General features: G+C 56.7%; 49 protein-coding genes and 2 tRNA genes (1 of these 51 running past the window's edge). 34 read left to right on the plus strand and 17 right to left on the minus strand.

What is annotated here, in order from left to right; genetic code table 11:
* On the plus strand, positions 1-497 hold a 497-nt coding region (locus tag AC13D2_RS20670; RefSeq protein WP_482939103.1), incomplete at its 5' end, for a DUF2834 domain-containing protein.
* A gap of 86 nt (positions 498-583) precedes the next feature.
* On the plus strand, positions 584-1,063 hold the full coding sequence (locus AC13D2_RS20675) for a nucleoside deaminase (RefSeq protein ID WP_292046234.1): 480 nt from the start codon (positions 584-586) through the stop codon (positions 1,061-1,063).
* Between the two features lie 57 nt (positions 1,064-1,120).
* Here the strand turns inward: AC13D2_RS20675 and AC13D2_RS20680 are convergent, their stop codons facing one another.
* Complete coding sequence (locus AC13D2_RS20680; RefSeq protein WP_482939104.1) at positions 1,121-3,202, minus strand: putative bifunctional diguanylate cyclase/phosphodiesterase; 2,082 nt, start codon at positions 3,200-3,202, stop codon at positions 1,121-1,123.
* 377 nt (positions 3,203-3,579) lie between these two features.
* Between AC13D2_RS20680 and AC13D2_RS20685 the strand changes: the two genes are divergently transcribed.
* Positions 3,580-4,983: a pectin acetylesterase-family hydrolase gene (locus AC13D2_RS20685; RefSeq protein ID WP_482939105.1), complete on the plus strand. Its 1,404-nt coding sequence runs from the start codon at positions 3,580-3,582 to the stop codon at positions 4,981-4,983.
* 58 nt (positions 4,984-5,041) lie between these two features.
* Here the strand turns inward: AC13D2_RS20685 and AC13D2_RS20690 are convergent, their stop codons facing one another.
* Positions 5,042-5,713: a hypothetical protein gene (locus AC13D2_RS20690; RefSeq protein ID WP_482939106.1), complete on the minus strand. Its 672-nt coding sequence runs from the start codon at positions 5,711-5,713 to the stop codon at positions 5,042-5,044.
* Between the two features lie 271 nt (positions 5,714-5,984).
* Between AC13D2_RS20690 and AC13D2_RS20695 the strand changes: the two genes are divergently transcribed.
* The 6 genes from AC13D2_RS20695 to AC13D2_RS20720 all read left to right on the plus strand — a co-directional run bounded on the left by AC13D2_RS20695 (position 5,985) and on the right by AC13D2_RS20720 (position 12,521).
* Positions 5,985-6,581: a hypothetical protein gene (locus AC13D2_RS20695; protein ID WP_421910627.1), complete on the plus strand. Its 597-nt coding sequence runs from the start codon at positions 5,985-5,987 to the stop codon at positions 6,579-6,581.
* A 30-nt stretch (positions 6,582-6,611) separates the two neighbouring features.
* Positions 6,612-7,484, plus strand: a complete 873-nt coding sequence (locus AC13D2_RS20700; protein ID WP_482939107.1) for a hypothetical protein — start codon at positions 6,612-6,614, stop codon at positions 7,482-7,484.
* 162 nt (positions 7,485-7,646) lie between these two features.
* Positions 7,647-7,982: a hypothetical protein gene (locus tag AC13D2_RS20705; protein ID WP_292046227.1), complete on the plus strand. Its 336-nt coding sequence runs from the start codon at positions 7,647-7,649 to the stop codon at positions 7,980-7,982.
* A gap of 74 nt (positions 7,983-8,056) precedes the next feature.
* Positions 8,057-10,018 carry an aconitate hydratase gene (locus AC13D2_RS20710; RefSeq protein WP_482939108.1) on the plus strand — a complete coding sequence of 654 codons (1,962 nt, stop codon included), beginning with the start codon at positions 8,057-8,059 and terminating at the stop codon, positions 10,016-10,018.
* 41 nt (positions 10,019-10,059) lie between these two features.
* Positions 10,060-10,938: a glutathione-dependent disulfide-bond oxidoreductase gene (gene yghU / locus AC13D2_RS20715; protein ID WP_420390995.1), complete on the plus strand. Its 879-nt coding sequence runs from the start codon at positions 10,060-10,062 to the stop codon at positions 10,936-10,938.
* Complete coding sequence (locus AC13D2_RS20720; protein WP_482939109.1) at positions 10,938-12,521, plus strand: PQQ-dependent sugar dehydrogenase; 1,584 nt, start codon at positions 10,938-10,940, stop codon at positions 12,519-12,521. The genes yghU and AC13D2_RS20720 overlap by 1 nt, the downstream gene beginning before the upstream one ends.
* Positions 12,522-12,576: 55 nt before the next feature.
* Here AC13D2_RS20720 and AC13D2_RS20725 read toward each other — a convergent pair whose 3' ends face one another.
* The gene (locus AC13D2_RS20725; RefSeq protein WP_007154701.1) at positions 12,577-12,828 is read right to left on the minus strand and encodes a thiamine-binding protein; all 252 of its coding nucleotides are present in this window, start codon (positions 12,826-12,828) and stop codon (positions 12,577-12,579) included.
* Positions 12,829-12,853: 25 nt separating this feature from the next.
* Complete coding sequence (gene ggt / locus AC13D2_RS20730) at positions 12,854-14,551, minus strand: gamma-glutamyltransferase (RefSeq protein ID WP_482939115.1); 1,698 nt, start codon at positions 14,549-14,551, stop codon at positions 12,854-12,856.
* Between the two features lie 174 nt (positions 14,552-14,725).
* On the opposite strand from ggt, the gene purU reads away from it, so the two are divergent.
* From purU to pyrF, 12 genes are all read left to right on the plus strand, one after another.
* A complete protein-coding gene (purU, locus tag AC13D2_RS20735; RefSeq protein WP_300496742.1) occupies positions 14,726-15,580 on the plus strand; it encodes a formyltetrahydrofolate deformylase in 855 nt (284 codons plus the stop codon).
* 127 nt (positions 15,581-15,707) lie between these two features.
* Entirely contained in the window at positions 15,708-18,335 is a 2,628-nt protein-coding gene (gene gyrA / locus AC13D2_RS20740) for a DNA gyrase subunit A (RefSeq protein ID WP_292046214.1), read from the plus strand.
* Between the two features lie 42 nt (positions 18,336-18,377).
* Positions 18,378-19,460, plus strand: a complete 1,083-nt coding sequence (gene serC, locus AC13D2_RS20745; protein ID WP_482939110.1) for a 3-phosphoserine/phosphohydroxythreonine transaminase — start codon at positions 18,378-18,380, stop codon at positions 19,458-19,460.
* A 2-nt stretch (positions 19,461-19,462) separates the two neighbouring features.
* On the plus strand, positions 19,463-20,560 hold the full coding sequence (pheA, locus tag AC13D2_RS20750; protein ID WP_300496749.1) for a prephenate dehydratase: 1,098 nt from the start codon (positions 19,463-19,465) through the stop codon (positions 20,558-20,560).
* Between the two features lie 30 nt (positions 20,561-20,590).
* Positions 20,591-21,718, plus strand: a complete 1,128-nt coding sequence (hisC, locus tag AC13D2_RS20755) for a histidinol-phosphate transaminase (RefSeq protein WP_300496752.1) — start codon at positions 20,591-20,593, stop codon at positions 21,716-21,718.
* Complete coding sequence (locus tag AC13D2_RS20760; protein WP_300496757.1) at positions 21,684-23,948, plus strand: bifunctional prephenate dehydrogenase/3-phosphoshikimate 1-carboxyvinyltransferase; 2,265 nt, start codon at positions 21,684-21,686, stop codon at positions 23,946-23,948. The genes hisC and AC13D2_RS20760 overlap by 35 nt, the downstream gene beginning before the upstream one ends.
* Positions 23,948-24,628 carry a (d)CMP kinase gene (gene cmk, locus AC13D2_RS20765; protein WP_292046205.1) on the plus strand — a complete coding sequence of 227 codons (681 nt, stop codon included), beginning with the start codon at positions 23,948-23,950 and terminating at the stop codon, positions 24,626-24,628. The genes AC13D2_RS20760 and cmk overlap by 1 nt, the downstream gene beginning before the upstream one ends.
* A 131-nt stretch (positions 24,629-24,759) precedes the next feature.
* Positions 24,760-26,454, plus strand: a complete 1,695-nt coding sequence (gene rpsA, locus AC13D2_RS20770; RefSeq protein ID WP_007154692.1) for a 30S ribosomal protein S1 — start codon at positions 24,760-24,762, stop codon at positions 26,452-26,454.
* A gap of 132 nt (positions 26,455-26,586) precedes the next feature.
* Positions 26,587-26,883 (plus strand): integration host factor subunit beta, encoded by a 297-nt coding sequence (locus AC13D2_RS20775; RefSeq protein WP_007154691.1) that lies wholly within the window; start codon positions 26,587-26,589, stop codon positions 26,881-26,883.
* Positions 26,884-26,954: 71 nt separating this feature from the next.
* Positions 26,955-27,257 carry a LapA family protein gene (locus AC13D2_RS20780; RefSeq protein ID WP_300496763.1) on the plus strand — a complete coding sequence of 101 codons (303 nt, stop codon included), beginning with the start codon at positions 26,955-26,957 and terminating at the stop codon, positions 27,255-27,257.
* On the plus strand, positions 27,257-28,426 hold the full coding sequence (gene lapB, locus AC13D2_RS20785; protein WP_292046198.1) for a lipopolysaccharide assembly protein LapB: 1,170 nt from the start codon (positions 27,257-27,259) through the stop codon (positions 28,424-28,426). The genes AC13D2_RS20780 and lapB overlap by 1 nt, the downstream gene beginning before the upstream one ends.
* 33 nt (positions 28,427-28,459) lie before the next feature.
* Entirely contained in the window at positions 28,460-29,170 is a 711-nt protein-coding gene (pyrF, locus tag AC13D2_RS20790; RefSeq protein WP_482939111.1) for an orotidine-5'-phosphate decarboxylase, read from the plus strand.
* 491 nt (positions 29,171-29,661) lie between these two features.
* On the opposite strand, the gene AC13D2_RS20795 is transcribed toward pyrF, so the two are convergent.
* Positions 29,662-29,737, minus strand: a tRNA-Asn gene (locus AC13D2_RS20795).
* A gap of 69 nt (positions 29,738-29,806) precedes the next feature.
* Complete coding sequence (locus AC13D2_RS20800; protein WP_482939112.1) at positions 29,807-30,991, minus strand: pyridoxal phosphate-dependent aminotransferase; 1,185 nt, start codon at positions 30,989-30,991, stop codon at positions 29,807-29,809.
* Positions 30,992-31,224: 233 nt separating this feature from the next.
* Here AC13D2_RS20800 and uvrB point away from each other — a divergent pair, with 233 nt between their 5' ends.
* Complete coding sequence (uvrB, locus tag AC13D2_RS20805) at positions 31,225-33,261, plus strand: excinuclease ABC subunit UvrB (protein WP_292046241.1); 2,037 nt, start codon at positions 31,225-31,227, stop codon at positions 33,259-33,261.
* On the opposite strand, the gene AC13D2_RS20810 is transcribed toward uvrB, so the two are convergent.
* Positions 33,258-34,370, minus strand: a complete 1,113-nt coding sequence (locus AC13D2_RS20810; RefSeq protein WP_292046191.1) for a GNAT family N-acetyltransferase/peptidase C39 family protein — start codon at positions 34,368-34,370, stop codon at positions 33,258-33,260. The genes uvrB and AC13D2_RS20810 overlap by 4 nt on opposite strands.
* Before the next feature lie 241 nt (positions 34,371-34,611).
* Here AC13D2_RS20810 and AC13D2_RS20815 point away from each other — a divergent pair, with 241 nt between their 5' ends.
* A complete protein-coding gene (locus AC13D2_RS20815) occupies positions 34,612-36,111 on the plus strand; it encodes a RimK family protein (RefSeq protein WP_300496771.1) in 1,500 nt (499 codons plus the stop codon).
* An 8-nt stretch (positions 36,112-36,119) separates the two neighbouring features.
* On the opposite strand, the gene AC13D2_RS20820 is transcribed toward AC13D2_RS20815, so the two are convergent.
* A complete protein-coding gene (locus tag AC13D2_RS20820; protein ID WP_292046187.1) occupies positions 36,120-37,286 on the minus strand; it encodes a cation diffusion facilitator family transporter in 1,167 nt (388 codons plus the stop codon).
* A gap of 374 nt (positions 37,287-37,660) precedes the next feature.
* Between AC13D2_RS20820 and AC13D2_RS20825 the strand changes: the two genes are divergently transcribed.
* Positions 37,661-38,683, plus strand: coding sequence for a quinone-dependent dihydroorotate dehydrogenase (locus tag AC13D2_RS20825; RefSeq protein ID WP_292046186.1), 1,023 nt, complete (start codon positions 37,661-37,663; stop codon positions 38,681-38,683).
* 214 nt (positions 38,684-38,897) lie between these two features.
* On the opposite strand, the gene rmf is transcribed toward AC13D2_RS20825, so the two are convergent.
* The gene (gene rmf, locus AC13D2_RS20830) at positions 38,898-39,107 is read right to left on the minus strand and encodes a ribosome modulation factor (protein WP_040474610.1); all 210 of its coding nucleotides are present in this window, start codon (positions 39,105-39,107) and stop codon (positions 38,898-38,900) included.
* Between the two features lie 322 nt (positions 39,108-39,429).
* On the opposite strand from rmf, the gene rlmKL reads away from it, so the two are divergent.
* Positions 39,430-41,613, plus strand: coding sequence for a bifunctional 23S rRNA (guanine(2069)-N(7))-methyltransferase RlmK/23S rRNA (guanine(2445)-N(2))-methyltransferase RlmL (rlmKL, locus tag AC13D2_RS20835; protein WP_292046182.1), 2,184 nt, complete (start codon positions 39,430-39,432; stop codon positions 41,611-41,613).
* Here rlmKL and AC13D2_RS20840 read toward each other — a convergent pair.
* A complete protein-coding gene (locus AC13D2_RS20840; RefSeq protein ID WP_292046181.1) occupies positions 41,597-42,223 on the minus strand; it encodes an outer membrane beta-barrel protein in 627 nt (208 codons plus the stop codon). The two genes, rlmKL and AC13D2_RS20840, sit on opposite strands and share 17 nt — an antisense overlap.
* A gap of 113 nt (positions 42,224-42,336) precedes the next feature.
* Positions 42,337-42,816 carry an NAD(P)/FAD-dependent oxidoreductase gene (locus AC13D2_RS20845; RefSeq protein WP_007154368.1) on the minus strand — a complete coding sequence of 160 codons (480 nt, stop codon included), beginning with the start codon at positions 42,814-42,816 and terminating at the stop codon, positions 42,337-42,339.
* 110 nt (positions 42,817-42,926) lie between these two features.
* Here AC13D2_RS20845 and AC13D2_RS20850 point away from each other — a divergent pair, with 110 nt between their 5' ends.
* The gene (locus AC13D2_RS20850) at positions 42,927-44,219 is read left to right on the plus strand and encodes a M18 family aminopeptidase (RefSeq protein WP_292046179.1); all 1,293 of its coding nucleotides are present in this window, start codon (positions 42,927-42,929) and stop codon (positions 44,217-44,219) included.
* A gap of 1 nt (position 44,220) precedes the next feature.
* On the opposite strand, the gene AC13D2_RS20855 is transcribed toward AC13D2_RS20850, so the two are convergent.
* Positions 44,221-44,296: transfer RNA gene (locus tag AC13D2_RS20855), tRNA-Asn, on the minus strand.
* A gap of 73 nt (positions 44,297-44,369) precedes the next feature.
* Between AC13D2_RS20855 and AC13D2_RS20860 the strand changes: the two genes are divergently transcribed.
* Positions 44,370-45,335 (plus strand): YheT family hydrolase, encoded by a 966-nt coding sequence (locus AC13D2_RS20860; protein WP_300496782.1) that lies wholly within the window; start codon positions 44,370-44,372, stop codon positions 45,333-45,335.
* Between the two features lie 7 nt (positions 45,336-45,342).
* On the opposite strand, the gene AC13D2_RS20865 is transcribed toward AC13D2_RS20860, so the two are convergent.
* Positions 45,343-45,975 carry an arylesterase gene (locus tag AC13D2_RS20865; protein WP_421910642.1) on the minus strand — a complete coding sequence of 211 codons (633 nt, stop codon included), beginning with the start codon at positions 45,973-45,975 and terminating at the stop codon, positions 45,343-45,345.
* Positions 45,976-46,055: 80 nt separating this feature from the next.
* Between AC13D2_RS20865 and AC13D2_RS20870 the strand changes: the two genes are divergently transcribed.
* Together AC13D2_RS20870 and AC13D2_RS20875 are read left to right on the plus strand one after the other, a co-directional pair.
* Positions 46,056-46,748 (plus strand): ABC transporter ATP-binding protein, encoded by a 693-nt coding sequence (locus AC13D2_RS20870; protein WP_292046237.1) that lies wholly within the window; start codon positions 46,056-46,058, stop codon positions 46,746-46,748.
* On the plus strand, positions 46,748-49,234 hold the full coding sequence (locus tag AC13D2_RS20875; RefSeq protein WP_300496787.1) for an ABC transporter permease: 2,487 nt from the start codon (positions 46,748-46,750) through the stop codon (positions 49,232-49,234). The genes AC13D2_RS20870 and AC13D2_RS20875 overlap by 1 nt, the downstream gene beginning before the upstream one ends.
* 17 nt (positions 49,235-49,251) lie before the next feature.
* Here AC13D2_RS20875 and AC13D2_RS20880 read toward each other — a convergent pair whose 3' ends face one another.
* The 4 genes from AC13D2_RS20880 to AC13D2_RS20895 form a co-directional block, all read right to left on the minus strand.
* On the minus strand, positions 49,252-50,046 hold the full coding sequence (locus AC13D2_RS20880; RefSeq protein WP_292046175.1) for a substrate-binding periplasmic protein: 795 nt from the start codon (positions 50,044-50,046) through the stop codon (positions 49,252-49,254).
* 190 nt (positions 50,047-50,236) lie between these two features.
* Positions 50,237-51,424 carry an iron-containing alcohol dehydrogenase gene (locus AC13D2_RS20885; protein ID WP_300496791.1) on the minus strand — a complete coding sequence of 396 codons (1,188 nt, stop codon included), beginning with the start codon at positions 51,422-51,424 and terminating at the stop codon, positions 50,237-50,239.
* The gene (locus AC13D2_RS20890; RefSeq protein WP_007154360.1) at positions 51,424-51,969 is read right to left on the minus strand and encodes a hypothetical protein; all 546 of its coding nucleotides are present in this window, start codon (positions 51,967-51,969) and stop codon (positions 51,424-51,426) included. Before AC13D2_RS20890 ends, AC13D2_RS20885 begins: the two co-directional genes overlap by 1 nt.
* Positions 51,970-52,044: 75 nt before the next feature.
* Positions 52,045-53,325: a M48 family metalloprotease gene (locus AC13D2_RS20895; protein WP_292046171.1), complete on the minus strand. Its 1,281-nt coding sequence runs from the start codon at positions 53,323-53,325 to the stop codon at positions 52,045-52,047.
* 201 nt (positions 53,326-53,526) lie between these two features.
* On the opposite strand from AC13D2_RS20895, the gene AC13D2_RS20900 reads away from it, so the two are divergent.
* From AC13D2_RS20900 to AC13D2_RS20920, 5 genes are all read left to right on the plus strand, one after another.
* Complete coding sequence (locus tag AC13D2_RS20900) at positions 53,527-54,276, plus strand: DUF599 domain-containing protein (protein WP_292046169.1); 750 nt, start codon at positions 53,527-53,529, stop codon at positions 54,274-54,276.
* 18 nt (positions 54,277-54,294) lie between these two features.
* Positions 54,295-54,765: a PaaI family thioesterase gene (locus AC13D2_RS20905; protein WP_292046168.1), complete on the plus strand. Its 471-nt coding sequence runs from the start codon at positions 54,295-54,297 to the stop codon at positions 54,763-54,765.
* The gene (locus AC13D2_RS20910; protein WP_292046166.1) at positions 54,762-55,196 is read left to right on the plus strand and encodes a PaaI family thioesterase; all 435 of its coding nucleotides are present in this window, start codon (positions 54,762-54,764) and stop codon (positions 55,194-55,196) included. Before AC13D2_RS20905 ends, AC13D2_RS20910 begins: the two co-directional genes overlap by 4 nt.
* A 374-nt stretch (positions 55,197-55,570) precedes the next feature.
* Complete coding sequence (htpG, locus tag AC13D2_RS20915; protein WP_482939113.1) at positions 55,571-57,463, plus strand: molecular chaperone HtpG; 1,893 nt, start codon at positions 55,571-55,573, stop codon at positions 57,461-57,463.
* Between the two features lie 9 nt (positions 57,464-57,472).
* Positions 57,473-57,671, plus strand: the 5' portion of a protein-coding gene (locus AC13D2_RS20920; RefSeq protein WP_300496799.1) for a DUF2835 domain-containing protein. Its footprint extends 20 nt past the window's final position; only the first 199 of its 219 coding nucleotides appear in the window; it begins with the start codon at positions 57,473-57,475; its stop codon lies beyond the right edge, outside the window.

A 57,671-nucleotide genomic window follows, 5' to 3' on the forward strand; every position in this document is an offset into this window, starting at 1 on the left:
ACGGAAATACCGGGATTGGCGGCTATAAAGGGCAACCAACCCAAAAACTGAACAATGCCGGCAGAATTGGCCGGCTGACAAAACGAGATCGAAGGCGGTGGAATGGCGGGCTCATTTTTGGCTTTTTCTACAGCCTCGTTATATTTCTTAAACCTCAATCAAGGAAGATCATGAGAGTATCGACTTTACCCCTAATCATTCTCTGTCTGTTCATGGGTTTTACCTTTTGGGTAATGGCCGGAGCAGAGCAGTCGCTTTTAGCTTTTGGCGTTCGGCTCATGTCCAGCCCGGACACAGCACAAGTTGTTATTGATCTCTACATTCTCGCTGCTTTGGCCTGTGTCTGGATGTACCAGGATGGCAAAAGACGTGGCAAAGGATTGGGCTATCTCATCCCGTTTTTTATTCTGACAACAGTGTTTGTGTCTGCCGGTCCGCTGCTATATTTGGTGTTGCGCGGTGGGCGCGAGCCTGAAGCCGAAGCCAGCAAAATATAATAAACCGCATCAGTACGCGGCCGATGGCCGCCGGACGACATCTGCATTTCTACGTCGATATTGGCCCAGGATTCGAGGAGCACATCATGGTGAACGACGGAGATATCCAGCACCTGCGTCGGTGCATAGAACTTGCAACTAAGGCTCTAGAGCTAGGTGACGAGCCATTTGGCTCTGTGCTTGTAGCAGCAGACGGGCAGGTTCTTTTCGAAGATCACAACCACGTTGCCTCAGGTGATCGAACCCGCCATCCTGAGTTCGAAATTGCGCGGTGGGCTGCAGCGAATATGACCCCGGAGGCCAGAGCAGAAGCAACGGTCTATACTTCTGGTGAGCATTGTCCAATGTGTGCCGCCGCCCACGGCTGGGTCGGGCTGGGGCGTATCGTGTACGTGAGCTCCTCCGAGCAATTGGCGGCATGGCTTACCGATATTGGAGTTCCAGCGCCTCCCGTAAGAGCGTTACCAACCCGAGAAGTCGTTCCAAACGTGGCAGTTGATGGTCCGGTTCCCGGTCTTGCTGAACAGGTGCGTGATCTGCACCGTCGTTTTCATAGCTCAACATAGTTGGCAGCAGCATTCTTCTGTCAGCGATGCCAGTAGTTGTCACGAAGCTTCGCTCACCTAATTAACCAGAGCCGACTCTGTACGTTTAGTCATGTGAGCAATCTTCTCAAGCAACGCTTCGGGCGGGGCAGGCCTGGCCAACAGATATCCTTGCAGGGTATTGCAGCCAAGCTGGGTCAATAGCTCTTGTTGTTCTGCTGTTTCAACACCTTCTGCGACAATCCTCATGCCCAGTGTTTTGCCCAGAGCAATGATTGCCTGAATGATGGCTTCATCATCGTTGTCCTGGGCCAGTTCGGTAATAAAGCCGCGGTCGATCTTCAGCTCATTGGCAGGCAAACGTTTCAGGTAGAGCAGGCTTGAATAGCCCGTGCCAAAGTCATCAATGGAAATGGAAACACCAAGCGCAGACAGCTTGTTCAGCACTTTGAGGCTTGCCTCAGCATTACGCATGGCCGTCGTTTCGGTGATCTCCAGCACCAGGTGCGACGGGGTCAGGGAGTGTTTCTTCAATGCATCGCGAACCACGTTCACCAGGCTGCTGTGTTCCAGTTGAACTGCGGAGAGGTTGATCGCCATGCTCCAGTCATGATGGCCCTGGTCTTGCCAGGCTTTCAGTTGCCGGCAGGCCTCATCGATGACCCAGTTACCAATGGGCACGATCAGCCCCGAGCTTTCCGCCAATGGCAAGAAACGATCTGGTGGCAGGAAGCCATGATCCGGGCTTTGCCACCGCAACAGCGCTTCGAATCCAGTCATGGGGCCGTTTGGTGCAATAAATTTGGGCTGATAATGCAGAACCAGTTCGTTGCGGGTGACGGCATGTCGCAGATTCTGCTGCATCTGCATCTGTAGGTGCACATCGGCGTTCATGCCGTGCTCAAAAAAACAGTAGCCGTTGCGACCCTGCTTTTTGGCGTGGTACATGGCTGCGTCGGCATTCACCATCAGCTCGTGTTCGGTTTTACCATCCTGGGGGTAAATTGCGATGCCGACGCTGGTGGAAATGTGAAGGGGTGTATTCGATGCCTCGTAGGGTTGCCCGATGGAATCAATTAATCGTTGCGCAAATACGGCGGAACTTTCCGGCGAGCTTGGCTCCAGTAAGAGAACAAACTCATCCCCCCCAAGCCTCGCGGCTGTATCTCCTTCACGTTTGTTGACGAGCAGGCGGTTCGCCACGTCCTTTAGCAACAGATCTCCGACATGGTGCCCGTGCATGTCGTTGATCGCTTTAAAGCCGTCCAGGTCCAGAAACAGCACGGCGAATTCATTGTTGTTTCTCTCGGCGCGATGTATCGCCTGTTCCAGCCGATCACCCAACAGAACACGATTTGGTATGCGGGTCAGGTTGTCTTGCAGGGCGAGCTTGATGAGTTCGTTATTGGCGTCATCGAGTGAGTTGGACAGGCGGCTTGTGCGTACATCAAGCATGGACACGATGAGTGCAATGGCGAACACCGCAAGGCTGACAATGATGACCAGCACAGCCAGCCACTTTGTATCGATCCCGCTGTTGGCCGCGCCACAGAAGCTATCGATCGGAAATTTGGAGGCAGCCATTCCCGTATAGTGCATGCCGATAATGGCGCACCCCATAACCAGGGCCGCGCCGATGCGGCTGAAGGTGGCGCGTTTGGTCTCCTCCCGCAGTCGAAAGGCCAGCCAGAGGGCTGCTGTGGAAGCGACTATGGCGATAACGACGGATAGTCCAACCAGCCAGGGTACATAAAAAATGTACGGATGCATGAGCAATGCTTCCATACCGATGTAGTGCATGCTGGCTACGCCCAGACCCATCAGTAAACCGCCCGCCACCAACCGGCTCCAGGGCAGCGTGTCCTGACAGACCAGGTAAAGGGCGAAGGCAGAACACGCGATGGCGATGAGTAAGGAAAGCAGGGTAAGGGGAACGTCGTAGCCTAATTCGATGGGAAGGCGAAAGGCGAGCATGCCGATAAAGTGCATGGACCAGATGCCAAAGCCCATCGCGATGGAGCCGCCAATCAGCCACAGGACGGCCGGGCGACCGGCTGCGTTGGTTACACGGCTGGCCATGTTCAGGGCCGTGTAGGATGCAAGGATGGCAATGATAATCGAGCAGGCGACCAAAACCTCGTTGTAACTGCTTTCCAGCATCAATTATTCCTTTAATGTAATCGCTGATTAAAGTGAACCACAGTCGCCTGGTGTTAAACCCTGCCTGTCGGTTTTTGATCTAAATATCTATTTTATTTCAGAAAGTTAGTTTCTAAATAGTGCCAAATTGTTACGTTTTATATCGTGAAGAGCGTGTTCTCAATCCGATTGGGCCAGTATCAAGTAAACAGTAGGACGGGTAATTCTTTCCAATTCATTCACTTCCTTTATGTTTTCCAATAACGCTATTACCGACCATTTTTTAGGACAAATTGTTCTACGGGCATTTATTGAAATGACAGAGTGTCACGTCTAGTTTCGATTCAGGGGTTGAGTTTGATTATTGCCTGCGCCCCGATAACAACAATCAAGGAGGAATGCCTGTGAAAACCAGCATCAAGAACCAACTGCTAGCTGTTCTCATTCTATTGGGTGCAACAGGGCCGGCAATGGCCGAACTGGGGGATTACGGTTTCTGGCGAACGCTGGGGAATCTTGTCAATCCACCGGCAGCTGATAACCCCGTTACGACTGCCCAGCGTCAGGGTGACTATCCGCTACTGGCTAATCCGCCGGGTTTCAACGATGGTTTTTCGCCGGGCAACTATTACGCCTGGCAAACCATTCCCCTGGCGCCTGAAACCGGCGCTGTCTGTGGTAACGGCTCTGAGTACAAGTTCTTTGTGAACCGGGTGCCGAATACCAGTAATACGATTATCTATCTGGAAGGGGGCGGTGCCTGCTGGGATTACGAGAGCTGCTCTGGCCAGACGGGAATTCGAGGGGCTCGTAACCCGGACGGTATTCCTGACGACTATATGAGCCTGGCGAACCCCAGTGCCAGCCTGGTCAGTCCGTTTGTGGTGCGCCTGAACCCACTGACATCAGTCAAGACCCAGAACTGGAACATGGTTTATATTCCGTACTGCACGGGCGATGTCTACTCCGGTGACAAAGTGGCTGTGTATGAAGATCCGGAGGGTGAAGCGGAGCCTCTGGTCTGGCATCACAATGGTCTTCGTAACACCCGCGCAGCCATTTCGTGGGTGAAGGACAATCTGCAGCGGCCGAAGCAGTTGCTAACGACAGGGTGCAGTGCCGGCGGCTTGGGCAGCTTGACCAACTATCATCCGACCCGCCGTGATATGGAGCCCAACCGGGGGTACATGATCAACGACTCCGGGCCAGCCTTCAGTGCGCCTTCCGGAGCGGATCCAGAAGCTTATCCTTCGGTGTTGCTGCAGTCGTTTATCCGTGATGCCTGGGGGCTGGATCAGTCCAATGGACCGCTGGAATACCTCCGTGACGGGCTTCCACTGATGAACCTGAACGATCTCGGCTCACTGTACACGGCCCTTTCTGCGGAGCTACCGAATGATCGGATGGGGCATACGCATTTCTGGCAGGATCTGAATTACTCCTCCTATTCTTACGAGCGTTTCTATCCGGAAATTGAAAATGCGCCGGATCAGGCTACCAAGGAGGCGTTGATCCACGAACGCTGGTATACGGATACAGAGCGCCTGAAGGGCACCTTGTCCAACCTGGATAATTTCGGCTATTACCTGCCATGGTTTCGTGATGTGAACGAGAGCCACTGCACCACAATCATCGAGTTCGCCAACTCGGACATTCAGGAAGCCGGGCTGGAGCTGGATGACTTTGTGGCCAATGTGTTGAACGGAAGCGGTGCTGTGATGCAGGCCTCTGAAACCGATCGGCAGGCTGACTACAACAAGCCGTTCAATCCGCTCTATTGGGCACTTGATCAGCTTCTGTAGAACATTGGAGACAGGCTCTCCGGAATCGGGGAGCCAGCAGATAGGGGGTGGCGATGCGTTATTGTGGCGCATCGCCATTTTTGTTGGCGGCCACACGGGCTTCCAGTAATCTCTGGCGTAAGTATTCGTTGCGGGTCATTCCCGCAGGCACTTTCTCCATTGCCATTATCTCTTTCACGATCTGTTTTTCCCGCTGCTTATAGGCTTCAAACTCCGGCCTGGGTTTGGCCAGCCATTCTTCTTTGCGTGCTTGCGCAGCGGCATTCTGCCGGTCAATCAGGCCTTGCAGGGCCCGCTTCTGCGCGGCTTCGTCTTCGATGGTGAGTTTCGTCATGGCAATGCGGACCATCAGGCTCTCTGCTGCACTGACCTGTCCCTTGCGTTGGTATTCGGCCAGACGCTGTTCCAGCATTGCTGCCTCCGCTGCGCGATCCTCTGAGGACAGGCCATCAGCGTTTGCGAAAAAGGTGTGCAGTTCTTCCTCAAAGTCGAGCCGATTGGCCAGTTCCAGCGTTTCCGGGTTTTCCAGTAAAGCCTGTTGCTCGGCCGTAAGCCCGCTGTTCTGATTTTGGCTGGTCGACGGCAGATCTTGAGTCAGTGCCTGGGCAGCTTGCGGGTTGCTGATCGATTTTGCGGTGTCGACAGACGAGTCCGTCTGGGTCAGCCAAAAAGAAATACCGGCCGCTACAGTGAGGACACCGATGGAAGACACGAGAACAATTTGTTTCATGGCCGTTCCCCTTGTTTATTATTGTCCCGATTCCCGTTCGGGTTTGGCCTGGCCCGGAAAACGCGACAGGCAACCACATCATATTAGCTCTATTTGAGCCGCCACAAATCTATCGTGTCGCACTGCATTTTATTGATTTATTCATTTTCTGACATAAGCTTCAGTTGTTTGTCTATTTTTAGATGGGGCTTCGTTGCGAGGCGGACGCCTGAATTTGAAATGCGACTAATCACACACAACTGGCTGCGTATCATCAAATAGGGATTATGGAATGCGAAAGTTCTTCGTTTTGGCGTCTACACTTGCGGTGTCGTTACCTGTCTTGAGTCACGCGGATGAGGTCGTTCTGGATGATGTGATCGTGCAGGGAAGTCTGTGTGCAGGTGAGGATTGTGTGGTCGATGCTGATTTTGGTTTCGACACGCTCCGACTGCACTCACCAACGCCCCAGATCCTGCTGCAGGACACCAGTGTTTCGGCGAGCTTCCCGACACAGGATTGGTTGTTGGGCATCACGGACGGTGGCTCGGCCTTGCCGTCATCGTTCTTTATCAGGAATTTAACCAGCCAGCTTGATTCTGTAGTGATCTCTGCAGAGGGCGACATAGCCTTGGGAGCAGGCGCGGTAGTCGTGGCGGATGCGATCTCTGTTGGCGATTTGGGTGCAGAACGCCGAGTAACGTTTGTGGAAGAGGCTGTAGACGATAGCGATGCGGTAACACTCTCGCAGTTCAATACGTTCAAAATGGCGGCAACGGAGTCAGTGTCTGATGAAGTGGATGCACTGGATGCTCGTCTGGCCGGCCTGGAATCCCGCCTGACTGACCTGGTGGATCGACTTGAGGCCGTGGCGGCCCAGATTGACTAACAACACTTGCTCAACTGGGAACCATCAATCATGAAATTGTTTAAATACAGTCTTTTTGTAGTGTGCGCCGCTGCGGCTTCAGCGTCTAATGCTGATCAGATTAGGGCGGATGATATGGTCGTGCAGGGCAATCTGTGCATCGGCACGGATTGTGTTAATGACGAGGACTTCTCCAGTGGCGTTCTTAAACTCAAGGAGAACAACCTCCGTATACGCTGGCATGATTCAACAGCAACGGCTGGCGGGCCGGTTCGGCAAACTTTTGTTGGCACCTATGTCGACGGGGAAGTCGGCCAATCCTGGCGCTTGGACGCTAATCAGTCTTCGAATGGAGGCGATAATGGGCTTTACATCAGTCAGATGAGCCTTGTGGATTACCCGGTATACAGCGATGGAAGTGCACCTGACTATGACTGCTCTGGTGCTCCTGCCAACCCGAGACCCATTATTGGAACCATTCCCGAAGGTGATCCTGCCGAGGACCCATCAAATTGCTTACCGTATAGTGAGCCTTTACAGTTAAACGTACTGGCAATGAATGGTGGCCTGAACGGCGGAGTTTCACTGGGTATAGGTGCGGAAATTGGGGATGGTGAAGTGCGCTTGGGCAACGACGATCTCAAGCGTCGACTGGTCCATGTGGCCAGAGCGATTGCGGATAGCGATGTGTTGATCAAAGAGCAACTGGATCAGGGGCTGTTTCAGGCGCAACAGATTCGGATGAATGAAATCGAAGCATTGATGACCATGGCTGAAAATGAGCTGGAGGTTCTGGAACAAGAGGTGGCCACAAGCGGTAGCAATGGCAGTGGCGGGAACGGTGGCGGTGGCGCTGCCGGTTGGCCGTTGTTGCTGCTGCCACTGGCCGCATTGAAATTCCGCAATCGCAAGACACTTGCCTGATCTCCTGGTTAGCCTTGTTGAGTGGAGTTAACCTTTCCAGTCAACAGGGCTGCACCGATTCCTGACATGTCCCAACTGGGCTGCCGTTCACGCCCAATCCATCCGGGACGACCACGCAATTCACGCACCAACAACGCTTGGTGTTTTCGGGAGTAAAACCTCATGAAGCCAACCCTATGCACTTCTGTCTTTCTGGTGGCGCTCAGCTTTAACAGTTGGGCCTGGGCCCAAGAGGTTGATTACGATAAGCGCAACCTGCACATTTTTTGCGCCTCACATCTGAAGATGCTCAGCGGCACACTTGATGAAGGAGGCGATGAATATAAGGCACTGATGTTTATGTCCGGTGTTCACCGGGACGAGGCAACCGGGATGGGTGCCACGGAAAAGCACTTCAGCGACGTGAACACCTATCTGAAAAAAGTACGCAACACCAGCAAACCGAAGTGGAGTAGCCTGACGTCCCGAAGCAAGAAGCTGTGTTTTCCCCGGTCCTGACGACAGGGTTGGCCACCGGGATCTATAGTTAACGGTACGAATGTCTGACATCTGGCTCGCATGGAGGTCATCCGATGACGAAACAGACGAAGAATCAACCGCGCAATGTCGCCACGAAGCTGATCGAATCGCACCTGGTGTCGGGAACGATGAAGGCCGGCGAGGAAATCGGGCTGAAGATCGATCAAACGCTGACCCAGGATGCAACCGGTACACTGGTTATGCTCGAACTGGAGGCCATGGGCCTCGGCCAGGTCAAAACCGAGTTGTCCGCACAGTACGTTGACCATAACCTGCTGCAGACCGACAACCGAAACCCGGACGATCACCTGTTCCTGCGCAGTGCCTGCGAGAGGTTCGGCCTGTGGTTCAGCCCGGCCGGGTCCGGCGTCAGCCATCCGGTGCACATGGAGCGATTTGGAAAACCGGACAAGACCCTTCTTGGCTCCGACAGCCATACCTGCGCCGCCGGTTCCCTGGGAATGCTGGCAATGGGGGCTGGCGGCCTGGCTGTCGCCATGGCCATGTGTGGAGAGCCGTTTTATCTCAACATGCCCAAGGTCATGGGCGTGAAGCTGACCGGGAAATTGCCGGATTGGGTGAGCGCCAAGGATGTCATCCTGGAAATGCTTCGCCGCCACGGGGTGAAGGGCGGTGCCGGGAACATTATCGAGTATTACGGGCCGGGCCTGAAAGGGCTGTCCGCGATGGATCGCCATGTGATTGCGAACATGGGGCAGGAGATGGGACACACCGCTACGGTGTTCCCGGCGGACGATGCGGTGCGGGATTTTCTCAGGCAGCAACAGCGGGAAGATGACTTCCAGAGGCTGGAAGCCGACCGCGGCGCCACCTATGATCTGCATGACGAGATCGATCTGGGCAAGCTTGAGCCGTTGATTGCACTTCCCAGCAGTCCTGGGAAGGTGTTCCCGGTACGGGAAGTGGCTGGCGAGCCCATCTACCAGGCCTACATTGGGTCCTCCGCGAATCCTGGCCTGAGGGATTTTGCGGTTCCTGCGATGATGGTGAAAGGCCGTCAGGTTCGCGAGGGAGTATCTTTCGATATCAACCCCACGTCGCGTCAGGTTCTGGAAAACCTGGTTGAACTGGGTCATCTTACCGATCTGCTCAGCGCTGGGGCGCGCCTGCACCAGACCGGCTGCAATGGCTGCATTGGCATGGGCCAGGCACCGGCAACGGATCAGATCAGCCTGCGCACCGTTCCGCGGAACTTTGCAGGTCGTTCGGGGACCCATGAAGACAAGGTCTGTCTCTGCAGCCCCGAAACAGCCACGGCGTCCGCACTGACCGGCGTGATTACAGACCCTCGTGATCTGGACATGGACTATCCTGTGTTCGACGAGCGCAGCACCTTTTATGTGGACGATCGCAATATCCGCCCGCCGGCGAAACACCCGGAACTGACGGTGGTTGAAAAGGGACCGAACATCAGCACCCTGCCGACGTTTGAGGCGCTGCCTGAGTCGTTGAAGGCGCCGGTTCTGCTCAAGGTTGGTGACGATGTTTCCACCGACGACATCCTGCCTGCTGGCTCCCGGATACTGCCGTTTCGCAGTAACATTCCGGCCATCAGCGAGTTTACTTATACCCGGCTGGACCCAACCTATCCGGAACGGGCAAAAGAGTATCAGGACACCGGGTCTCTGATCGTTGGCGGTGACAATTACGGCCAGGGTTCAAGCCGTGAGCACGCGGCGCTGGCGCCCCGTTATCTGGGCGTGCGAGCAGTGATTGCCAAGAGTTATTCGCGCATACACTGGCAGAACCTGTCCAGTTTTGGTGTGTTGCCTCTGAGCTTTGTCACTCCGGAGAACTTCGACAGCATTGAGCAGGGCGATGAACTATTGCTTGAGGGACTGGTTGAAGCATTAAAAGCCGGGGACAGGATTGTTGCGAAAAATACCCGGAACGGCGAACGTTATGAACTGACGCATGAACTCAGCGAGCGTCAGGTCCGTATGGTGATCGAAGGCGGGCTGCTGAACATAATGCGCCAGGAACTGGCCGCGTGAGGCCTTGTTACCAATAGATCCACTAAACTGAGGAAGAATGAATGACCGATGACACCTACACGCCACCGAGAGTCTGGAAATGGGATGCCGAGAGCGGCGGAGCCTTCTCGCAGATCAATCGCCCCATTGCCGGACCCACTCACGAGAAAGAATTGCCGGTAGGGGAGCACCCGTTCCAGGTCTACTCACTGGCGACCCCGAATGGCGTGAAGGCCACGATCATGTTCGAGGAACTGTTGGCCAAGGGCATCAAGGAAGCGGAATACGATGCCTGGCTGATCCGCATCACCGAGGGGGAACAGTTTGGCAGTGGTTTCGTGAACGCGAACCCGAACTCCAAGATCCCGGCAATGATGGACCACACCCACAAGCCGGCCGTCCGCGTGTTTGAATCCGGTTCCATCCTGCTTTACCTCGCTGAGAAGTTTGGCGAGTTCCTGCCGACGGACATCGTGGCGCGCACGGAAACCATGAACTGGCTGTTCTGGCAAATGGGCAGTGCGCCGTTCCTGGGCGGTGGGTTTGGCCATTTCTACGCCTACGCACCGGAAAAATACGAGTACCCGATCAACCGCTACACCATGGAAGTGAAGCGCCAGCTGGATGTGCTGGATCGGCAACTGGCCGATAACCGCTACATTGCGGGTGATGAATACACCATCGCGGATATCGCGATCTGGCCCTGGTACGGTGCACTGGTGAAAAACAAGGTGTACGAAGCGGCAGAATTCCTGGAAGCGCACACGTACAAGAACGTGATGCGTTGGGCCGATGACATCGCAGAAAGGCCAGCGGTCAAGCGCGGATTGATGGTAAACCGCACCTGGGGCGAGGAGAGCAGGCAGTTACACGAGCGGCACGACGCCAGCGATTTTGAATTGCGCACTCAGGACAAGCTGGAGCCTTCCGGAGAAACGTAATGGCAGCATTTGGCGGTTGGAGGGCGGTGGTGTTGGCTTTCATCGTCGCGCTGATTGCGGGTTCGGTGCTGGGCAGCCTCGTGCAAACCCAGTTCAATCTCCAGGCGCTGGAAGGCCTGGGGGTTGAAGTCAGCATGGGAACCCGGCTGGAAACCACAGTTCAGGATCTGCTGAACTTTGCACCTTTGTACGCCATCCTCTTCGGGCTCAGTTTTCTGTTTTCCCAGATTGCCGCGTCTCTTGTGGCCCGGCTGGCTGGTCCTTCAGGCCGTTATTGGCTGTGCCCGCTTGCCGCGGCGGTCGGGCTGTGGGCGACTTTTCGGATTGTGGATGCCTTGGCGCCCATGCCCACTTTGATCGCTGCCACACGGGATATGGATGGACTGTTGGCCATGCTGGTAACAGCTGCTCTCTCTGGTTTGTTGTTTGCCGTTCTGGTTTCGCGTTTGCCCCGTAAATATGGCAAAGCTTCTCCAGCGCCTGTTGCGATGTTGCTGGTGGTTGCCGGGCTGGCGCTGCCTGAATCTGATGCCGTAGCGGATGAGGCGTCAGGCTATGCGATTGCAACCGTGGCCAGCGGCCTAGAACACCCCTGGTCGCTGGCGTTTCTGCCCGATGGGCGAATGCTGGTTACCGAAAGGCCGGGACGGTTGCGAATGCTGGCGGCCAACGGCGACCTGATGCCGGAACCGCTGGATGGTGTACCGGAGGTTTTCGCGTCCGGCCAGGCAGGGCTGTTTGATGTGCTTCCTGCCAGGGATTTTGAGGACAGCCGCAAGATTTACCTGAGTTATGCCTGCGGCACCATGGACGCGAATCACACCTGCCTGGCCAGGGGAAAACTGGGTGAGCAGGGCCTGGAGAATGTAAGCGAAATATTCCGGGTGCAGCCGGCCAAGAAGGGCAATGCCCACTATGGAGGGCGGATGGTATGGCTGCCGGACAATACGCTGGTGTTAACCCTGGGAGACGGTTTCGACTACCGGGAGCAGGCCCAGCGCCGTCAAAACCACATTGGCAGTATTGTGCGCCTTAACCCGGATGGCAGTGTACCGAACGACAACCCTTTTGCAGGGCACGACGCCTACCAGGGTGAAATATACAGCTATGGTCACCGCAATGTGCAGGGGCTGGCCTACGACAGCAGTCAGGGCCGGCTGATTGCCCATGAGCACGGTCCCCGTGGTGGAGACGAAATCAATGTTATCCGTCCGGGCGCCAATTATGGCTGGCCGGTCACTACCCACGGGCTGGACTACACCGGAGCCCGGGTAACGCCGTTCAGTGAACGTGAGGGCATTGAGTCGCCAATGCTGCACTGGACGCCGTCCATCGCCCCATCGGGCATGACCGTTTATACGGGTGATCTGTTCCCTCAGTGGCAGGGCGATCTGCTGGTTGGCGGGCTGGTGACCCGGCAGGTGCATCGTGTCCGGTTGGCGGAGGGTGAGGCAACGGAAGTGGAAGCTCTGTTTGCTGAGCTGGATGAGCGTATCCGGGATGTGGTAACCGGCCCGGAGGGAGCGGTTTACCTGCTCACCGACAGTGCTGGCGGCCGTGTTCTGAGAGTGACACCGGACTAGATGCCAGCCACGGATAGCAGGGTAGCTATCCGTGGCTCCTTCCTTGAAGTCTTGGTTATTGGCGTGGCCTGCGGTCACCTTCCATGATCTTGGCCACAAACACCGCTTTACCGTATTCCTCGAACGACCATTTCATGGTGTCCGACAGTACCTGCATCACTTCATCGTACTCACCGAACATTTCGGTGCTCATGCGGCCCGGATAAATCTCCAGGCCCGTTTTTTCAAGCCGTTCGATAACGGCACGAATGGGCGGCTTGTAGTCATCGGTGAGTGGGTAGCAGCTCAGTTGAACGGATAAAAACATAAAACCTCCCGGGGCTGTGTGCCCCTCAGTAGCCCATGGCTGAGGATGTGCTGCGGCGCGGATCTGCACCGCCATAAAGGGTCCCTTCAGTATCGATCAGTATGCTCTGGATGGCGCCCATGGCACTGCCCGTCACCACCTTGTGGCCCTTTTCTTCCAGCAACCGTACGGTATCCGGGCTGATGCCCTGTTCAATGCGGATCTCGTCCGGCAGCCATTGGTGGTGAATCCTTGGGGCGCTTACTGCAGACTGAATGTTCATGCCATGGTCAATCACATTCAGCAGTACCTGCAAGGTTGTCGTGATAATTCGGGACCCGCCGGGGCTTCCCGTAACCAGGTAGTTGCGACCATCACGCCTGACAATCGTAGGAGACATGGAGCTCAGCATGCGCTTGCCGGGTTCCACCTTGTTGGCTTCGCCACCGATCAGTCCATAGGCATTGGGTTCGCCGGGCTTGGCGCTGAAGTCGTCCATTTCGTTGTTCAACAGGAAGCCCGCCCCGTCAACGGTGATGCCGGAGCCATAGCTGAAGTTGATGGTGTAGGTGTTGGAAACCGCGTTGCCCCAGCGGTCGACCACGGAGAAATGGGTGGTTTCCGGGCTTTCATAGGCCCCGGGGTTGCCAGCACTGATCTCGGTCGACGGCCGGGCTTTGGCCGGATCAATGGTTTTGCGCAACGCTTCGGCATAGGCCTTGCTGGTGAGCCCCTTAAGTGGCACCTCCACAAAGTCAGTATCTCCGAGGTATTCCGCGCGGTCGGCATAGGCGAGCTTCATGGCTTCGGCCATGTGGTGAATGCTGGCGGCGGAATTGTGGCCAAAGTCGCTGAGCGGGTATCCCTCGAGAACGTTAAGGATCTGCACGATGTGGGTACCGCCGGAAGAGGGCGGTGACATGGAATAGATGTCGTGGCCGCGGTAGGTGCCATGAACCGGCTGGCGGATCCTGGGCTGGTAGTTCTTAAGGTCCTGAAGTGTGATCAGGCCGTCGTTGCGTTCCATCTCCTCCACGATGAGCTGCGCGGTTTTGCCCTGATAGAAGCCATCGATGCCTTGATCAGCAATGCGTTGAAGGGTATCGGCGAGTTCCGGTTGCCGAAATCGGTCACCTGGCTGCCACGGAGAGCCGTCCTCTTTATAGAAGGTTGCGAGAGTCGCCGGCCAGCGCTGCAGTCGTTCCTGCGCCTGTTCCAGGCCCTCGGTGAAGCGTGGGGGTACAATAAAGCCTTCCCGCGCCAGTTTGATCGCCGGGGCCAGGGCCTGTTCCAGCGACAGCGTACCGTGGCGCTCAAGGGCCAGCGCAAGGCCGGCGACGGTGCCGGGCACGCCGGATGCTTTGTGGGTAAAGCGGCTGCGATTCTCGACCACGTTCCCATCGTCGTCCTGGAACATGGTTTCGGTGGCAGCAGCCGGTGCTTTCTCCCGATAGTCGATGGCCTCCACCGCGTCGCCGTTGCCCGGAGCGTAGAGCATAAATCCGCCGCCGCCGATGTTGCCGGAGCGCGGCTGGGTGACCGCCAGGGCGAATCCCGCCGTAACGGCAGCATCCATCGCATTGCCGCCGTTCTTCAGCACGTTCAATGCGACTTCCGTTGCCAGGGTATGGCTGGTGGCCACCATGCCGTTACTGGCCTGCACCGGGTGGTGGCGTTCTCCCTCTAGAATGGCCTCTGCAGTCACCGGCTGTAGAGGTAGGAGCGGCATCAGGGTGATCATCATTCTCGCGGCCAGTGAGCGGCCCGCGAGGGCTTTTCGGGTACGTACCTGTAGGGGGAGTCTATCCATGTTTCTGTGCCTCGTTTCTGGTGCTCAGATAAGCTATCATAGCCGGTCATTTTTGAGGGTGTGAAGTCGCGCGCCCGTGATCCCGGATCAGATTAAGGAAAGGCTTCCATGGAGCATACCTATCGTCTTGTGATTTCCTGCCCGGACCGGGTGGGGATCGTTGCCAAGGTCAGCAACTTTCTGTCGACCTACAATGGCTGGATTACAGAGGCGAGCCACCATTCCGACACCCAGACCGGGTGGTTCTTCATGCGGCATGAAATCAAGGCCAGTTCGATCCCCTTTGGCCTGGACCAGTTCCGCACGGCCTTTGAGCCGATTGCCCGCGAGTTCAATATGAACTGGCACATTGCTGATTCGGCCCGGCCCAAGAAAGTGATCCTGATGTGCAGCAAGGAATCCCACTGCGTGGCGGACCTGCTCCATCGCTGGCACAGCCGGGAAATCAACGCTGAGATCGTAGCGGTTATTTCCAATCACGAAGACCTCCGGCGCATGGTGGAGTGGCATGAAATACCCTACCACTATATTCCGGTGAATCAGAACAATCGCGATGAAGCCTTCGGCGAAGTGGATGGTTTGATCGAAGGGTACGACGCTGATGTGGTTGTTCTAGCCCGATACATGCAGATACTGCCTGCGGACCTGTGTGAAAAGTACGCAGGCAAAGTTATCAATATCCACCACAGCTTTTTGCCATCCTTTGCCGGCGCTCGGCCATATCACCAGGCGTACAGCCGGGGTGTGAAGTTGATAGGCGCCACCTGCCACTACGTAACGCAGGATCTGGACGAAGGCCCCATTATCGAACAGGAGGTAATTCGCATCAGCCATAGCGACTCCATTGAGGATATGGTGCGTCTGGGCAAGGACGTGGAGAAAAATGCCCTGTCCCGGGGGCTGCGGGCGCACATTGAAGACCGTGTGATCGCCTACGAAAACAAGACTGTGGTTTTTGACTGACGGCCACTGCCATATCCCCCGCTAAGGGGTTGAATGTGGTAGTATTGGCCGCTTGTTAAAGAATAACTATGGGGCGCTGTGAAGGGCCCTGAAACGACTTCCAGCAAATGCAAAGGAACCTTTCTCGATGGGTGAGTTAGCCAAAGAGATCCTGCCGGTAAATATTGAAGACGAGCTGAAACAGTCCTACCTCGATTACGCCATGAGCGTCATCGTCGGGCGGGCACTTCCAGACGTGCGGGACGGCCTCAAGCCGGTACACCGTCGTGTGCTTTTTGCCATGTCCGAGCTCAACAACGACTGGAACAAAGCGTACAAGAAGTCCGCCCGTGTGGTGGGTGACGTTATCGGTAAATACCATCCCCACGGCGATTCCGCAGTCTACGACACCATTGTTCGTATGGCCCAGCCGTTTTCCCTGCGCTACCCCTTGGTGGATGGTCAGGGTAACTTTGGTTCCATTGACGGCGATAACGCAGCGGCCATGCGTTACACCGAGATCCGCATGGAGAAGATTGCCCACTCCCTGCTGGCGGATCTGGACAAGGAAACCGTGGATTTCGTGGCCAACTACGATGGCACCGAACAGATTCCGGACGTACTGCCCACGCGGATTCCCAACTTGCTGGTAAACGGTTCCTCGGGCATTGCCGTGGGTATGGCCACCAATATTCCGCCCCACAATCTGACGGAAGTCGTTAACGGCTGTCTCGCTCTGATCGACAACCCCGACATGACCGTTGACGATCTCATGGAACACATCCCGGGGCCGGACTTCCCCACCCAGGGCATCATCAACGGTCGCGCTGGGATTGTGGAAGCCTATCGTACCGGCCGGGGGCGCATCTATATCCGCGCCCGCCATGAAATTGAGCACGACAAGAAGACCAACCGTGACGCCATCATCATCAACGAGTTGCCGTACCAGCTGAACAAGGCACGGCTGATCGAAAAGATTGCGGAACTGGTTAAAGAGAAGCGTCTGGAAGGTATTTCCGAGCTGCGGGACGAGTCCAACAAGGAAGGCATCCGGGTGGTGATTGAGCTGCGTCGAGGTGAGAACCCGGACGTTATCGTCAACAACCTCTTTGCCCATACCCAGCTTCAGACCGTTTTCGGCATCAACATGGTCGCCCTGATCAACGGCGAGCCGAAGATCCTGAACCTCAAGGAAATGCTGGACGCGTTTGTCCGGCATCGCCGCGAAGTGGTTACCCGCCGTACCATCTACGAACTGCGCAAAGCCCGCGAACGTGGCCATATTCTGGAAGGCCTTACGGTCGCATTGGCGAACATTGATGAAATCATCGCGCTGATCAAGGCGTCTCCGGCGGCGGCCGAGGCAAAAGAAAAGCTGATGGCCCAGGGGTGGGCGCCGGGTGATGTTCTGGCGATGCTTGAGCGGGCGGGTGAAGATGCCTGCCGCCCTGACGACCTGCCGGAGATTTTTGGCCTGCGCAATGGCCTGTACCATCTGTCGCCAGAGCAGGCCCAGGCGATCCTGGACCTGCGTCTGCACCGCCTGACCGGTCTTGAGACCGAAAAGCTACAGAACGAGTACAAGGACATTCTCGAGAAGATCGCCGACCTGTTGGAAATCCTGGGCGATCCGGACCGCCTGATGCAGGTGATCCGAGAGGAATTGGAAGCTGTGGTGAGCGAGTTTGGCGATAACCGTCTGACCGAAATCACCAGCTCCAAACGGGACCTGACCATCGCCGATCTGATCGACGAAGAAGACCTGGTGGTGACCATCTCCCACGGTGGTTACGCCAAGACCCAGGCAGTCGAAGACTATCAGGCACAGCGCCGTGGTGGTCGTGGCAAGGCCGCCACGTCGATGAAAGACGAAGATTTCGTCGAGAAACTGTTGGTAGCGAACTCCCACGACACCATTCTCTGCTTCTCCAACCGGGGCAAGGTGTACTGGTTGCGGGTATTCGAGATTCCCCGGGCAAGCCGCGCATCCCGCGGTCGCCCAATGGTCAACATCCTGCCGCTGGAAGACGGGGAGCGTATTACCACCTTCCTGCCGGTTCGTGACTATCCGGAAGACCAGTACGTGCTGATGGCCACCTCGGCTGGTGTGGTCAAGAAAACGCCGTTGCCAAATTTCTCCCGTCCGCGCAGCAACGGCCTGATTGCCCTGTCGCTGGACGAGGGTGACACCCTGATCGGTACGGCCATCACCAAGGGCGATGCGGAAGTCATGCTGTTCTCCTCGGCGGGCAAGGCCGTTCGCTTCAACGAGGAGGCGGTACGTCCGATGAGCCGTACGGCCCGAGGTGTGCGTGGCATCAGAATGCCGGAAGGGCATCACGTTGTGTCGCTGATCATTCCGCAGGAAGACGCGGTTCTGCTGACGGCGAGTGAAAACGGCTACGGTAAACGCACCACCTTCGACGAGTTTCCGACCTACAGCCGGGGCAGCCAGGGCGTTATTGCCATGCAGTGTTCCGAGCGTAACGGTAATCTGGTCACGGCGTTGCAGCTGTTTGAAGGCGACGAGATGATGCTGATCTCGGACAAGGGCACACTTGTGCGTACCCGCACCGACGAAGTATCGGTTCTGAGCCGGAACACCCAGGGTGTTCGCCTGATCAAACTGAGCCAGGAAGACGAGCGCCTTGTGGGTGTTGAGCGTATTGCCGAAACCGATGCCGAAGAGGTCGACGGCGAAGAAGCGCCTGCTGCACAGGATGGCGGTAGCTCGGACAACGCAGGTGATGCAGGCGAGAGTGCCGGCGAGGAATAAGCCGGCATCCTATATTGGCAGGATTTGAGAGATCACAGGATCATGAGCAGGGCGTATAATTTTTGTGCAGGCCCGGCAACCTTGCCGGAGCCCGTTTTGCAGCAGGCACGGGAAGAGATGCTGGACTGGCGCGGCACCGGCATGTCCGTGATGGAAATGAGCCATCGCAGTGACGAGTTCGTGGAAATCGCCGAAACAGCCGAGAAAGACCTTCGGGAATTGGCCAGCGTTTCAGATGATTACGCCGTACTCTTCATGCAGGGTGGTGCTTCCAGCCAGTTCTCGACCATTCCCTTGAACCTGCTTGGCGACAAGGCGTCTGCGGACTACGTGAACACGGGTATCTGGTCGAAGAAAGCCATCGCCGAGGCCAGCCGTTATGGCAAGGTCAATGTTGTGGCAAGCAGCGAATCGAATGGCTTTGCCAGCATTCCCGATCAGGAAGCCTGGGCTACGGATGCCAGCGCGGCCTACCTGCATTACACGCCCAATGAAACCATTGGTGGGTTGGAGTTCGATTTTGTGCCGGAGAGCGGTTCTGTGCCGTTGGTGGCGGATATGTCGTCCACCATGCTGTCACGCCCACTGGATGTCTCGAAGTTCGGCCTGATCTATGCCGGCGCGCAGAAGAACATCGGTCCATCCGGCCTGGTGGCCGTCATCATCCGCAAGGATCTGCTGGGCAAGGCGCTCAAGATCACGCCGACGATGATGAACTATCAGGTGATTGCAGATAATGACTCCATGTACAACACGCCCGCCACGTACTCCTGGTATCTGGCAGGCCTGGTGTTCAAATGGCTGAAAGAGCAGGGCGGTGTTGCAGCCATGGGCGAGGTCAATCGTCGTAAGGCCAGTAAACTTTACGGTTTTATTGATGAGAACGATTTCTACGCCAACCCGATCACACCGCGCTTCCGCTCGTGGATGAATATACCATTCACCCTGGCGGACGACGCGCTCAATAGCGCCTTCCTGAAAGGCGCGAACGAGAGGGGATTGTTGAATCTCAAGGGCCACCGTTCCGTAGGTGGCATGCGGGCCAGTGTCTACAACGCCATGCCAGAAGCCGGTGTCGATGCGTTGATTGACTACATGACCGTGTTTGCGAAGGAGTGGGGCTGATCATGAGTGATGAGCAGGCCCGTCTCGGGCAGTTGAGGAACGATATCGATCGCTTGGATCAGGAGATCATGGACCTGATCAGCAAGCGCGCGGAATGTGCCCAGGAAGTGGCTCGCGTGAAAATGGAAGCCAACCCGGATGAGGATGTGTTCTTCTACCGTCCGGAACGCGAAGCCCAGGTGTTGCGCCGTATAAAGGAGCGCAACCCTGGCCCGTTGTCCGGCGAGGAAATGGCTCGATTGTTTCGGGAGATCATGTCCGCTTGCCTGGCGCTGGAAAAACCGATGCACATCGCTTTCCTGGGGCCGATTGGTACTTTTACCCAGGCAGCGGCGCTAAAGCACTTCGGACACTCTGTGGTCAGCGTGCCTTTGCCCGCCATCGATGCAGTGTTCCGTGAAGTGGAATCCGGCGCGGCCCACTATGGCGTGGTCCCAGTGGAAAACTCCACGGAAGGCATGATCAACCATACCCTTGACATGTTTATGTCCTCGCCACTGAAGATCTGCGGCGAAGTCCAGTTGCGGATCCATCACCACCTGATGGTATCGCCAAAGCACCAAGGGCAGGACATTGTTCGCATCTATTCCCATCAACAGTCATTCGCTCAATGCCGGCAGTGGCTGGATACCCACCGCTATGGTATCGAGCGGGTCACGGTCAGTAGTAATGCTGAAGCCGCAAGGCGGGCAGCGGAAGAGCCGGGCACGGCCGCGATCGCAGGGGACATGGCGGCGGAACTCTATGGTCTGGAGATGCTGGCGGCCAGCATCGAAGACCGACCGGACAACACCACCCGGTTCCTGATCATCGGCCGCGAGGAAGTGCCGGCGAGTGGCAACGATAAATCGTCCATTCTGGTGTCCATGCGGAATAAGCCTGGCGCTTTGTATCAATTGCTGGAGCCGTTCCACAAACACGGTCTGAGCCTGACCCGTATCGAAACCCGCCCATCGCCCAGCGGTACCTGGGCCTACGTGTTCTACATCGATTTTGAAGGCCATGTGGACGATGCACAGGTCAGCAATGTGCTGTCAGAAATCGATGAAGAGGCGGTCGAACTGAAGCGCCTGGGGTCCTATCCCATTGGGGTTCTGTGACAGAAACGCAAATGGCTGAGGAAGGTCGAAATGTCGATTGATTACCAAAGTCTGGCGGTCAAAGGCGTGCAGGCGCTATCCCCCTACCAGCCGGGCAAGCCGATTGATGAACTGGCCAGGGAGCTGGGCCTGAAGCCTGAAAATATCATCAAGTTGGCCAGCAACGAAAACCCTCTTGGGCCCAGCCCAAAGGCGCTGGCGGCGCTGAAAGGCGCTCTGGGCGAGCTTTGCCGCTATCCTGATGGCAATGGGTTTGATCTTAAGCAGGCGTTGTCTGCCCGGTACGGCGTGGCGCCCTCGCAGATTACCCTTGGCAACGGTTCCAACGATGTGCTGGAAGTGATCACTCGGTGCTTTGCAGATGCCTCCTCGGAAGTGGTGTTCTCCCAGTACGCCTTTGCGGTATACCCGCTTGTTACCCAGGCGATCGGTGCCAAAGGCGTATCGGTACCTGCCAGGGACTACGGCCACGACCTTGATGCCATGGTGGAAGCGATAACGGATCGCACCGCGCTGGTGTTTGTGGCCAACCCCAACAACCCCACGGGCACGGTTCATGGTGCCGAGGCGATCGAGTCGTTCCTGGCCCGTATTCCCTCCAGGGTTGTGGTGGTTCTGGATGAAGCCTATTGCGAATACCTGCAGGGGGAGGGCTATGTGGATGGCCTGTCGTTGCTCAATCGCTACCCGAACCTGATCGTTACCAGGACGTTCTCCAAGGCTTGGGGGCTGGCATCGCTGCGGGCTGGCTACAGCGTCAGTTCTCCGGAGATTGCCAATGTTCTCAACCGAGTACGTCAGCCTTTTAATGTAGATTCTCTGGCCTTGGTGGCCGCGACGGCTGTGTTGGGCGATGAAGACTACCTGCGGCGCTCGTGTGAAGTGAATGCAGCCGGGATGAAACAGCTTGAGTCTGCTTTTAACGAAATGGGGCTCAAATACATTCCGTCTGCCGGCAATTTTATTGCCGTGGATGTGGGCGATCAGGCGGCTGACATCAATCAGTCGCTACTGGAGCAGGGCGTGATTGTCAGGCCGATTGGTGGCTACGGCCTGCCCAGGCACCTGCGGGTGTCGATCGGCTTGCCCGAAGAAAATGCACGGTTTATCGAGGCTTTGGCCAATGCACTGGATACGTCCGCAGGACGGGGAGAGTAAAGTGCGCGAGGTTCAGCCACTGTTTCAGCGTGTTGCCATCATTGGCCTTGGCCTGATCGGTGGTTCTCTGGCCAGGGCGATCCGCGACAATGGCCTCGCGGTTACCGTTGTGGGTGCTGACAAGCGCGCAGACGAATTGGCGCTTGGACGGGAATTGGGCATTATTGATGAAGCTGCCGGTTCGGTTGCAGAGGCAGTGGCCGGCAGCGATCTTGTAGTGCTGGCGGTGCCGGTCAGGGCAACTCAGGCAGTGCTGGCGGAAATCAGACCCCATCTTGGCGAAAACGCCGTGTTAACGGACGTTGGCAGCACCAAGACCAGTTTTGTTAACGATGTGCGAGAGGTGTTTGGCGATCTACCCGCGAAAGTGATACCAGGTCATCCCATCGCCGGTTCCGAAAAAAGCGGCATTCGCGCGGCCAACCCCGAGTTGTTTGCTAATCACAAGGTTATACTCACGCCGGCGAAGAATGTTGGTCAGCCCGACCTGGAAAAGCTCAGGGCATTGTGGGAAGGCTGTGGTGCAACGGTTCTGACCATGTCGGTGGCCTATCACGACGAGGTGTTGGCCGCCACCAGTCATCTTCCTCATCTTATTGCATTCTCGCTAGTGGATACCCTGGCGGGCGAGGACGAGAATCTGGATATTTTCCGCTACGCAGCCGGCGGCTTCCGGGACTTCACTCGAATAGCAGCGAGCGACCCGGTGATGTGGCACGATATTTTTCTCTCAAACCGGGATGCGGTGTTGCGGGTAATTGATCATTTTACCCACGATCTGGATCAGCTTCGTACCGCCATCGCCGATCAGGACAGTGCAACTCTGTTGCGGGTTTTCAGTCGCGCCAAGGCGGCGCGGGAACATTTTTCAAAGATGCTTTCAGGACAGGCTTACGTGACAAAAAACAGTCAGAAACAGGTAACGTTCCGTCTTCAACCTGGCGGCCGGATTTCCGGCGAGATACGCGTGCCGGGCGATAAGTCCATTTCCCATCGATCCATCATGCTGGGCGCCCTTGCCGACGGTATCACGGAGGTGAAGGGCTTCCTCGAAGGAGAGGATAGCCTGGCGACCCTGCAGGCGTTCCGCGATATGGGTGTGACCATTGAAGGGCCGGACGAAGGCTTTGTGCGCATTCACGGCGTTGGTATCAACGGACTCCAGGCGCCGCGCGGCCCTTTGTACCTGGGTAATTCAGGTACCGCCATGCGACTGTTTTCCGGTTTGCTGGCGGCGCAACCGTTTGACTCCGAACTCACCGGTGATGAAAGTCTGTCCAAGCGTCCAATGGGGCGTGTGGCGGATCCTTTGAGAGCGATGGGTGCGGTGATTGATACCGCCGAGGGCGGGCGGCCGCCTTTGAAAATCCGCGGTGGGCACGCGCTAACCGGTATCCATTATGAAATGCCGGTGGCCAGCGCCCAGGTGAAATCCTGCCTGCTACTCGCCGGTCTCTATGCCGAGGGCGTAACCTCCGTTACCGAGCCAGCTCCTACCCGGGATCACACTGAGCGCATGTTGGAAGGCTTTGGTTATCACGTGCATCGAGATACCGCGACGGCCAGTGTGACCGGTGGCGGCTCGTTGACCGCCACCGCCATAGACGTACCTGCGGATATCTCTTCGTCAGCGTTTTTCCTCGTTGCGGCGAGTATCGCACCGGATTCCGACTTGACCATCCGCCACGTTGGCATGAACCCGACGAGGGTTGGGGTGATTAATATTCTGCGCATGATGGGGGCCAATATAGAGGTCCTCGAAGAGCGCGTGATTGGTGGGGAGCCGGTCGCTGATCTTCGCGTCCGTTCCGCCGAACTCAAGGGTATCGACATCCCCGAGGATCAGGTTCCGCTGGCAATCGATGAATTCCCCGTGCTGTTCATTGCCGCAGTCTGCGCCGAGGGTAGAACTGTTCTGCGCGGCGCTGAGGAGCTCCGCGTCAAGGAAAGTGATCGCATTCAGGTGATGGCTGACGGCTTGACCGCGCTCGGAGTGGAAACCACCGTGACTCCAGACGGTATTATCATTGATGGTGGGCAGACGATGACCGCCGGAACCGTGAACAGCCACGGGGACCACCGTATTGCCATGGCGTTCTCCGTCGCCTCCCTGCGGGCAGAAGGGGATATCGAGGTCACCGATTGTGCCAATGTGTCCACCTCATTCCCGGGCTTTGTGGAGCTGGCGAAGCAGACAGGCATCAATATTGCCGCCGAAGGGGCTGAATAATGGCTGAAGGCAAGGCTCCGGTTATTACCGTGGATGGCCCTGGCGGCTCCGGTAAGGGCACCATTACCCAGATGCTCGCCCGCCGGCTGGGATGGCACCTGCTGGATAGCGGTGCGCTTTATCGCCTCACCGCGCTGGCGGCAGAGCGACAGGGCGTGTCCCTGGATGACGAGCCGTCCCTGGTAAACGTCGCCGCCAACCTTGATGTGGCGTTTGAGCCAACGCCTCCAGGTGAGCCGGCAAAGGTGCTGATGGCTGGTGTTGACGTCACCGCAAATATACGTACAGAGACCTGTGGCGATAATGCATCGAAAGTGGCTGTCATGCAGCCGGTGCGCGACGCGCTGTTGCAGCGCCAGCGCGATTTCCAGAAGCCTCCCGGGCTGGTTGCGGACGGCCGTGACATGGGAACGGTGGTGTTTCCGGATGCGCCGGTGAAGATCTTCCTGACAGCCAGTGCCGAAGAGCGTGCGCAAAGACGCTACAGCCAGTTGAAGGACGCCGGGGTCGATGTTAATATTGACGCCCTTTTAAAGGAGATACGGGTGCGCGATGAGCGGGATATGAACCGCGCCGCCGCCCCGCTCAAGCCTGCAGACGATGCGCAAGTCATTGATTCGACGGGGTTGAGTATAGAAGAGGTGCTAGTCAGGGTTATGGCCGCAGCAGGCCAGGCCTGACTACACCTTTTTGTTGTTGAAATTCCGGATTCGGCGTTATCGGCCAGCCACTGGCTGGATCCGGATTGAAACTAACAGACCGTGTTGCTGGTAGCACGGAGTAAACTTGCGTTGATCACATAGGACACATAATGAGCGAGAGCTTTGCGGATCTTTTTGAAGAAAGCCTAAAAGAAATTGACATGCAACCAGGTTCCATCGTCCAGGGAACCGTTGTAGACGTCGATAACGACTGGGTCACCGTTAACGCCGGACTGAAGTCCGAAGGTGTTATCCCCGCCTCCCAGTTCCTCAATGAAAAAGGCGAGTTGGAAGTTGCTATCGGCGACGTTGTTGACGTAGCTCTCGACGCTGTGGAAGACGGCTTCGGTGAAACCCGTCTGTCCCGTGAAAAAGCCAAGCGCGCAGAAGCCTGGAAGGTGCTCGAGAAGTCCTTCGAAGCTGAAGAAGTGGTTAAGGGTGTTATCAATGGCAAGGTCAAGGGTGGTTTCACCGTGGATCTGGCCGGCATCCGTGCCTTCCTGCCGGGCTCACTGGTAGATGTTCGTCCGGTTCGCGATACCGCGCACCTGGAGAACAAGGAACTCGAATTCAAGGTTATCAAGCTCGACCAGAAGCGTAACAACGTGGTTGTTTCCCGCCGCGCCGTTCTGGAAGCTGAAAACAGTGCCGAGCGTGAAGCTCTGCTCGAAACCCTGACTGAAGGTCTTGAAATCAAGGGTATCGTCAAGAACCTGACCGACTACGGCGCGTTCGTAGATCTGGGCGGTGTTGACGGCCTGCTGCACATCACCGATATGGCTTGGAAGCGCATCAAGCATCCGAGCGAAATCGTCAATGTCGGCGACGAGATCAACGTCAAGGTTCTGAAGTTTGACCGTGAGCGCAACCGCGTATCACTGGGTCTGAAGCAGCTGGGCGAAGATCCCTGGGTGGATATCAAGGGTCGTTATCCGGAAGGTACCAAGGTTACTGCACGTGTAACCAACCTGACCGACTATGGCTGCTTCGCTGAGCTGGAAGAAGGCGTTGAAGGCCTGGTTCACGTGTCCGAAATGGACTGGACCAACAAGAACATTCATCCCTCCAAAGTCGTTCAGGTAGGCGACGAAGTGGGCGTGATGATTCTGGATATCGACGAAGAGCGTCGTCGTATTTCTCTGGGTATCAAGCAGTGTGTTGCTAACCCGTGGGAAGATTTCTCCAGCAAGTTCAACAAAGGCGACCGTATCTCCGGCAAGATCAAGTCAATCACTGACTTCGGTATCTTTATCGGCCTGGACGGCGGCATCGATGGTCTGGTTCACCTGTCTGACATCAGCTGGAACGAGACTGGCGAAGAAGCCGTTCGTGAATACAAGAAGGGCGACGAAGTTGAAACCGTTATCCTGTCTGTTGATCCCGAGCGTGAGCGCATCTCCCTGGGCATCAAGCAGCTGGAAAGCGATCCGTTCGCCGAGTTTGTACAGCTGAACGACAAGGGCTCCATCGTGAAGGGCACGGTATCTGCGGTTGATGCAAAAGCCGCTACCATTACTCTGAACGACGAAGTTGAAGCGGTCCTGAAAGCCTCTGAAATCAGCCGTGACCGTGTTGAAGATGCACGCAACGCGCTGAACGAAGGCGACGAAGTTGAAGCGAAGATCATCAGCATCGACCGCAAGAACCGCGTCATCAACCTGTCTGTGAAGTCCAAGGACGTTGAAGACGACAAGCAGGCGCTGGAAGGTGTTCGCGCCAAAGCGGCTGAATCTTCCTCTGGTGCGACCACCATCGGTGATCTCATCAAAGAGCAGATGCAGCAGCAAAACGCCAACAAGGAATAACGTTTCCGGTTGGTATGAAAAAAACGGGCTCTAAGAGCCCGTTTTTTTTGTGTTTTTTTCTGGTTTGGCTAAACTAGAGGCAAGGAGCTGGTAACCGGCTATCCGATAATAATGTAAAGAGGGATGAGCCCAATGACGAAATCTGAACTGGTAGAGCTGATTGCGTCCAAGCAGACGCAGCTTTCAGTGAAGGATGTGGAACTGGCTGTGAAAACGATTATCGAACACATGTCCCAATCACTGGCGGATGGCCAGCGAATCGAGATCCGGGGTTTTGGTAGTTTCTCATTGCACCATCGCGCAGCCAGAACCGGGCGTAATCCGAAAACCGGGGAAGCCGTGCAATTACCTGCCAAATTTGTTCCGCACTTCAAGCCAGGCAAGGAGTTGCGGGAGCAGGTAAACGATAGCCTTAAAAAGGGCTTCTGATTACCCTCTTGGGGAAAGACGTTAACCAGGTCCTGAGATAAACAACCAGGTCCGTGTGGAGCATTGCGACTATGGCCGGATTTCAGAAGGTCCTTCTCATTCTGCTGGTATTGGTTCTGGTTCTGGTAGCACTTGTTTTCTCCCTGAATAATCAGATGGCAGTCTCCCTCAATTTTCTGCTCTTTGAGACTCAGCCTCACGGTGTTGCCGTCTGGATTATCCTGTCTTTTGTGATCGGCGCTTTGATCGGAGTTCTGATTACCATGCTTGCAACCGTTCGCACATCGGTTTCCCGCCGTAACCTCGAAAAACGACTTGCTCGTACCGAGCAGGCATTGGAGAAATCCAGGGCCCAGAACGACCGGACGCTTTAATGGATATAGTGCTTCAATGGCTGCTGTTAACGGTTGCGGTGGCCGCCGGCTGGTTTGTCGGGCGGATGGGCAGTACCAGGGAACGCTCCAAAACGCCCATCTCCGATGAGGAATCCGTCAAGGATCGTCTGCAATTCCTGTTCACCAATTATTCCGATCAGGCGGTTGAGAACTTCGTTCAGTCCCTGGCTGTGAACAAGGAAACGGTGGGCCTGCACCTATCCATCGGCGCCCATTTTCGCCACAAGGGCGAGACCGACCGTGCCATCCTGATTCACCAGAACCTCCTCGCCCGTCCGGAGCTGCCCCCGCGATACTCTCAACAGGTCACCTACGAGCTGGCCATTGACTACCTGAACGCAGGCCTTCTGGACAGAGCAGAAGCATTGCTTCATCAACTGATGGGCGACAGGGAATACGGCCGTAAGTCTTCATTACAACTGATTGAGCTGTATCAGCAGGAAAAGGAATGGGGTAAGGCAGGGCAGGTCGCCCGTACATTGACGACCGGCGACCACGATGCACGCATGTACAAAATGCTGGCCTATATAACCTGCGAGCAGGCTGAGGATGCCCTCAAGCACGACGACCGCTGGATGGCACAAAAGCTATCCAAGGAAGCGCTGGAGTACGATCGTTCCTGTGTCCGGGCCACGTTTATCATGATGAAGTTGCTCATTCGCCAGGGCAGCTACCGGGACGCAGCCAGCCAAAGCCTGAAAGTCTTCGATCAGAATCCTGAGTTTGGCTCCGAGGCGGTGGACAGGCTGATGAAGCTTGAGCGGGAACACGGCGATGTGGGTCGTCTGGTCAAAAAGCTTGGCAAGTTCTACGAAGCCTGGCCGAGCACAAGCTTGCTGCTGGCGCTGGTTGAATCCGTGGAGCGCACGTCCGGCCGCATGGCTGCAATCGAGTTGCTGCGCCGGGAACTGGAAGTCCGCCCCAGCGTCCGCGGTTTGCTGCGCCTGGTGGAGTTGGCGGGCTATGAAAAGGGCATGACGACGGACGAAGGCCGCCTGGTCAGCCGCATTGGCCACCTGATACTCGCCAACCGCCCGGTATACCGATGTGTAAACTGCGGTTTCTCCGGCCAGCAATTGCATTGGCTGTGCCCCAGCTGCAAGCAGTGGGAAACCGTTCGCCCAATCCAGGGCGTGGAAGCTGAATAACCCGAAAACACGACATTCTGCAGGAAACTGACCGTGCAAACCCCCGATAGTCCCCGAATCATCGTTGCCCTGGATTTCCCCTCTGATCAGCCCGCGTTGGCTCTGGTTGATCAACTGGACCCCGCGAAATGTCGCCTTAAAGTCGGCAAGGAACTGTTTACCCGTTCAGGGCCGACTCTGGTTCGTGACCTGCAGAACCGCGGCTTCGACGTTTTCCTGGACCTGAAATTCCACGATATCCCGAACACAACGTCCGCTGCGGTGGCGGCCGCGGCGGACCTGGGTGTCTGGATGGTGAACGTGCATGCCTCTGGCGGCGAGAAGATGATGACCGCCTGTCGTGACCGTCTGGAAAGCTTTCGCAAAGACAGGCCGTTGCTGATCGCCGTTACTGTGCTGACCAGCATGGGGCCGGAGGACCTTGCCGGTATCGGCATCACAGATTCTCCGGAAGCCCAGGTATCCCGCTTGGCAACCCTGACCCGCAACTGCGGCCTGGACGGCGTCGTCTGCTCCGCACAAGAAGCGCCGGCGTTGAAAGCGGAGCAAGGCAAGGATTTCAAACTGGTCACCCCGGGTATCCGTCCGCTGTCTGCGGACAAGGGCGACCAGCAGCGCATCATGACGCCCACAGAGGCCCTCAAAGCCGGGTCCGACTATCTGGTCATCGGTCGCCCGATTACGCAGGCTGCTGATCCTTTGGCTGCGCTGGAGGCTATACACTGTGAGGTGGTTGGCCTCTAACCGTGGTTTATGGTCTGATTCTGTTCTAGCCTGATTGTATGGTGCTTCGGTGCGGTGGTGGCTCCCTCCCAAAAACCGCTTCTAGTACGTCCATGTACGCTTGGGCTCCGCCATCCATGGCTCCGCACATTTTTGGGAGGGAGCCACCACCGCGCCGGTTTGAACTCTCAGATATCGCTGTTAGACGATTATTATTGATAGCCGTGGTTATTGATCTTGTGGTGTAAGCATAGGGTGTACTGGCGCAGCGTAATCTGTTGCGACAACTCCCGAAGCTGATTCAGGCGAGGTAGGGATTCCTTCCCAAAAAATGTGCGGAGCCATGGATGGCGGAGCCCAAGCGCACACGGACGTGCTTGTAGCGTTTTTTTGGGAAGGAATCCCTACCTTGCCGTGGCAACGTTACAGACAGGCTAGGGCCCAAGGACAGCTTCAAAGTACCAAAAACAAAAAAGCCGCTAATCCAGAGGACTAGCGGCTTTTCGGAATAGTGGCTCCCCGAGCTGGGCTCGAACCAGCGACAAACGGATTAACAGTCCGTTGCTCTACCAACTGAGCTATCGGGGAACGTCGTCGTGTGACGAGGCGCGTATATTAAGGTTACCCCAACGCCTCGTCAACCCCTTGCCAGGATTTTTAGCCCAGCGCTTTCTGCAAACGCTCAATGGCTTGCTTCAGCGTATCAAGGCTGGTGGCGAAGCTCAGGCGCATATGGCCCGGCGCACCGAAAGCGGAGCCTGGCACCAAGGCCACGCCGGCTTCCTTCAACAGCTTCTCGGCAAACTCCACATCATTGCTGACGTCAGAATCGGCTTCGATGGCTGCCTGGAAACTCGGGAACACATAGAAAGTCCCGTCACCGTGCAGGCATTCAACGCCGGGCAGGGCGTTCAGGGCTTCCACCAGGTAGTCATGACGTTCCTTGAACGCCGTGACCATTTCCTGCACACAGTCCTGAGGGCCATCCAGAGCTGCGGCTGCAGCTGCCTGGGAAATCGAGGCCGGGTTGGATGTGCTTTGGGACTGGATTTTCTTCATCGCGCCAATGATTTTTGCCGGGCCTGCCGCATAGCCGATGCGCCAACCGGTCATGGAGTAGGCCTTGGAAACGCCATTGAGCACGAAAGTGCGATCGTACAGCTCCGGTGTGGCGTTCAGGATGTTGCAGAACGGCTGACCGGTCCACAGGATCGGCTCATACATGTCGTCGGTGGCGATCATGATCTGCGGATGCTTCTTCAGCACCTCGCCAATCGCCTTCAGCTCGTCCAGGCTGTAAGCCATGCCACTGGGGTTGGAAGGGCTGTTGATCACGAACAGGCGGGTGCGCTCTGTGATGGCGCTTTCCAACTGCTCCGGGGTGATCTTGAAGCGGGTATCGGCGCCGGTTTCGATGATAACCGGCTTGCCTTCAGCCACCAGCACCATGTCCGGGTAAGATACCCAGTACGGCGCAGGAATAATGGCTTCGTCGCCCTTGTTCAGCGTGGCCAGCGCGAGGTTGAAAAAGCTCTGCTTGCCACCACCACTTACCAGGATCTGGTTGGCTTTGTATTCCAGGCCGTTGTCCCGTTTGAACTTCGCAATGATCGCCTTTTTCAGTGCGGGCGTACCATCCACAGCGGTGTACTTGGTCTGGCCGTTGTTGATGGCTTCGATGGCCGCCTGTTTGATGTGATCCGGGGTATCGAAGTCCGGCTCGCCGGCACCCAGGCCAATAATGTCCTGGCCAGCAGCGCGTAATTCCGCTGCCTTGTTGGTGACTGCGAGGGTGGGAGAGGGCTTGATTGCCTGTACTCGGCTGGAAAGTTGAAGGTCCAAACTTGCGCTCCTTAAAGCTGCGTCTGATAGGGCTCCGGCGGCTTCGGGGTAGTGGTTTTCACCATGTTCAGGCCGCCTTTGACGATTCAGATGGTATCATGAAGCCCGCGTGACGATAAGTTTCTCTGCAGATTGCACCTTTTGATATTCGCGGTGCGATGCGTTGCCCAGATCACTTTTGATTGAATGAAGGATGTCTCCAGACTATGGCCACTTCAGAAACCGGCGCGCTCATGAAAGACGGCGCCTTCAAGGTGGATTCCCCGTTTCAGCCAGCTGGGGATCAGCCCAAAGCCATTGATGGGCTGGTGGACGGTATCCACTCCGGCCTGGCACATCAGACGCTCCTGGGTGTGACCGGCTCGGGCAAGACCTTTACCATTGCCAACGTCATCCAGCAGGTTCAGCGGCCGACCATCATCATGGCCCACAACAAAACCCTGGCGGCCCAGTTATACGGCGAGTTTCGTGAGTTTTTCCCGGACAACGCGGTGGAGTATTTCGTTTCCTACTACGACTACTACCAGCCGGAAGCCTATGTGCCATCTTCCGATACGTTCATCGAAAAAGACGCCTCCATCAACGAACATATAGAACAGATGCGCCTGTCGGCGACCAAGGCCCTGCTGGAACGGCCGGATGCCATCATTGTTGCCACCGTATCCTCCATTTACGGCCTGGGCGACCCCCAGTCCTACCTGAAAATGATGCTGCACCTGGACCGGGGTGACCAGATCGACCAGCGTCACATCCTCCGGCGCCTCGCCGAGCTGCAGTACACCCGCAACGATGTTGAATTCCACCGGGCCAATTATCGGGTGCGTGGGGACGTGATCGATGTATTCCCGGCGGAATCCGAGAAAGAAGCCATCCGCATTGAGTTGTTCGATGACGAGGTGGAAAACCTCAGTTACTTCGATCCCCTGACCGGTGAGGTTCTTCGGCGTGTGCCCCGTGTCACCATTTATCCGAAATCCCACTATGTCACGCCAAGGCAGAAAGTGCTGGATGCCGTTGAGCGCATTAAGGTCGAGTTGGATGAGCGCCTGCAGCAATTAAGGGACAACAATCGCCTGGTGGAAGCGCAGCGTCTGGAAGAGCGCACCCGCTACGACATCGAGATGATGTTGGAGTTGGGCTACTGCAACGGCATTGAAAACTACTCCCGGTACCTGTCAGGTCGCCAGCCGGGTGAGGCGCCCCCGACACTGTTCGATTATCTGCCAGCCAATGCGATGCTGGTGGTGGACGAATCCCACGTTACCATTCCCCAGATCGGCGCCATGTACAAGGGTGACCGTTCCCGTAAGGAAACCCTCGTGGAGTACGGCTTTCGGCTGCCCTCTGCGCTGGATAACCGGCCCATGCGCTTTGACGAGTGGGAGCGGATTGCACCTCAAATGCTGTTCGTCTCCGCCACCCCCGGCAACTACGAAGCCGAGCACGCAGGGCAGGTGGTCGAACAGGTGGTGCGGCCAACCGGTCTGCTTGACCCGGAAATCGAAGTCCGCCCGGCCTCTACCCAGGTGGACGATCTGCTCTCGGAGATCCGCCTGCGCACCGACGTCAACGAACGGGTTCTGGTGACCACGCTCACCAAGCGTATGGCCGAAGACCTGACCGACTTCCTCATGGAGCATGATATCCGTGTGCGTTATCTGCATTCGGATATTGATACCGTAGAGCGTGTTGAGATTATCCGCGACTTACGCAGGGGTGAGTTTGATGTACTGGTGGGCATCAACCTTCTGCGGGAAGGTCTGGATATGCCAGAGGTATCACTGGTGGCTATCCTGGATGCTGACAAGGAGGGTTTCCTGCGCTCGGAACGTTCGCTGATTCAGACCATTGGTCGCGCCGCCCGTAACCTCCATGGCAAAGCCATTCTCTATGGCGACCGGATCACCGGATCCATGCAGCGGGCCATCGACGAAACCGGGCGCCGCCGGGCGAAGCAGGCGGCCCATAATGAGGAGCATGACATTACGCCGCAGGGTCTGAACAAGAAGATCGCGGATATCATGGAAGGCGCCGGTGGCGGCAGCGGTCGCGGTCGTCGTAAGGCCGAGCGTCCGGGCGAGAAAGCGGCCGAGGAGGCGGAGAAGTACCGTGCCAAGGCGGGTAACCGCTCGCCGGAAGAGGTTCTTAAGGAGATCACCCGTCTGGAAGACGATATGTACAAGGCCGCCGCGGATCTGGACTTCGAGACGGCTGCGCGGTTACGGGATGATATTTCCGAGCTTAAAGAGGCCGCCTTGCGGACCGGCTAACGCCTTGGTCCTACAATGACTGCTGCCTGCAATGGTTGGTTCTTGCCGTATCGGGACATACGGTCGAACACCCGGCGGTCTACCGGCAGGTATTGCTTGTCAGCGACGGTCTCACCAACCTCCGTATCGATTTCAGGGTCGTGCAGGTATACAAACTGATCATCCATCGCACATACCGTCACCCAGTGGGGCACGCGGCTGCGATTCAGTTGCCAGGTGCTGATCAGGATCACCGGCACACGGCCATCGTGGAGGGCTGCCTGAATCCCATCCAGGGTGAGCGGATCGTGATGGAGTTCGATACCGGTCTGGCCGATGTCGTAGAGAAAACCCTCGTGTACCAGTTCCAGTACTCGCTTCTTGTCGTCGTTGCGAACCGTATCCTTGAATAGGGCACCCTCTTTGCTGATGTAGGCACTGGCGTGGAAGCCGCGGTGCCAGGCAGCCAGTGCCAGGCCGTGGGGGCCGCAGCCACCGTGGCCGGCGAGCATAAAGATGGTGGTGGCTTCACGCCAGAGTTTCAGTTCTTCCAGGGTGGTCATCGGCTGCTGCTCATCCAGGGCTGCCATGGCCATGATCAGAGCCGCCGGGCCGCAGGAGAATTCCGTGGTCTGAGGGTAATAGGGCACCGCCGGATATTCCCGGGAAGGCTCGTAATAGAGGATGCGGCGCTCGAAGCGCAGGGCGGTGCCGTGGTCTTCGTAGTAGTCCCGATAGGTGCCGAACTGGCGATAGCCCAGGCGTTGGTATAGCCGTATCGCCGGGGCATTGTCTTCCCGCACTTCCAGCCTCATCACGATGCGGCCTGCGTCGACCGCTGCAGCTTCTGCTTCCCGAACCAATTGCTCGCCTATATTTCTGCCGCGTTCCGCTGGCGAAACAGCAATGGAATAGATTCGCGCCAGCCGGGTGGCCGCACTCATTAATACCAGGCAGTAGCCCAAAAGCTCATTGCCGGCCATCGCGACAATCAGCCGGTCCCGGGGCATATCCAGAAAGCGCCGGAAGCTACGCCGTGAGATCCGGTCGTCGGTGAAACACCGGTTCTCCAGCTTTACCAGTGCGTCCAGGTCATCGCTTGTGGCGTGACGAAAAGCGAGTGATGTCATAATGAAAGAACTCTGGATAACAAAAATGTGACGGCTTCGCCGGGTTGAGCACTGGTGGCTATTATGAGTGAGCGCCTACCTTGCCGATAGCGTGCAATCATGCGTAAAAGCACGCATTTCGTGCTAATTGTAGGCTAAAGCGTTCCGGCGTATTGTTGCGAGATTGTACAGGCACCATCGATGTATGGTTGGCCTGTGTTCCCAACGCTTCCGGCACTGCCTTCATGGAGGAATGCCACTGATGTCACGATTGTTGATTGTTGTTGACCGCGCCAAGGACTGGGCACCGTATTACCCCAGCGAAGACGTGCTTACCTTTGATCAGTATCTGCAGTTTTCCGCGCCCACCTCGAGCCGGGTGCGGGTGATCAACCTGTGCCAGAGCGCCCGTTACCTCAGTCGTGGCTATTACTGTTCGTTGCTGGCCGAGGCTCGTGGCCATCATGTTGTGCCGTCTGTGATGACGCTTAACGACCTCAGCCGTAAGGGGCTGTTTTCGCTGCAGCTGGATGAGCTGGATGCCAGCGTCATCAATTGGCTTGAGGCGGCCGGGGCGGAAATCGAACCAGCCGGTGACAATAACCACGCTACGCGCGAAGTGCGTGTCCGCACGTATTTCGGGCAGGCAGAACATGGGGATTTGAAGCCGGTTGCGCGTGCTTTGTTCGATCGTTTCCCGTGCCCGGTTCTGGAAGTGGTTTTTCGCCGTGGGAAAAACTGGCAGATAGCGTCCATGAAACCGGGTTGTCCCGCGGACCTGAAAGGGAAAGAACAGGATGACTTTGCGGCGGCGTTTGACCGTTTCAGCAGTATGGTTTGGCGCAAGCCCCGCACCCGCCGTCGTTATCGGTTTGATCTGGCGATGCTGGTCAATGACGACGAGGAAATGCCGCCCAGCGACAAGGAGGCGTTGGAAAAATTCGAGAAGGCCGGCCGCAAGCTGGGCATCAACGTGGAGCAGATCGGCCGCCGCGATTATATGCGGCTACCGGAATACGATGGCCTGTTTATTCGCGAGACCACAGCCATTGATCATCACACCTATCGTTTCGCCCGTAAGGCCGAGGCAGAGGGCATGGTGGTGATTGACGATCCGGTGTCGATCCTGCGATGCACCAACAAGGTCTATCTGGCCGATCTGCTGAACAACAACAGAATCCCGACACCGAAAACCCTGATCCTTTCCAAAGACCAGAAAGACAGCGCTGAACAGGTGATTCGTGAGTTGGGCTTTCCTGCGGTTATCAAGATTCCTGACGGCGCCTTTTCGCGGGGAGTCACTAAAGCGGAGGATGAAAAATCTCTGCGGGCGGGCCTGAAAGAGCTGTTCAAACAGTCGGCACTGGTACTGGCCCAGGAGTACCTTTACACCGATTATGACTGGCGTATTGGGGTGCTCGGCGGACGAGCCATTTATGCCTGTAAATACTACATGGTGGAGGGGCACTGGCAGATCTACCAGCACGGTGGCGAGGAAGTGGATAGCGGTGGTTTCGATACCATGCCGACGTACGAGGTGCCCCGGAACGTAATCCAGGCAGCGCTCAACGCCACACGTCTGATCGGCAATGGCCTTTACGGTGTGGATATCAAGCAGTCCGGTAACCGTGTGGCAGTCATTGAGGTAAACGACAACCCCAGCATTGACGCCGGAGTTGAAGACCGGTTTCTGGGTGGGGAACTGTACACGCTGATCATGCAGGAGTTCCTGTCCCGCATGGAGGAAAAGCGGCGTCGCTAGACGCCCTGTCAGTTCTCAGTATGAGCGTGCCAGATTCTGAGGCTGCCAAACCACGGGTAGCGGGCCAGTTCCTCGCTGATCCTATGGGCGTCAGGAAGCGCTTCGGATTCAGGGATCTCCATAAACAGTTCCATATGGACCCGGTTGCGGAGATAGTGAAGCCGTAGCCGGTTGTTGGATGGAAGATTGTCGATGTGTTGCAGGAGTGCCTCGCGGATTTCCGCCCGGGCAGGAAGCTGCTCGGAGGTCTGGGGATGGATTTCGTTGTTCTCGGCATCAATGTGAAAATTGATGTCAAGAATGTTGTCCAACGAATCACGCATGGCTTTTACCACCTGCATTCCTATTTGATGCCCCTCCGAAACGCTGATCTCCGGCGACACAACGAGGTGCACATCCAACAGGATGTCGTGTCCCATGCGGCGGCTGCGAAGTTCGTGCACGTTGCGCACGCCGTCGGTCTTACTGGCGATGTGTTTCAGTGCTTCGGTATCTTCCGGGGAAAGGCCAGTATCGACGAGCTCTTTTACGCTGTCCCAGGTGAAGCGCCATCCGATGTGAATGATGATTCCGGAGATGATCACTGCCGCGAGAACGTCCAGCCACAGATAGCCCAGCATGGCGCCCATAGTTGAGAAGAGCACCACCACGGAAGAGAGGGCATCAGTGCGACTGTGCCAGGCATTGGCGATAATCAGGTCCGAGCGGATCGCTACGCCAACCCGGCGGGTGTAGCGATAGATCCATTCCTTACTGGCAACGGATATGAAGGCCGCTACCAACACCGGCCATTCGGGAATGTTCACGGTGCCGCCGTCAAGGAGGCGCAGGGTGTTGTCCCAGGCCAGGGCCGCGCCAACAGCAATAAGAATGCTGCCGAGCACCATGGTACCCATGGTTTCTATGCGTTGATGGCCATAAGGATGATCCTCGTCCGGTGCCTGACGGGAAACGCGCATGACGCCCAGCACGACCAGATCCGATGCAACATCAGTAAACGAGTGAATACCGTCCACTACCAGTGCCTGGGAATGAAACAGCGTTCCTGCGATAACCTTAATGAGGCCCAGTACGCCATCCAGCACCATTCCGATAAACGTCACCCGCGACGCTGCCTTGCGCTCCTGGGAAAGTCCTTTGTGTTCTTGGGAGGAAAAGGGCTGCTGGTCTGCCATTCGAGATTCTCCAAAGGGGCAGGTAGTTAGTATAACGAACGTATCGCTGTATGTTTTATGCACATGGGCGGAATCGTTGAATAACGTGACACCCTCTGACTGATTGGTCTTTCATAACAAAAAAACAGTCATAACGTATTGATAAATATAAACAAATAAACTGATCAAAAATTGATCAATTTGTAGGCTGGCGCGAATATCAAGGGTTCGGCAGCGTTGCCCCGCGATTTTCAACAGGGTTATCCACAGATTCCGTGGAAAAGGTCACAAGAGCTTAACGCGACAGACATTTAGCCGTCATATTTAAGGTGTAGGGCGATGCTGTGGAAAACTTCCGGTATACTCCGCATCGTTCTCGATCAGGGAGATTCTGTATGTATGGCATTATGCGCGAACTGTTGTTCCGGTTGCCACCGGAGACTGCTCATAGCCTGACGTTGTCGGGGCTCGATATGGCAGGAAAGGTCGGGCTGCTCCAGGCGCTCGTCAGCAAGCCGAAGCCGCTGCCAACCAAGGTGATGGGCCTGGAGTTTCCCAATCCCGTTGGGCTGGCTGCGGGCCTCGACAAGAATGCCGATCATCTGGATGCCCTGGGCGCATTGGGATTTGGGTTTATCGAGGTAGGCACTGTCACGCCTCTGGCCCAGCCTGGCAACCCGAAACCGAGAATGTTCCGGCTCCCTGATCACAGCGCGATTATTAACCGGATGGGTTTTAATAATCATGGTCTTGAACACCTGCTGGATCAGGTAGACAAGCGTCGCTACGCTGGCGTACTGGGTATCAATGTTGGCAAGAACAAGGCGACACCCAACGAGGAATCCGAGTCAGATTATCGCAAAGGCATCGCAGCGGTGTATTCCCGCGCTGACTACATCACGGTAAACGTATCATCCCCCAACACGCCAGGTCTGCGAGATCTTCAGTTTGGTGACTCTCTCAAGAGCCTGATGCACGCCATCAAGGATGAGCAGGCGCGTTGCGAGAAGGAGCATGGGCAGTATGTGCCATTGGCGGTGAAGATCGCCCCGGATATGGACGACGATGGGGTGCGTTTTGTGGCCAACGCCCTGAAAGCGTCGGGGTTGGACGGCGTCATAGCCACTAATACCACCATTAGCCGCGAAGCCGTTGCCGCCGGGCATCGGTATGCGGATGAGGCAGGGGGGCTCAGCGGCGCGCCGGTAAGAGCGTCTTCCACGCGGGTGATTCAGGCACTGTATGCGGAACTGGGAGAGTCGTTACCGATTATCGGGGTAGGCGGCATTACCGACGGTGACAGCGCGGCTGAGAAAATTCGTGCCGGCGCAAAGTTGGTGCAGATTTATACCGGTTTTATCTATCGAGGGCCGGCGCTGATCCGGGAGTCGGTCAACGCGATTCGGCGTTTGACTTGATGCGGTGGTGAGAACGGTGTGCCATGAGGTGCGCCAGGAAGCGAGGCCAGAAATAAAGTGGGCCCGCTTAGCGGGCCCGTGCGGGGAATGAACCCCGTGGCGTTTCATCGCATGGTACGGGTCGGGAGGACCCGTTTGGGTTGCTCTGGGTACTGCGCCAAATTGTGTGTTGTTGAAAGATCAGATTAAAGATTCGGGGTGCTGACAAACAACGTTATGCCGTTACGTTTGCCAGTCTGTGGATGCCGGATACGCCGGTCATGCCCTCCCATTGATCTGTGCGGCCTTCTCGCCACCCGTTAAGCCATTCCTGGCGAACTTCCGGCTGTTCCAACGGGCAACTGTCTTTTGCTTTACCGGACACACCGGCCAGGTAACCCCGTTTGAATGCACGAGCGTACATATCTCTTTTCTGTCTTTTCATGCCGTTCCTCACTGATGGATTAACAGAACAAGTGTGTACACATCTGCTGTGGCCGGGACTTGGAGAAACCCTTCCGGGGTAACCCACTATTGTCAGGTATGGCCAGAGCAGTCAGGATCCTGTTAACAGAGAGCCCTTTGTTGGCTCCCCGGAACGACGCGTCACCTACAAGGTAAGACTAAGCCAGCGCCCTTGTACACTATTTATTTCATCTATATGAAGCTTCTCTTATAGTTGTGTGACATAACAAACCCGTGAAAATCTGGGAAAATGCGCTAATCCCACGACCTTAGCCACCGTAGAAACGACTCAGGAGTCGAACGTGCCAGACCTTAACTTTTTCGTAACCTGCCCCAAGGGCCTGGAGTATTTGCTGGAGGACGAACTGCGTACCTTCGGCATGGATCCGGTCCGGAACGCACCGGCAGGTGTCTGGGCCAACGGCACCCTTGAAAGTGGCTATCGTGCCTGCCTGTGGTCGAGACTCGCAAACCGAGTCATCCTTCATCTGGCGGACGTGGATGCCACTTCTGGTGACCAGATGCTGGGTGGTGTGACGGACCTGGAATGGCAGCAGCATATTCCGATGAATGGCAGCTTTCGCGTCAACTTTGTGGGGCAGAACGAAGCCATTCGCAACACGCAATATGGTGCCCAGCGTGTGAAGGATGGCATTGTGGACCGTCTGCGTAGTGCCAGTGGTCAGCGGCCTTCCGTGGACGCCAAAAACCCGGATGTAACCGTGTCCGCACGCCTGAATCGCGGCAAGTTGTCGGTCGGTATCGACCTGAGCGGCGACAGCCTCCACAAGCGTGGTTACCGCACGGAAAAGGGGGCAGCACCACTGAAGGAAAACCTGGCGGCGGCTCTGCTGATGAGATGCGGTTGGCCGGAACTGGCGAAAGCCGGCGGTGATTTCATCGACCCTATGTGTGGCTCCGGCACACTGGTGATTGAGGCTGCCATGATGTCTCTGGATCTCGCGCCCGGCCGCAAGCGTGAACGTTTCGGTTTTGAGCGTTGGCTGGGCCACCAGCCGGAAATGTGGCTTTCATTGCGCCAGGAAGCCGAGAAGCGCGCCTATGTCGGTAAACAGGGCATTGAAGGGCGCGTCCCTGTCTTCCAGGGGTTTGATCAGGATCGCAGCGTGATACAAACCGCAGGGAACAACCTGCAACGTGCCGGCCTTGAGAGCATCGTGGTCGTCAAGCAACGGGCGGTTGATCAGTTCAGTCGCGAAGAAGCCTGGGCCGCAAAGGGCCTGGTGTTGGTCAACCCTCCCTATGGCGAACGCCTGAGCGAACGTAGGGAACTGGGTGGTCTTTATCGAAGCCTCGGCGAAGCCGTTAAGGAAGCATTACCGGGCTGGCGGCTGGGTGTATTCACCGGCGCGCCCGAGTACGGCAAATCCATAGGCCTTCGCAGCTACAAGCAGTATCGCCTCTACAACGGCAAATTGCCGGCGCAACTGCTGTTGTTCAATGTGGACGACACCAGCGCCATGACGCCACGGGAGCCCGATGTGCCGGGTGAAGTAACGCCTCGCATCGCCAACGAAGAGCGCGCGACCATGCTGCGCAATCGTCTGAAGAAAAACATGAAGACCGTTGGCCAGTGGGCCCGCAAACAGGGCATCGGCTGTTACCGACTTTACGATGCCGATATGCCGGAGTTTGCACTCGCCATTGATATCTACGAGGGGCGCGTTCATGTTCAGGAGTACGCCGCGCCCAAGTCAGTCGACGAGCGGTCAGCGCGGGAGCGGCTGGCGGAGGCCTTGGCGGTGATTCCTGACGCCATCGGTGTCGAAAGGGAAGACATGGTCTGCAAGCAACGCCAGCGTCAGACAGGCACCAGCCAGTATGAAAAGCAGGCGGCCAGCGGAGAGTTTTTCAACGTTCACGAACACGGTTGTGTGCTGAAGGTAAACCTCAAGGACTACCTGGATACCGGCCTGTTTCTGGACCATCGGCCAGTACGTCATTGGATTCAGCAGCACGCTGCGGGTAAGCGGTTCCTGAACCTGTTCTGTTATACCGGGGCGGCTACCGTGCATGCAGCGGTCGGAGGCGCGACCCGTTCACTGAGCCTGGATATGTCGAAAACCTACGTGAACTGGGCGCAGGAGAATCTTGCGCTTAACGGTGCGGATGCGTCCCATCACCGTGTGGAGCAGGCGGATTGCCTGGCGTGGCTCGCGGGCAAGCCAACTAACGATCAGCGTTTCGACCTGATCTTCATGGACCCGCCCACCTTCTCAAATTCTGCCCGCATGGCCGGCGTGCTGGATATCCAGAAAGATCATGGCAGGTTGATACGCCAGGCAATGCAGCGGCTGACCTCGGAAGGCCTGCTGATTTTCTCGACCAACTTCCGGCGCTTCAAGCTGGATGACAGCCTGGAAGAGGAGTTCGCCATTGAAGAAGTGACCCGCGACACCCTGGACCGGGATTTCCAGCGCAATGCGCGAATTCACCGGTGCTGGCAGGTCAGAACTCGTATTTAAACCCGGTTGAGAACTGGAAGGTGTTCGCGCCGGTTTCGGTGTCTTCAAACAGCCGGCCGCCTTCCAGAACGATGAACCCGTTCTCGATAACCTCGAAATCCAGGCCGAGCAACCAGCTCACGCTGAAGGAACTGTCCGGATATTCGTCCGCGATCGAGGCGTAGGGGGAGTCATCGTCGGGGTCGGCTTCCCGGGCCTTACCGAGCGGGGTGAGGGTGGCAACCCCTTGCACGTGGGAAAAGCCGAACTGGCCATAGGCGTTGGCGTATTCGGTGATCGGGTAGTGGCCGCCAATGTACCAACTGGCGAAGTATTCGATGTCCAGTTCCAGCTCGTTGTCGATTTCGGCGGTGGTTGTGCCGGCGCCAGCCCGGATTTCCACGTGAAAGTACTCGGAAATATGCGTTCCAAGCACCATGGACCCCGTGGTTGACCAGGCTGTTTCGAGGGTGTTCTGGCCAACAGACCGGTGGTTGAGGCCGGTGGCCAGAATACCGACGTAGGTCAGGCCTTCGCGGGGAGCTCTATCCTGTGCGCTGGCCGTCACCGGTATGAGCAAAGTGGCGGAAAGCGTGGCGGCCGTGAAGAGGTGTCGCAACAGCGTGTTCATTGTTATCGGGCTTCCTGGCGTTGTCGGATTCCGACAGATTCTGCCTTCTGTAACTGTTTGTTACGTCGACACAAGTCACAGTTCGCATTGCCAGCGACGTTGTAGGATGGGGCTCAGTCGAAGAAGCCTTCCTCGCGCGCAATCAACAACAGTGCATAGACCCCGTTTTCGGGCAATTGAGGTTCCAGGCCTTCGTCGGACAGCAGTTGCCTGCGTCGGTCGTCCAGCGCTTCACGGGGAAGGGATGTGACCAGTTCTTCCATGCCGGCGATTTCGAAGGGCGCGTCCATGCCGACGGCGGTGAAGATGAGGTCCACCAGGATTTCGTCCGGGTCCATGCCGTCAACATAGACGGTCTGGTCCGGCAGGTCCTGATGGAGTTCCTGGGCCAGCTCAATCAGCGGAACGCCCTGTTCTTCCAGGTAGAGCAGGTCGATATCGCCGAGGTCGGCGTCTTCCGGTACCCATTCGTCGGCCGGAGCGATGACGACGGTTTTCATCTGCCCGTCTTCCAGTGACCAGGCCATGGCCACGGGGAACAGAACGTCGTCGGTCTGGCAGTATTCGATATCGAGAAAACGCGGTGCGGGCAAGGTACACTCTCCGGGTAGCCGGGCTGCGCGGGCAGCTGTTTTGTACGGATATGACGTCGGGCGCCATCATGCCATACTTGCGCCGCCATTATCAGTTTATCAGGGACATCATGGAACACGCTGAATTTAACACCGATTTGCTCGAATTTCTGAACGCATCACCGACTCCCTGGCACGCCGTGGCCAGTATGAAGCATCGTCTTGATCAGGCGGGTTTCAAGGCTCTGGATGAAAAAGAGGACTGGGCACTGGAGGCGGGTCAGGGGTACTACGCCATCCGTAATGGTTCCTCCATCGTGGCGTTCCGCACCGGTCGTCGCGATGTCGCAGAGGCAGGTATTCGTATGGTGGGCGCTCACACAGACAGCCCCTGCCTGAAGGTGAAGCCAAACCCGGAATTGCGTCGCAAGGGGTTTTTCCAGTTGGGCGTGGAAGTATACGGCGGCGTGCTGCTGAATCCCTGGTTTGACCGTGACCTGTCCCTGGCGGGCCGGGTGACGTATGTGGATGAGTCCGGATCGGTAAAGGACACGTTGGTCGATTTTCGCAAGGCCGTGGCGTATATACCCAGCCTGGCCATTCACCTGGACCGGGAAGCCAACAGCAACCGCACCGTGAATCCGCAAACGGATCTGCCGCCGGTGCTGATGCAGGTGCCGGAAGACGACACCACTCGGTTTGTCGATCTTCTAACGGAACAGTTGACCATTGAGCAACCGGGTATCGGGGTTCGCAAGGTTCTTGGCTACGAGTTGGGTTTTTACGATGCCCAGCCGGCATCGATCGTGGGTCTGCGCGATGATTTTATTGCCTCGGCCAGACTGGACAACCTGCTGAGTTGCTACATCGGATTGCAGGCACTTGTTGAGTCGTCGGGCGATGAGCCAGCGCTACTGGTCTGTAACGACCATGAGGAAGTGGGCAGCATGTCGGCGGAAGGCGCGCAGGGGCCGTTCCTGTCCGCGGTTCTGGACCGCTGGTGCGGCAAGGGCCGGGCACGGGCGATCGCCCGCTCGATGATGATCTCGGCGGACAACGCGCACGGAATTCATCCCAACTATATGGACAGGCATGACGAGAACCATGGGCCTATCCTCAATCGGGGGCCGGTTATCAAGGTCAACCATAATCAGCGCTACGCGACCAACAGTCGCTCTGCTGCACTCTACCGCCACATCAGCGATGAACTGGATCTGCCATACCAAACCTTTGTGGTACGCAGTGACATGGGGTGTGGAAGCACGATTGGTCCGCTTACCGCTGGTAATCTTGGGGTGACAACGCTGGATATCGGTGTGCCACAGTTTGGAATGCACTCAATCCGGGAAATGGCGGGAACCAGAGATGGGGTGACGTTGTACCGGGTGCTGCGGGAGTTCATGCAGCGAGAGGAGGTGCTGTAAATGGCTCCCCGAGCTGGGCTCGAACCAGCGACAAACGGATTAACAGTCCGTTGCTCTACCAACTGAGCTATCGGGGAACAAAGTCGGAATGGCGCGCATGATAGGGGCTTTGCCCGTCGGCGTCAACCCCATGAATTGAAAGGTTAAATTTTGTACGACCACAATCTGTATTACAAGCCACCCCTGTGGTTGCGCAATGGCCACGTACAGTCTGTCTGGCCGACTCTGTTTCGCAAGGTGTCACTGACAGAGCCGGTCAGGGAATCGCTGCCAACGGAGGACGATGACGAGTTACATCTGGATTGGTATCGCCAGGGGAGCGATCGGTTGGCGGTGTTATCCCATGGCCTGGAAGGGCACAGCCAGCGTCCTTACATGCAGGGATTGGCGCGGGCGCTGTTGAACGACGGTTGGGATGTATTGGCCTGGAACTTTCGTTCGTGCGGCGGTGTGATGAACCACCAGCCCCGCTTTTACCACAGCGGCGCAACCGGCGACCTGGACAGGGTCGTGAAGCATGGACTTGCTCAGGGATATGGAAAGGTGATGCTCTCGGGTTTCAGCATGGGCGGTAACCTCACACTGCTATACCTGGGGCAGAAGTCAGAGCAGGTGGATAACCGTATCTGCGGCGCTATCACCTACTCCGTACCCTGTGACCTGGCTGGCAGTGCCGATACGCTGGCCCGGCCCAGTCGGCGTATCTACATGCAACGTTTTCTACGCGACCTTCACGTGAAGATGGCAGAGAAGTCGAAACGGTTCCCGGGGCTGATTGATGTTACCGGATTCGAGAAAATTCGCAGTTTCCATGAGTTTGATGACCGCTACACCGCCCCGTTACACGGTTTCCGCGATGCCAGGGACTATTGGGCCAACTGTTCAGCACTATGGACTCTCAAAGACATCCGCGTGCCGGCGCTGATGGTTAACGCTGCGGATGACCCGTTCCTGTCCCGGCAATGTTTTCCGGAATCTCGCGCACAACTGGGCGCGTACGTGCGGCTGGAGGCACCCCGCTGGGGCGGCCATGTCGGTTTTGTTGAGCACGTCCAGGATGGCTATTACTGGTCGGAGCGGCGGGCTGTGGCGCATGCCCGTACGCTGGTGGTTTAAGGCAGGGCTATTCCCTGAGCATGGGTTCCAGTACCGGCCAGATGTTATCGAGCAATTGACCCTGCGCTTCCGCCGTCGGATGAATGCTATCGCCTTGCATCATGCCCTCCTGGTCATAGATGCCTTCCAGGAAAAAGGGAAGTAGTTCGGTCTCGTATTCGTCGGCAAGTTCGGGGTAAATGTCTGCGAAGGCGCGGGTATATCGCTGACCGTAATTGGGCGGAATCTGCATGCCCACCAGCAGGGTTTCGGCGCCTGCCTCTTTTACCTGCTCAATCATCCTGGCCAGGTTCTGGCGGATAACGTTGGGTGGAAATCCCCGCAAGCCATCGTTACCACCGAGCTCGATGACAACAACGGCCGGTTCGTTCTTGTTCAGAAGATCCGGCAGGCGGCGCAGACCGCCATCGGTGGTTTCGCCGCTGATGCTGGCGTTCACTACCTGCCAGTGGTCCAGACCCTCGCCGTCGAGTCGTTCCTGAAGCAGCGCCACCCAGGATTCCCCGGTTTGCACGCCGTAGGCTGCGCTGAGGCTGTCTCCAACGATCATCAGTGTGCTCTGGCTGGCCTGAGCCTGCGCACCAACACTCATTAAAGCGAGAAAAACTATTGATCTCAGGCGTAAAAATACCGTATGCATAGAGGTCCTGTGTTCAATACAACCGTTGTGGAGAGCTCGTGAGCGACTTAAGTGATCACAAACCGGATAATGTTAGCCCCATGCTGAAAGTCAGTAATCTGACGCACAAGGTCAGCCTGGAGACAGATACGTTGACGATCTTGCAGGGGGTCAGTCTGGAAATCAACCGGGGTGAATCAGTCGCCATTGTCGGGCGCTCCGGCTCCGGCAAAACCACACTGTTGGGGCTGTTGGCCGGGCTGGATACTCCGTCTGATGGCATCGTTGAACTTGATGGCTCGGTGATCAGCAAGCTCAGTGAGGATGAACGTGCGAAACTCCGGTCCTGCCGGGTTGGCTTCGTGTTTCAGTCGTTCCAGTTATTGCCGGCCCTGACGGCGCTGGAAAACGTCATGTTGCCGCTGGAGCTGGGCGGTTTCGATTCTCCGAAAGCCAAAGCAAAGGAGTTGCTGGAACGAGTCGGACTGGGCGAACGGCTCTCACACACACCGAGGCAGCTTTCTGGTGGCGAACAGCAGCGGGTGGCCATTGCTCGCGCCTTTGCCTCCGAGCCGGCGATCCTGTTTGCCGACGAGCCTACGGGCAATCTCGACAACCGCACCGGCGCTGACGTATCCGACCTGTTGATGACATTGAATCGGGAGCAGGGCACAACACTGGTTATGGTGACCCACGATGAACGGCTCGCCGCTCGCTGTGGCCGACAATTCAATATCGAGGCCGGTGTATTGACCGAACCCTCGACGGCCCAGCAGCCGGAAGCGGTGAACTGATGGCGGCTTCAAAGAAACTCATGTCGGTCAAACGTGACTGGCGCGAACGGGATGTTCGTGTCGTGCTCTCGGCGCTGATCATAGCGGTTGCCACGGTAGCGACCATTGCTCTGTTTGCCAGCCAATTGCAGCGCACCCTGGTGTCGTCAGCCAGCTCTTTTCTTGCCGCGGATCGCCAACTGGAAGCGGAAAACGGCCGGCCGATTCCTGAGGGGTGGATGCAGGAAGCCGAGCAAAGAGGGCTGGAAACGGCTCGTATGGTCGAATTCTCCACCATGGTGTTCGGTGCCGGGAATTTCCAGCTGGTGTCGGTCAAGGCGGTGAACAACGAATACCCGCTACGGGGCGAGGTGGAGTACCAGGAGGGCGCGGAGGCGCCGAGGCAAACGGTTGCCCATGGCCCTGAACCAGGCGAGGTCTGGATCAACCCTCGTTTACTGCGGCTCCTGGAGCTTGAGATGGGGGACACCCTGGAGGTTGGTAATCAGGGGCTGACCATTTCCGGCCTGCTGGTGCGTGAGCCGGACGGCGGCTTCAATATGTCCGCCCTGGCTCCAAGGGTAATGATGCACGCAGATGACGTTGGCGCAACCGGTGTGATTCAGGAAGGCAGCCGGGTTGAATATGTGTACCTGTTTGCTGGTGAAGAAGCATTGCTCAACGATTACTACCGTTGGCTGCAACCGCAACTGGAGCCCAGCCACGAGTGGGAGGGTGTGCGTGATGGCGAGACCTTTTCCCGTTCGCTCGAACGGGCTGAGCGTTTTCTGTTGCTGGGTGGCAGCCTGGCGGTCATGTTGGCGGCGGTTGCCGTCGCGGTCGCTAGCCGCCAGTACGCCTTGTCGCAACGGGATACTGTGGCGTTGTTGAAAACCCTGGGCGTTCGCAGCCAGGGAATAGGTCGCCTGTACTTGCGTCGATTGGCTCTGTGGGGGGTTGTTGGTGCCGTTGGCGGCCTGTTGGTGGCCTTACCCCTGTATTGGCTGCTGTCCAGCGTGTTGGGGGATGTGCTGGAGCGGCAGATAGACTACCAGATTGATCCCAATGCGTTGGCACCGGCGCTGCTGACGGCGTTGGTGTCGCTGTTTGCCTTTGCGTATCCGCCCATCCGAAGGCTACGGAATGTGCCGGCGATGCGGGTGTTGCGAAGCCAGCCTGGCGAATCCGGCCGCGAAGCTATTCCCGACTTGGTGATTGCGGTCGTTGCAATCTTTGGCCTGGTATGGATGTACGCCAGGGAAGTGTCCCTGGTGCTGTCTCTGCTCGGCGGGCTTGCCTTGTTGCTCGGCACTCTGGGCCTGCTTGGGTGGTTGATGGTTACCACACTGCGTCGCATCAGTGGTGGTGGAAACGCTTGGCGGCTGGCATTGGTGGGGCTGTACCGGCATCGCCGAGCCAGCTTGTCGCAGATTGCGGTATTCGCCATGACGTTGATGCTTGCGGCCACACTGATCCTTGTCAGAACGTCCCTGCTGGACGACTGGCAATCGCAACTGCCTGAAGACACGCCCAACCACTTCCTGATCAACATCGCCCCGGAGGCGGTGGATGAGGTGGATGCATTCTGGGCGGAACATGGGCACCCGCTGGAGAAGTTGTATCCCATGGTCCGCGGCCGACTTACCGAGCTGAATGGGAAGCCGGTGAAAGAAGCTGTGACCAAAGATGAACGTGTCGGGGCCCTTAACCGCGAGTTAAACCTGACCTGGATGGAAGAACTGCCCGAGGACAACGGCATCGTCGCGGGCCAGTGGTTCACGAAAGGGCAGACCGACGGTGTCTCCATTGAAGCGGATCTGGCCGGAAAGCTCGGTGTAGAGGTAGGGGACGAGCTTGGGTTCACCATTGGCTCGGAGAAGATCACGGAAACCGTTACCAGCATCCGTACGGTCCAGTGGGACAGCATGAAACCCAATTTCTACATGGCGTTTCCCCCGGGAGGTGGGCTGGAAGATATGCCCGCCACATGGATTACGGCGTTCTATCTGCCAGCGGACCTGAAGTCCCAGCTCAACGATTTCTCACGCCGGTTTCCCACGGTTTCCGTGCTTGAAATCGACCACGTAATTGAGCGTATCCAGGAAATCGTACGGCAGGTTACCCAGGCCATCGAAGCGATATTGGCGTTGATCCTGGCAGCCGCCCTGGTGGTGATGGCGGCGGTGGTCAGTGCGACCATGCAGGATCGGCAACGGGAAGGAGCGCTGCTCAGGACTCTGGGTGGCCGACAGACGCTATTGGTAAGGAGTACCATGCTGGAGTTCGCGCTGCTGGGATTCTTTGCCGGTATTCTCGGCGTTGCGGCAGCAGAAGCCGCTGTCTGGGCGCTGCAGTTCCGCATGTTTGAAGGCGAGTTCCGTTGGCACTGGCAGACCATACTGCCTATCCCACTATTCAGTGCCCTGGTGTTGGCGCTGTTCGGTCGCTGGCAATTGAAGCCGGTACTGAGCGTATCGCCGATGCTCCTGCTCAGGCGACTTGAATAACAGAGGCGATTCGGGAGTTAACGGTAGTTGGAGAGAATTTCATCCAGTCTACCGTTCTCCTGGAGCGCTTGAAGTTCTCGGTTAAAGGCGTTGGCGAAAGGTGCCCAGTCCTTCCGAAGCATCAACCGGAAACCGTATTCGCTGAGTTTGGTGGACGTTGTTGTGAATTCTTTCTGGAGCCCTTCGTTTCGCAATATCCACTTGCCAACCAGGCGATCTGCGATCGCGGCGTCGAGATCCTCGCCATGAAGGACGTATCGGAACATGTCCCGGTCCTTGGAGACATCAAAACGTTTGATGTCTCCAGATTCAAAGAAAGGCTCCAATATGGGGTGATGGTAACCGAGGTGGGTAACCAGGGTTTTTGAAAGCAGGTCTTCAGGCACTTCAAACTGAAACGCTGAGTGTTTCGGGATAAACAGGACTTCCTCAACGTTAACCACCGGATCTGTGAAGACAAAATCCTCCGGGTTGTCAGTCCACTCCTTCGCTCGGGTAGTGCCGTCTATGTAGCCGTCCATCAGCATCTGGTCGACGCGTTTGCGGGGAACCTGTTCGGCGACAACGCGATAGTCCAACCGCTCCGCAATCAGGGCGACCACGTCCCACATGATGCCGGACTGTTTATCACCCTCTGTAATCAGGTAAGGAGGATAGCCATTCGGCGAGACGTTGAATCGGAATACGCGCTCGGCGTCCTGCGAAGACGCATCCTCGGTAGCGAGTGCAGTTGCACCGAACAGGGACGAAAACAGGAGTGTCAGGGACGTGATGGCGAGCGGGATAGGCCCGCCGGATGAGTCGTTGCGCATAGATGCGAGGCTCTGTTTCAAGAAGACATTCTAGCCCGGCTACATCCCTGCCAGCTACAGCAGAATTGTCACTGTTTCTACTGTCAATTTCAATGACATGATTGGAACGTTTTGCAGTACCTGGTGCCAGCCTTTATTTCCTGAAAAGCCTGAAACACCCGGCTGGAGCCGGGTGCATGGCGTTACCTGATCAGGCCCAGGCGCGCTTCAGAACTGCGCGAGCATCCTCGAGGCTGACCTCTTTTGGATTGAACATCATGGCGCCGTCGTCCATCGCCATTTCGGCAATGGTATCAAGTTGGTGCTCCTCAACGCTGCCGGTTTCTTTGAGCGTGCGGGGCAGTTTGCAGCGCTTGTGGAGTTCGTCACGCAGTTTGCGCAGGGCGGAAATGCTGGCTTCCCCGCGACGGCTGGCGGGAGTGGCGGAATAGACATCGGGACCCTCGAGATAGAGCAGCAGCTCGCCCAGCGGTGCCCGGATCGACTCGAGGTTGTACTCCAGTACGTAGGGCAGGTAAAGACTCATGCACAAGCCATGGGGCAGGTGGCAAATGGCACCGGTGGCGTGTCCGAGGGCATGAACCAGCCCCACCATGGAGTTTGAGAACGCAATTCCCGCCATGGTGGAGGCCTGCGCCAGCTCCAGCCGGCCATCGCTGTCCTTGGGGTTATCCATAACCTGCAGCAGCGAGGTGCTGATCTTTTTGATCGCTGCAGTGGCATAAGCATCGCTAAGGGGGTTCTTGGCCATGCACGTGAAGGCTTCCGTGGCATGGGTCATGGCGTCCATCGCGGTGGCAGCCGTGATGTGTGGAGGCAGTGTCAGTGTCATCCTGGGGTCGATCACGGCCGCGTTAGGCAGCAGGAATGACGAAGTGAATGGGAGTTTCACGGATTTGGTTGTATCGGTGATGACAGCTACCGACGTTACCTCCGAGCCCGTGCCGGCGGTGGTGGGAACCACCAGGAATGGCTTCAGCGGATGCTTGATTACCCCCGCGCCACTGTAGGCTGCAATGTCGTCACCGCCTTCTGACACCAGGATGTTCACGGCCTTGGCGGTATCGATGGCAGAGCCGCCACCCACCGCAATGATGGAATCACATTTCTCGTTGCGATAAATGCCGGCGATGTCCCTGACCACGTCGGTGGACGAATCCGGCGGCACGTCATCGTAAATGCTGATGATTTCCAACCCGCTTTCCTCGCAGGCCGCGACCACCGGGTCCAGAAGGCCCGCAGCCCTGACACCCTTGTCGGTCACGATCATTGGGCGCTTGGCGGCGAGGCCGGTAAGCTCGTAGGGAATATGCTCAAGGGCCGCTTTGCCGGCGATGACTTTGACCGGGCAGAAAAACTCGTAATATTGGTTCGTCATTATGCTCTCACCGTCTCGACAAAATGGGTTGCAACCTTGAGATAAATACGGGCTGCGCTGAGGAGCTTCTCAGGCAGGTGAAGGTTTGAGGGATATTCCTTTACCGCACGTTTCGCCACCAGCTTGGGCAGGATGAAGGTCTCAAGCCGATTGAGGACGCGAGTCATGCGAATGGCGTAACTGATATCGCCATCCACCAGCATTCGGTCGTTGGCGAATGCCACCGAGGTTTTCTCCTGGAACGAGAGCACCAGGAAGGCGTGAGCGATGTGCTTGAACTGGATGGACAGGTCCACCGGGCGTGGTGCAGAGTCCCCGTGGTAGTGAAAACGGCCATTCCCCGTGTGTTCAACAATGAGCCTTGATCCGTCTGGCATCACCATCATTTCAAACAGGAAGCCATCGGGCAGGGCACGGGCTTCCTTTTGCACCGCAGAGTCGATTTCACTGACAGCCTGGAGCGCGCGCCCCATCACCTGGAACATCAGCTCCACATAAAGCCGCCGGGCCTGGAACACCATTGGCTGGATACGTTTCGCAAGCATGGCAATCGTCCGATTGTTGTTTAAGTACATCGATTTTTAGAGTTATTGCTCTAAAAGTCAATGCGGACGATGACGTCAGTTCTGCGTCAGTTGGGCCAGCTTGCGTTTTGCCTCCTCTGCCACCTCACCGCCGGCTTCTGCTGCGGTGCTGTAATACTGGATGGCTTCCTGGCGTTTACCCTGCTTAACAGCAACATCACCCAGCCGCAGGTAGGCGATTGATGTCGGCACAACCTGATTGGCCTGGCTCAGGTGTTCGCGGGCTTTGTCATAATTGTTCAACTCCAGGGCGTTCAGGCCGCTGTGAAGCTGGTAAGTGAACATCTCCGGATACAACGACGTGGCCTTGTCGAAGTCCGCGGCGGCTTTATCAAGGTTCTCTTTGGCCCGGTAGATGCGACCACGGAGCGAGTAGAAAGCTGCTTCTTCCGGTTCTACCTTGATTGCCTCATTCACTTTGGCAAGCGCTTCGTCCAGCTTGTCGTTACTGGCCAGTTTCATGGCTTCGTCATAGGCATCGTAAGCAGGCTGGCGGCTGCGCAGGAAAGACAGTTTGTTCTCGTAGGTTTCTTCGCCCCGATAGCCGCCCGCGCCAATTTTATTGACCAGTTCCTGGTTTTCACGAACGCGTTTCTGTGACGGCGGGTGAGTGGCGAACATCCCTTCAATGAAGCTTGTGTCACGGCCCTCAGAGAGCCGTACAAAGACTTCCTGCAATTCCACGGCTGCCTGTGGGTCGTATCCGGCTGCTTTCATGTAACGAATGCCATAATGGTCAGATTCCAGCTCATCCCCCTGGCTGTATTGGGCGAGCGCGAGCTGTGCACCCATGGCCGCGCCGCCCATGATCAGGCCGGCCCATTCGTTATCAGACAGGGCAAAACCCAAACCCGCCACGCCTGCGCTGATCAACATGCCTTGCTGCATGCGTTGGACACTGTGGCGTGCGGCCGCGTGAACTATTTCATGGCCAAGAACCGACGCCAATTGGGCCTCATCCTCCAACTCCATCAACAGACCCCTGTTGATGGCGATCTTCCCCCCAGGAAGCGCCCAGGCATTGGGAACACTGCTGTTGAGAACCACAAACTCGTAGGGCAGGTCGGGACGGTCACTGACCTTTGCCAGCTTCTGGCCTACCTGACTGACGTACAGATTCAATTCCGGGTCGAGGTAGAACTGGCCACCCTGGGTTTGCTGCGTGGGCTTGTACTGCTCGCTGCCGATGGAAAGCTCCTGGCTCTCGGGAATTAGTGACAGCTGTTTTTCGCCGGTGACCGGGTTGACTGAGCACCCGGCAAGGAAGGCCACCACCACAAAAACGGTAAGATGTCGAAAGCCTGTGTGAACGTTCACGATAAACTCCTTGTTTGAATACCTGGGCAGACCCTCGTGAATACCCGCGGTCGCCGTTGCAGGGCATAGGGATGTTTATACCATATCCCTGTGAGCGGCTGTGATGCTACCCGTAAGGGCCTGTTGTATGGAGGCTTTGTCGGCTTTGCGGTATGATCAAAGACTCCAATTCCCGTTTTATACCGTATCCGGAACGACTTCATGAGCAACTACCTGGAACTCATTGCCCTGGTCTGGTTTTTGATCTGCTGGCTGGGCTATTCCGAGTACTCCAGACGCAAGGCCAATGATCGACCCTGCCTCTCCAACACCCTTGACCTTTACCGTGAAGACTGGATGCGCGTGATGCTCCGCCGGGATAACCGCATATCCGACGCCTCCGTGGTGGGTAACCTTGAGCGCAACGGTGCCTTTTTCGCGTCCAGTTGCCTGTTGATCCTGGCCGGTATCATCACGGCGCTGGGATACACCCAAGAGGTCATGGAAGTGTTCAGTACCATGCCGTTTGGCACCTTGCCCAGCCGGGAAATCTGGGAAATGCGAATGGTCGTGTTGATGGTGATCTTCATCTACGCTTTCTTCAAGTTCACCTGGTCCATGCGGATGTACAATTTTGTCTCCGTGCTGATTGGCAGCGCGCCGCTGACAACCGACACCAAGGCAAGTCCTGCTGCCCGGGAAGCCTTTGCAAAGAGCGCCGGAAGGGTTTGCAATCTTGCTGGCGATGCTTTCAACCTTGGGTTGCGCTCTTACTATTACGCCTTGGCAGTGGTTTCCTGGTTTATCCACCCATTGGTATTCATGGGTGCCTCTACCCTGATCGTCATCGTTCTGTACCGTCGGGAGTTCCGTTCTACCGCGCTGAGGGCGCTGCGAGCCGGCAAGGTGTTTGAAGAGCCGCTGCCAAAGTCGGATACCGAGAAAGAAGCTGGTAAAGAAACCCAAAACTGACCTGACGAGCCTAACATTATGAAAGACTCCATGAGGATGGACCGGGTCCGCCGGTTTATAGGAACCCTCAACCAGGGACGGGAACTGGGCCTGACAGTAACATCTGCAAAGGCGGGTCAATTGACGCTATGCCTTCCTTACAGTGACCGCATTATCGGCAACCCGGATACGGGCGTTATCCATGGTGGTGCCATCACAACGTTGATGGACACCACTTCCGGTTCCGTGATCATGTGCAGCCTGGATGACTTCGAGTTGTGCCCGACCCTGGACCTGAGGGTGGACTACATGCGACCGGCGGAACCACACAAGCCGGTCTACGCCCGCGCTGAAACCTATAAGGTTACCCGCAATATTATCTTTACCCGCTGTGAGGCCTATCAGGAGCCGGGGGAGACCATCGCTAACTGTGTCGGCACTTTCATGCGTATCGGTAAGGAAGCAACCCCGAAGTCGTTCCGCGACTTGATCACTGGAGGCGAAGAATGACCAATCCGGAAATCCTCCGCTATACCCAGGACACCGGGGATTTCTCTCGAATGTTGGAGAGTATCCCTTACGCCCGTTTCATCGGCCTCGAGTGCGACCGTTTCGGCGACGACCTGATTTTTCGCCTGCCCATGAAAGAGGAAAACCTGGGTAACCCGATACTGCCAGCTATCCATGGTGGGGTGATCGGCGGCTTCATGGAGTTGTCAGCGGTTATCTATCTGATGATGTCCCAGGAAGCTCTGAGAATGCCCCGCATCGTGGATTTTTCACTGGATTACCTTCGTGCTGGCCTGAACCGCGAGACGTTCGCTGAATGTCAGCTCACCCGCCAGGGCAACCGCGTAGCCAATGTGATGATCACCGCCTGGCAGAAGTCCCGCTCCCAGCCCATCGCGACCGCACGGGCGCATTTTCTGCTGGAAGACTGAATTCATCTTGTCGGGGTTGAAATACCCCTTCTGAACCCCATTTCCCATCTCAACATGCTTGGCTTTGGTGCAAGCAAGCAGGTGGGTATGGCTTTCCGAAACGCGCCTCAAGACGTCCCTGTGCGGCTCGGGCTCCGCCATCCATGGCTCCGCACGGTTTCGCAAAGCCATACCCACCTGCTCGCGCCGGCCTGGTTGCTTGAACGGAAACTATTCCACAGTTGGGTGGGGTGGCTGGGTAAACTTTTCCAAAACCCTGCGGAGCCATGGATGGCGGAGCGGAGCGTACATGGACGTATTCACAGCGTGTTTTGGAAAAGTTTACCCAGCCGCACCGCTCCTCCGAACCTACACAGCAGGAGATGAAACAAGCCATGACGGTTGAATCGCAAAAAGAGACCCTGGGTTTTCAGACCGAAGTTAAGCAACTGCTTAACCTGATGATCCACTCCCTGTACTCCAACAAGGAAATCTTCCTTCGTGAATTGATTTCCAACGCGTCGGATGCAGAAGACAAACTGCGTTTCGCTGCCTTGAAGGACGACAGCCTGTTCGAAAGCGATCCGGAGCTGAAAATCCGCCTGGACTTCGACGCAGAAAAGAACACCGTCACACTGACCGATAACGGTATCGGCATGAACCGGGACGATGTTATCCAGAACCTGGGCACCATCGCCAAGTCCGGCACTGCGGAGTTTCTCAAGCAGCTTTCCGGTGATGAGAAGAAGGACAGCAAGCTGATCGGTCAGTTTGGTGTCGGCTTCTATTCCTCATTCATCGTGGCCGATTCCGTGGAAGTGTTTACCCGCCGCGCCGGTGCACCGGTGGAAGAGGGCGTTCACTGGCAGTCTGCTGGCGATGGCCAATTCACCATTGAGAACGTGGACCGGACTGAACGCGGTACGCAGATCGTCCTGCACCTGAAGGATGACGCCAAAGAATTTGCCGACGGTTTCCGTCTGCGCAACCTGGTGAAGAAGTACTCCGACCACATTTCTTTCCCAGTGGTCATGAAGTCCGAATCCGAGGAAGAGGGCGAAAAGGGCGAATATGAAACCGTCAACGACGCCACCGCCCTGTGGACACTGTCCCGCAGTGAGATCAAGGACGAGGAGTACAAGGAGTTCTACAAGCACATTGCCCACGACTTTGAAGACCCGCTGACCTGGTCCCACAACAAGGTTGAAGGTAAGCTGGATTACACCAGCCTTCTGTATGTGCCTGGCCGTGCGCCGTTTGACCTGTATAACCGGGAAGCGCCCCGCGGCCTGAAGCTATACGTGCAGCGCGTGTTCATCATGGACGACGCAGAGCAGTTCCTGCCGCTGTACCTGCGCTTCACCAAGGGCGTGATTGATTCCAACGACCTGTCATTGAACGTCTCCCGCGAGATCCTTCAGAACGACAGCACGGTTGAAAGCATCCGCACAGCGGTGACCAAGCGAGTTCTGGATATGCTGTCCAAGCTGTCCAAGAAGGAGCCGGAGCAGTACCAGAAGTTCTGGAATGAATTCGGCACTGTGCTGAAGGAAGGCCCGGCAGAAGATTTCAGCAACCGCGAGAAAATCGGCGGCCTGCTGCGCTTTGCATCCACTCACACCGGTGAGCAGGCGCAGACCGTGTCTCTGGATGACTACATCGGCCGGATGAAGGAAGGCCAGAGCAAGATTTACTACATCACCGCCGACAACTTCATGGCCGCCAAGAGCAGTCCACACCTCGAAGTGTTCCGCAAGAAGGGTATTGAAGTACTGATCCTCTCTGACCGCATTGACGAGTGGATGATGGGGTACCTGAACGAGTACGACGGCAAACAGTTCCAGGACGTTGCCCGTGGTGATCTTGACCTTGGCGAAGTGGAAACCGAGGAAGACAAGAAGCACAAGGAAGAGGCTGCCGAGGAGCACAAGAACCTGCTGGAGCGCATCAAGACGGCACTGGAAGACCGGGTACAGGAAGTGCGGGTAACCAACCGCCTGACCGATTCACCGGCCTGCCTGGTGGTTGGTGACTTCGATATGGGTGCCCAGATGAAGAAAATCATGGAAGCCGCGGGCCAGAAAGTACCCGATAGCAAACCGATTTTCGAAATTAACGTGGAGCACCCGCTGGTTCAGCGCCTTGAAAATGAGCAAGGCGAGGATCGCTTCAAGGAACTGTCAGCGGTACTGCTGGACCAGGCCACATTGGCCAGTGGTGAACAGCTGCAGGATCCGGGCGCGTATGTAAGCCGCCTGAACCGTCTGCTGCTTGAGCTTGCCAACTAAGGCCGCCTGATGCAGCAGATTATCGTGGACGTCAATATCAGCCCTGATGAGTGGATCAAGCTCTATCAGGGTTCGGCGACGGACGTTCACACCACGGCCCGGGACGGGCGCTCCGTCCGCTTCCCGGCCCGTATTCTCTCCCGATTTTACCTTCGCGACGGTGTCCAGGGCAGTTTCCGTATCCTGTTTGACGACCAGGGCAAGTTCG

It is taken from the genome of Marinobacter sp. B-12 (genome assembly GCF_056857915.1).

Coding starts and splice junctions, on each gene's coding strand:
- AC13D2_RS20675 (WP_292046234.1), top strand. CDS start 584: ATGGTGAACGACGGAGATATCCAGCACCTGCGTCGGTGCATAGAACTT.
- AC13D2_RS20680 (WP_482939104.1), bottom strand. CDS start 3,202: ATGCTGGAAAGCAGTTACAACGAGGTTTTGGTCGCCTGCTCGATTATC.
- AC13D2_RS20685 (WP_482939105.1), top strand. CDS start 3,580: ATGCCTGTGAAAACCAGCATCAAGAACCAACTGCTAGCTGTTCTCATT.
- AC13D2_RS20690 (WP_482939106.1), bottom strand. CDS start 5,713: ATGAAACAAATTGTTCTCGTGTCTTCCATCGGTGTCCTCACTGTAGCG.
- AC13D2_RS20695 (WP_421910627.1), top strand. CDS start 5,985: ATGCGAAAGTTCTTCGTTTTGGCGTCTACACTTGCGGTGTCGTTACCT.
- AC13D2_RS20700 (WP_482939107.1), top strand. CDS start 6,612: ATGAAATTGTTTAAATACAGTCTTTTTGTAGTGTGCGCCGCTGCGGCT.
- AC13D2_RS20705 (WP_292046227.1), top strand. CDS start 7,647: ATGAAGCCAACCCTATGCACTTCTGTCTTTCTGGTGGCGCTCAGCTTT.
- AC13D2_RS20710 (WP_482939108.1), top strand. CDS start 8,057: ATGACGAAACAGACGAAGAATCAACCGCGCAATGTCGCCACGAAGCTG.
- yghU (WP_420390995.1), top strand. CDS start 10,060: ATGACCGATGACACCTACACGCCACCGAGAGTCTGGAAATGGGATGCC.
- AC13D2_RS20720 (WP_482939109.1), top strand. CDS start 10,938: ATGGCAGCATTTGGCGGTTGGAGGGCGGTGGTGTTGGCTTTCATCGTC.
- AC13D2_RS20725 (WP_007154701.1), bottom strand. CDS start 12,828: ATGTTTTTATCCGTTCAACTGAGCTGCTACCCACTCACCGATGACTAC.
- ggt (WP_482939115.1), bottom strand. CDS start 14,551: ATGATGATCACCCTGATGCCGCTCCTACCTCTACAGCCGGTGACTGCA.
- purU (WP_300496742.1), top strand. CDS start 14,726: ATGGAGCATACCTATCGTCTTGTGATTTCCTGCCCGGACCGGGTGGGG.
- gyrA (WP_292046214.1), top strand. CDS start 15,708: ATGGGTGAGTTAGCCAAAGAGATCCTGCCGGTAAATATTGAAGACGAG.
- serC (WP_482939110.1), top strand. CDS start 18,378: ATGAGCAGGGCGTATAATTTTTGTGCAGGCCCGGCAACCTTGCCGGAG.
- pheA (WP_300496749.1), top strand. CDS start 19,463: ATGAGTGATGAGCAGGCCCGTCTCGGGCAGTTGAGGAACGATATCGAT.
- hisC (WP_300496752.1), top strand. CDS start 20,591: ATGTCGATTGATTACCAAAGTCTGGCGGTCAAAGGCGTGCAGGCGCTA.
- AC13D2_RS20760 (WP_300496757.1), top strand. CDS start 21,684: ATGCACTGGATACGTCCGCAGGACGGGGAGAGTAAAGTGCGCGAGGTT.
- cmk (WP_292046205.1), top strand. CDS start 23,948: ATGGCTGAAGGCAAGGCTCCGGTTATTACCGTGGATGGCCCTGGCGGC.
- rpsA (WP_007154692.1), top strand. CDS start 24,760: ATGAGCGAGAGCTTTGCGGATCTTTTTGAAGAAAGCCTAAAAGAAATT.
- AC13D2_RS20775 (WP_007154691.1), top strand. CDS start 26,587: ATGACGAAATCTGAACTGGTAGAGCTGATTGCGTCCAAGCAGACGCAG.
- AC13D2_RS20780 (WP_300496763.1), top strand. CDS start 26,955: ATGGCCGGATTTCAGAAGGTCCTTCTCATTCTGCTGGTATTGGTTCTG.
- lapB (WP_292046198.1), top strand. CDS start 27,257: ATGGATATAGTGCTTCAATGGCTGCTGTTAACGGTTGCGGTGGCCGCC.
- uvrB (WP_292046241.1), top strand. CDS start 31,225: ATGAAAGACGGCGCCTTCAAGGTGGATTCCCCGTTTCAGCCAGCTGGG.
- AC13D2_RS20810 (WP_292046191.1), bottom strand. CDS start 34,370: ATGACATCACTCGCTTTTCGTCACGCCACAAGCGATGACCTGGACGCA.
- AC13D2_RS20815 (WP_300496771.1), top strand. CDS start 34,612: ATGTCACGATTGTTGATTGTTGTTGACCGCGCCAAGGACTGGGCACCG.
- AC13D2_RS20820 (WP_292046187.1), bottom strand. CDS start 37,286: ATGGCAGACCAGCAGCCCTTTTCCTCCCAAGAACACAAAGGACTTTCC.
- AC13D2_RS20825 (WP_292046186.1), top strand. CDS start 37,661: ATGTATGGCATTATGCGCGAACTGTTGTTCCGGTTGCCACCGGAGACT.
- rmf (WP_040474610.1), bottom strand. CDS start 39,107: ATGAAAAGACAGAAAAGAGATATGTACGCTCGTGCATTCAAACGGGGT.
- AC13D2_RS20840 (WP_292046181.1), bottom strand. CDS start 42,223: ATGAACACGCTGTTGCGACACCTCTTCACGGCCGCCACGCTTTCCGCC.
- AC13D2_RS20850 (WP_292046179.1), top strand. CDS start 42,927: ATGGAACACGCTGAATTTAACACCGATTTGCTCGAATTTCTGAACGCA.
- AC13D2_RS20865 (WP_421910642.1), bottom strand. CDS start 45,975: ATGCATACGGTATTTTTACGCCTGAGATCAATAGTTTTTCTCGCTTTA.
- AC13D2_RS20870 (WP_292046237.1), top strand. CDS start 46,056: ATGCTGAAAGTCAGTAATCTGACGCACAAGGTCAGCCTGGAGACAGAT.
- AC13D2_RS20875 (WP_300496787.1), top strand. CDS start 46,748: ATGGCGGCTTCAAAGAAACTCATGTCGGTCAAACGTGACTGGCGCGAA.
- AC13D2_RS20880 (WP_292046175.1), bottom strand. CDS start 50,046: ATGCGCAACGACTCATCCGGCGGGCCTATCCCGCTCGCCATCACGTCC.
- AC13D2_RS20885 (WP_300496791.1), bottom strand. CDS start 51,424: ATGACGAACCAATATTACGAGTTTTTCTGCCCGGTCAAAGTCATCGCC.
- AC13D2_RS20890 (WP_007154360.1), bottom strand. CDS start 51,969: ATGCTTGCGAAACGTATCCAGCCAATGGTGTTCCAGGCCCGGCGGCTT.
- AC13D2_RS20900 (WP_292046169.1), top strand. CDS start 53,527: ATGAGCAACTACCTGGAACTCATTGCCCTGGTCTGGTTTTTGATCTGC.
- AC13D2_RS20905 (WP_292046168.1), top strand. CDS start 54,295: ATGAAAGACTCCATGAGGATGGACCGGGTCCGCCGGTTTATAGGAACC.
- AC13D2_RS20910 (WP_292046166.1), top strand. CDS start 54,762: ATGACCAATCCGGAAATCCTCCGCTATACCCAGGACACCGGGGATTTC.
- htpG (WP_482939113.1), top strand. CDS start 55,571: ATGACGGTTGAATCGCAAAAAGAGACCCTGGGTTTTCAGACCGAAGTT.